Below are 54,345 nucleotides of genomic sequence, written 5' to 3' on the forward strand. Positions count from 1 at the left end.
CGGGCTTTTGCGCCGGGAAGTTAATGCACTGCAATATCGTCGGGCGAGGTGGTCGGAACGCCAGCCGCGTCAGAGGCGGAAATCCTCGCCGAGATAGACGCGCCGGACATCGGCATTGGCGATGATCTCGGCCGGCGAGCCTTCGGTCAGCACCCGGCCGGAATGGATGATGTAGGCGCGATCGACCAGGCCGAGCGTCTCGCGGACATTGTGGTCGGTGATGAGCACGCCAATGCCGCGATCGGTCAATTGCCGGACCAACTCCTGGATGTCGCCGACCGCGATCGGGTCAATGCCGGCGAAGGGCTCGTCGAGCAGAATGAAGGAGGGCCGCCCGGCGAGCGCCCGGGCGATCTCGCAACGACGACGCTCGCCGCCCGAAAGCGCGATCGACGGAGCCTTGCGCAGTCGGGTGATCTTGAACTCGTCGAGCAGCTTGTCGAGCTCGCGCTCGCGCTTCTTGCGGTTCGGCTCGACGACTTCCAGCACAGCCCGGATATTGTCCTCGACCGAAAGGCCGCGGAAGATCGAGGCCTCCTGCGGCAGGTAGCCGATGCCGAGCCGGGCGCGCTGGTACATTGGCAGATTGGTGATGTCGTTGCCTTCGAGCGAGATCACGCCCATGTCGGCGCTGACCAGGCCGGTGATCATGTAGAAGATCGTGGTCTTGCCGGCGCCGTTCGGGCCGAGCAGGCCGACCGCCTCGCCGTTGCGGACGTAAAGCGAGGCCTCGCTCACGACGTTGCGGGCGCCATAGGTCTTGCGCAGGCCGCTGACGGCGAGGATGCCGGCCCCGCCGACCGCGCTGGCGATGCGGCCGGGCTGCACATCGTCCTCCGCCGCCGGCCCGTCCTTGGCCCGACCGAAGAGCCTGGCGAACAGGCCGGGACGCGCCGCCGGCGCCTTGGCCGGCCGCGCCGGTTGGGGCTGCGCCTGCTGGGCAGCCTCGGGGGGAGGAGAGATGGATATGGTCACAGGAGAAAGCGCGAGCTGCTGGCGTTCGACATCGGTCCGCTCTGGTATGCGAGGCGTGCCGGGCTGGCAACGCCTTCTTGCAGCCGCCCCTGCCGCTAGGGAAAAGATCAGTTGGTCGGCGCGGCAGCCGGCCTGGCGCCTGCCTTGTTGTCCTTCTTGTCTTTGCCTTCATCGCCCGAGTTGGGCACGAAGTAACCCTGGACGCGTCCCTTCGAGGTCACGTTGGCGACGCCGGTCTGCGTATCATAGACGAGCTGGTCACCGCGCGTGATGTTCGGGCCGTCGTTCAGCGCGACATTGCCGGTCATGATCACCTTGTTGTTGGCACGGTCGAAGACCGCGTTGTCCGAGGTCGCAGCCTGGGTCTTGGAGACCACGGTGACCGGGCCGGAGCATTCGATCCGCTTGATCGCGCCGTCATTGCCCTGGCCCTGGCTCTGCGCAGCAGGCTGCGCCGGCCTCGGCGCGCCGCCCTGGCCACGGCCTTCATAGAACACCGTCATCACCGAGCAGCGCACGGTCGTCTCGCCCTGCACGGCGACGACATTACCGGAGAAGACCGCCTTATTGTCCTTGTCGAGCACGTCGAGCTTGTTGGCGTCGATCTTGATCGGCTCCTTGCTGTCGCCGCCCATGCCGCCGAAGGGCGAGCCAGGCGCGCCACCGCGGGCCTTTGCCGGCTTGGCCGCAGGCTGCTGAGCCAACGCCGCGGTCGAGAGGGCCGGCGCCATCAGGACCGTAAGAGCGAGAACAAAGAGTTTCATCGGTGACCTGTGGTTGACCTGCATGGTTCGATACGATGATCTCACGGCTTCGCTCCCGGACGAAGAGCGTCGAGGTTAGGCGTGCTGCCCTCGCGCTCGGGCCCAGCCAGGCTGCGCGTCGGCGCGTTCTCGATCACGACGTGGACACGCCCCTCGAAAGTGACGAGCGCGCCATTGTCCTTCACGTCGAGCGTGTCCGCGTCAACCGTGGTCGTGCCGAGATTGACCTTCACCGGCTCGCGCGACGTGACGGTTCCGGCCTTGAAGTCGACATCGGCGGTTCGCATGCTGACATCATAACCCGACTCGGTCCGAATCTTCACATCGTCGACCAGCTTCAGCTTCTCCTTGCTCTGGTCGAACAAGCCGCTACGGGCGTTGATGTTGATCCAGCCCTCGGACTTCATCTGCACCCGGGCCACCATCTTCACGAGCTCGATCTGCGTCGGATTGCGCACATCCTGCAGGGCCGACTCGGCCGTCACCTCGTAGGGGCTTTTGTCCTTGCGATAGCCTGCGAGCTTCGGCGCTTCCATCACGACCTTGCCACCGGACAGGCTGATCCCGCCAAGCGAGAAATCGCCGGCCTGACGGAAGGGATTGAGGAAGGGAACGACGATCAGGCCGACAACCGCGACCGAGGCCCCGATCGGAATCAGCAGCCGCAGCAGGCGCACGAGCGCGGAATGCCGGCGCGCCGCCTGGAAGGCCTTCTGCCGCATATCTGCCCGAATTGCCGACGGGCTGCGCGTCTCAGGAGATGTGATCGCCAAGGTCATGCCCGCCCATTGCCAGCCGCCGGCGGCTTTTTCATGTCGAACCGGCAAGCCGACGGGCGACCGCGACCGGTCCGGCGAACGCCAGACAGATGCCCCTAGCCCAAATACATCAACTTTACGTATGCGCGAAGATGTCGACTTCGGGCCAGCCGGCGAGATCGAGCTCGGCGCGGGTCGGCAGGAAGTCGAAGCAGGCCTTGGCGAGCTGCATGCGCCCCTCGCGCTCCAGCAGCACGTCGAGCCTGGCCTTCAGCGCGTGCAGATGCAGCACGTCCGAGGCGGCATAGCCGAGCTGGGCCTCGGTCAACGTGTCCGCGCCCCAGTCCGAGGATTGCTGCTGCTTCGACAACTCGACCCCGAGCAGTTCGCGGACGAGGTCCTTCAGCCCGTGCCGGTCGGTATAGGTGCGCACCAGCTTGGAGGCGATCTTGGTGCAGTAGACCGGCGTGGTGACGACGCCGAAGGCGTTTTCCAGCGCGGCGATGTCGAAACGGGCGAAGTGGAAGAGCTTCAACACGCTCGCGTCAGTGAGGATGCGGCAGAGATTGGCCGGTGCCGCAGCGCCCTTGGGGATCTGCACGACATCGGCGGTGCCGTCCCCGCGCGAGAGCTGCACCACGCATAGCCGGTCGCGCTGCGGGTTGAGGCCCAGCGTCTCGGTGTCGATCGCCAGGATCGGCCCCGGCTCGAAGCCATCGGGAAGATCGCCGCGGTGCAGACGAATGGTCATGCCCAAAACCTCGCTCGGCGGCGCCACGGCGCCGCTCAGTCAACTCGCCATCCGCCAGCCAGGCCGAATGGCCTCCTCGAAAATCCGGAGAACGTTTCGCAGCTAGCGGCGCGCACCGGCGCATTCAAGCTTTTTCTCTGCCAGAACAACCGGTTCGCGCGCATTAACCTTTTATTCACCATAAGCTTCATTCGGGCCCTCCGGCGTGCAAGGATGCAGAATCGGAGCTTGACCCATGTCCGCAATCCGCCTGTTCACCGATCTCGACGGCCGAATCGGCCTGCGCCAGTTCTGGCTGGGCAGCATCGCGCTTGCGCTCTGCCTGCTGGCGGTCCAGTGGGGGGCGTCGCAAGTCATGGACAAATACAGCGCAGCGAGAGTCGCCGCCTTCGCCAACGCCTTCGCCCTGTTCCCCTGGGCTGCGCTGGCGGCCAAGCGCGCCACCGACCGGGGCGGCTCGTCGCTGTTCGGCATCCTCCTGGTTTGCGCCATCGTGCTGCCGCGCGAGCTGCAGCCGCTGCTCGGCTATGCCTGGGCACCCTCGCTGACCGCGATCTCGACGATGGCCTGGCTGGTCGCGCTGGTCGACCTCGGACTGATGCCGGGTGTCGATCGCAATGCTCCGCTTGCGGAGCGCAAGGGCGCTGCTAAACCGGCTCGATGAGCCAGACCACACCCGCCTCCCTCGACTTCGACCCCGCCGATCCGGTCACCCTCACCCAAGCGTTGATACGCTGTCCCTCGGTGACCCCGGCGGAAGGCGGCGCGCTCGCGCTGCTCGGCGTCGTGCTGAGCGCGGAAGGCTTCAGCGTCGAGCGGCCGGTGTTCTCGGAGCCCGGCATGCCCGATATCGAGAATCTCTATGCCCGCATCGGCAGCGAGGGTCCGGTCTTCGTCATCGCCGGCCACACCGACGTCGTCCCGCCCGGAGACCTCACCGCCTGGACGCGTGATCCATTCTCAGCCGAGATCGAAGGCGGCGTGCTCTATGGCCGCGGCGCCTGCGACATGAAGGGCGGGCTCGCCGCCATGGTCTCAGCTGCGATCCGCTATCGCCGCGCGAACCCGGATGCGCCGGGCTCGATCGCCTTCCTCGTCACCGGCGACGAGGAAGGGCCAGCGGTCAACGGTACGGTCAAGCTGCTGGATTGGGCCGACCGGCGCGGCGAGCGCTTCGATCACTGCCTGCTCGGCGAACCGACCAATCCGGCGGCGATGAGCGACATGATCAAGATCGGCCGGCGCGGCTCGCTGACCGGCAAACTCACCGTCCAGGGTATTCAGGGCCATGTCGGCTATCCGCATCTCGCCCAGAACCCGATCCGCGGCATGGTCCGGCTGCTGGCAGCACTGGACGCAGCGCCGCTCGACGCCGGCACCGAGCATTTCGACCCGAGCAATCTCGAGGTGACGACGCTCGATGTCGGCAATCCCGCGACGAACGTGATCCCGGCGCAGGCACGGGCCGTGTTCAATATCCGCTTCAACGACCTCTGGACGCCGCAGACGCTGGCCACCGAGATCGAGCGGCGCCTGCGCGAGGCCGCCGGCAACACCGTGCGCTACGAGATCAGCTTCGAGCCGACCAATGCAGTCGCCTTCCTGACCCAGCCAGGGCCGTTCGTCGCGATGGTCGCGGACGCAGTAGAAGCCGAAACCGGCAAGCGTCCGGCGCTGTCGACCACCGGCGGCACCTCGGACGCCCGCTTCATCAAGAACTACTGCCCGGTGGTCGAATACGGCGTCGTCGGCCAGACCATGCACCAGATCGACGAACGGGTCGCCATTGCCGATCTCGTGACGCTGGAGCGGGTCACGCATCGCTTGCTGGCGACTTATTTTGCCGCCGCGCAGCACGCTTGACGGAACCAGCCCTGACGCGCACATTAGACAAAAGTCTAATGCCGTGACGTCCGGAGGGTTGGGCCATGAGGCTTGCTGCCGACGATGTGACGCGATCGCTCGCCGCCTCCTGGCGCCTGCTATGGGCCGACGCGAAAGCCCTGCCTGATCTCGATCTCAGCCGCGACGGGTTCTGGCGCTCCTATCTCGCGCTGGTGCTGGTCGTGCCCTCGATGATCCCGGCGCTGGCGGCGGAGCGAACGCTCGCCGGCCTCTCGAACAGCGGCAGCCTCTTCGATGCTCCCGGGCTGCTCGCCGCGGTCGTCACCACCGAGATACTGGCGGTGCTCGCAGTACCGGCGCTGTTGATCGGGATCGCCCCGAACCTCGCCCAGAATCCGCGCTTCACCGGCTTCATCATCGCCTGGAACTGGGCCGGCATCGTTTCGGCGGCGCTGATGGCGGTGCCGGCGACGGTCTTCGCGCTGGGCTGGTCGAACCCGGGCATCGCGACCTTTCAAACCCTCGCCTTCGCGACGATCGTGCTCAGGCTACGCTATTGCGTGGCGCGCGCCGCCTTCGGGACTGAGAGCGGCGTCGCCGGAGCGATCGCCTGCGCCAGCCTGCTGGCGGACTATGCGGTGATCAGGACATTCGGCCTGGCCGGGTTTTAGGCCAGGCTCAGTAGTCGACACCCGCGAGATAGAGCCCGCTAGGCGGCGCTAGCGCCGCGCATTGCGAGCGGTCGCGCGCCGCCAGAACCTTGCCGACCTTGTTCTCCGGCCAGCGCCCCATGCCGACCATCTTCAGGCAGCCGACCATGGAGCGGACCTGGTGATGCAGGAACGAGCGGGCATGGACATAGGCGACGATCTCGGCCCCCTCGCGCCGGCAGTCGAACCGGTCGAGCGTCCGCAGTGGGCTGTTGGCCTGGCATTCGGCGGCGCGGAAGGTGGTGAAGTCGTGATGCCCGATCAGCGCCTTGGCGGCACGGTCCATCGCCTCATGGTCGAGCTTGACCGGGACGTGCCAGACCCGGTCCGCATCGAGCGCCGGCTGCGCCCGCCGATCGAGGATGCGATAGATGTAATAGCGCCGCGTCGCCGAGATGCGGGCATCGAAAGTATCGGGCACCGCCTCGGCGCTCAGCACCGCAACCGGCAGGCGCTTCAGCCGCGCGTTGCTGGCGTCGCGCACGACATCGGTGCGCCACTCCTTGGCCAGATCGACATGCGCGACCTGATGAGTGGCGTGGACGCCGGCATCGGTGCGTCCGGCGCAGTGCAGGCGCACGGCATGGCCGCAGAAAGCTTCGATCGCCTCCTCGACGCTCTGCTGGACCGACGGCCCGTTGAGCTGGCGCTGCCAGCCTGAGAAGGGCGTGCCGTCATATTCGATGACGAGCTTGTAGCGAGGCATCAGCACAGGCTCCCGGTCCGCGCTCTCTCACGCGTCGTCGTCCCGGGCGACCGGAGGGAGACCCGGGACCCATGCCTGAACCGTTCCGGAATGGAGCCCGGATCTCCGCTGCGCTCCGTCCGGGATGACGGCGCGAAATGACAAAGCAGGAGCACGACTAGAGCTTCGATCCGGCGGACAAGCGCGCGCCGCGCAGGAACTCCTGGGCGCTCATCGGCCCCTTGCCGGCGCGCTGGACCTGGAGCAGTTTCACCGCCCCGACCGCGCAGGCGACCGTGCCCTCGTCGTCGAGCAGCGTGCCCGGCTCGGCGGCGCCGCCGGCGCGGGCGGTGCGCAGCAGCTTCAGCCGCTCCGGGCCCTTGCCGAGATCGACCTCGACGAAGGCGCCTGGGAAGGGCGAGAGCCCACGCACCACGTCATGGACCTGCTGCGCCGGCCGGTTCCAGCTCAGCTTGGCCTCGTCATTGCCGATCTTGCTGGCATAGGTGACGCCCTCCTCCGCCTGCGGCGTGAAGCGAAGGCCGCCGCGGCTGAGCGCAGCGAGCGCCCGGACCATCAGGTCAGCGCCAAGGCCAGCGAGCCGGTCGTGCATGTCGCCGGCCGTGGCGTTGCCGTCGATGGCCAATGTCTCGACCATGGCGACGGGGCCAGTATCGAGCCCCTCCTCCATCTTCATCACGCAGACGCCGGTTTCGGCATCGCCGGCCATGATGGCGCGCTGGATCGGTGCGGCGCCGCGCCAGCGCGGCAAGAGCGAAGCATGCAGGTTGAGGCAGCCGAGCTCCGGCACCTCGAGGATCGTCTTGGGCAGGATCAGGCCATAGGCGACGACGACGGCGACATCGGCGTGGTGCGAGGCCATGATCTCGGCGGCCTCGGCGTTCTTCAGCGTCTTCGGCGAGAACACCGGGATGCCGAAGCGCTCGGCCGTGACCTGGACCGGCGAAGGCCGCAGCTCCATGCCGCGCCCGGCCGGCGCCGGGGCGCGGGTATAGACCGAGACGACCTCGTGGCCCTGGCCAATGATCTCGGTCAGGGTCGGCACGGCGAAATCCGGTGTGCCCATGAAGATGATGCGCAAGCTCATGGTCTTAAGCTCCGGCCGGTCAGGCCGCGCTCTCCCGTTTCGCCGCCTTGGCAAAGCGCTTGTTGACCCGGTCGCGCTTCAGCCGCGACAGGTAGTCGATGAAGAGCACGCCGTTGAGATGGTCGATCTCGTGCTGCAGGCAGGTGGCGAGCAGGCCGTCGGCCTCGATCTCCCGCTCCTTGCCGTCGAGATCGCGATAGGCGACCCTGACCCGGGCCGGCCGCTCGACCTCCTCGTAATATTCGGGGATCGAGAGGCAGCCTTCTTCATAGGAGCTGAGCTCCTCCGAGCGCCAGGTCACCTCGGGATTGATCAGGACCATCGGCTCGCGCTGCTGCTCCTCGCCTTCCTCGGCCTTCTTCGAGACATCGAGCGTGACGAGGCGAACCGGCTCGCCGATCTGGATCGCGGCGAGGCCGATTCCCGGTGCGTCATACATCGTCTCCAGCATGTCCTCGGCGAGCTTGCGGATCTCCGGCGTGATGTCGCCGATCGGGGCGGAAACCTTGCGGAGCATCGAATCGGGCAGGATGACGAGGGGGCGGATGGCCATAGGGCGCTCTGGGACGTTTTCAGGAGTTGCCGCGACATAAAGCACTTGTGTGGAAGCGGTCAAACTGTTCCGCTTATGTTCTGGAATTGCCAGCCGAATCATGTAGGCTCGCGGGATGAACCAGATCGCCTTCGTCCTGCTGGAGCGGCCCGTGAGCTGGGCCGAGGCCGCCTTCGGCTTCGCCGGACTGACGCTCGTCCTCCTGGTGCTGGCGCTGCTCTCGTCCTGGCGCGGCTCGCGCCGGCGCGAGCTGGAAGCGGCGTTGGCGGCCGAGCGTGCCCGCGAGATGGACGACAAGGTCGCCGAGATGAACCGGCAGCAGGCCGAGCTCATGGGCCGCATGCAGACCATGGCCGAGATCCTCTCGACCCGGCAGGGCGATCTCGCCCGCATCATGGCCGAGCGGATGGACGGCTTGCGCCAGCAGGTCGGCGCCGGGCTGGAGCAGAATGTCCGCCAGACCAATGAGAGCCTCGGCAAGCTGCAGGAGCGCCTCGCCGTCATCGACAACGCCCAGAAGAACCTGACCGAGCTCACCGGCGAGGTGGTGACGCTGAAGGACGTGCTCGCCAACAAGCAGGCGCGCGGCGCCTATGGCCAGGGCCGAATGGAGGCGATCATCCGCGACGGTCTTCCCGCGGCATTCTTTGCATTCCAGCCGACGCTCTCGAGCGGCAAGCGGCCGGACTGCCTGATCACCCTGCCGGGCGACGGGCGCGGCCTCGTCATCGACGCCAAGTTTCCGCTGGAGAGCTTCACCATGCTGCGCGAGGCGCGCGGCGACGAGGCCAAGAAGCAGGCCTCTGCGCGGGTGCGCGCCGATGTCGGCCAGCACGTCAAGGACATCGCCGAGCGCTATTTCCTGCCGGGCGAGACGCAGGACATGGCCCTGCTCTTCGTGCCGTCGGAGGCGATCTATGCCGACCTGCACGAGCATTTCGACGACGTGATCCAGAAGGCGCACCGGGCGCGGGTGATGATCGTCTCGCCCTCGCTGCTGGCGCTGGCGATCCAATTGATGCAGTCGCTGGTGCGCGATGCCCGCATGCGCGAGGAGGCACGCGTCATCCAGTCGGAAGTCGGCAAGCTGCTCGACGATGTCCGCCGCCTCGGCGAGCGCGTCGACAAGCTCGACAACCATTTCCGCCAGGCGCAGGACGACGTCAGCCAGATCAAGACCTCGGCCGGCAAGGTCACCGGCCGGGCCGAGAAGATCGGCGCGCTCGAATTCGACGATGCCCGCCCGAACGAGCCGCAACTGCCCTTTGCGAAAGCAGTGAAGCTGAAGGCGGCGGAATGACGCGGCGCCTAGAGCATTTTCGAGCGAAGTGGACACCGGTTCGCGTGAAGAAAGTGCGATAAAACAAAGGCCTAGAGTAGTCCCGCGATTCGGAGAAACGCCGAACTACTCTAGCGCTTCTCCCGGCATGCCATGCCCAGATCACATTCCGGCGTTGAGTTAGGGGCTTCCCCAGACCGCGCCGGAGACCGCCGACTTGCTCGTTCAGATCGGAACGCTCATCGCCGCAACGAGCCTCGTGCAGCTCGCCAACGGCTTCTTCAACACGTTCCTGTCGCTGCGGCTGACGAGCGAAGGCTTCGGCGCGACGCTGACCGGCATCGTGCTCAGCGCCTATTTCATCGGGTTCACCGTCGGCGCCGTCTGGTGCGGGCAGGTGATCCAGCGCATCGGCCATATCCGCGCCTATGCCGCTTTCGCCGGCATGGTCGTGGTTGGGACAGCGGCGATGCCGCTCTTCGTCTCGCCGCTCGGCTGGACCCTGTGCCGGATGGCGATCGGCATCGGCTGCGTCGGCCTGTTCATCACCACCGAGAGTTGGCTCAACGCCAAGGCCCCGCCCGAACAGCGCGGCCGCATCTTCTCGATCTACATGGTCGGCACCTTCCTGGCGCTCGCCGCCGGGCAATTGCTGATCGGCAAGCTCCCGGTCGAGACCGCCACCCCGTTCAACATCATCGTCGCGCTGTTCGCACTGGCGCTGGTGATGGTCAGCACGACCCGCGCGGAAGCGCCGACGCTGCCGGCGGAAGCCTCATTGCCCTATGGCGAGCTGACCAGGCAGGCGCCGATCTCGGTGATCGGCTGCGTGATCGCCGGCATGATCAGCAGCGCCTTCTATGCGCTGTTCCCGGCCTGGATGGCGCGCAACGCCATTCCCCAGGAGACGATCGCGCTGTTCATGCTGGTCGCGGTTCTCGGCGGCTTCGCCTTCCAGGTGCCGGTCGGCCGGCTTTCTGATCGCGGCGACCGCCGGATCGTGCTGGCGGGGCTCGCGATCGGCTTCTCGGTGGCGGCCGTCGCCCTCGACCTCGTGCCGCGCCATCTGGGCGCAGTGCTACCCGTTGCCGCGCTGCTCGGCGGCTTCATGTCGACGCTCTACCCGGTCTGCGTCGCCCATGCGCTCGACCGGATGCCGCAGGACCGCGTCGTCGCCGTCAGCGGCCGGCTCATCCTGGTCAGCGGCATCGGCTCGGCGCTCGGCCCGCTGCTCGGCGCCCAGGTGATGGCGCGGCTCGACATCAACGGGCTGCTCTATTTCATGGCCGCGATCAGCGCCCTGCTCGCCGCCCTCGCCGCGTTGCGCATCCGCCAGCGCGCCGCGCCCGAACAAATGTCCGAGCGCCCCTTCGCGATCATCGACCCAATGACGGCGCCGATCTCGCAGGAACCGGAGGCGACGGAGGCGGATGGATCGCCGCGCCCGCTGCCGGCCTGATCAGGCCCGTGCGAGGTTGGCCGAGAGTTCCGGCTTCACGTTCAGCGTCTGGAAGACGACGCAATAGCGCTCGGTCAGCTTGAGCAAGCTATCGAGCTTCTCCTGCGGCGCGTCGGTCTCGACGTCGAAGGACAGGCGGATCGCCTTGAAGCCCACTGCGGCGTCCTTGGCGACGCCGAGCGTGCCGCGGAAATCGAGATCGCCCTCGGCGCGGACCGTGCCCTTCTTCAATTCGATCTCGAGCGCAGTCGCGACGGCCTTCAAGGTGACGCCGGCGCAGGCGACGAGCGCTTCGAGCAACATGTCGCCGGAGCAGAGCTCGGCGCCCGAGCCGCCGGTGGCCGGGTGCAGGCCGGCGAGCGCGATCGCGCGGCCGGTCTCGACCTTGCAGGCGATGTGCTGGTCGTCGAGTTCACCCCTGGCTCTCAGCGTGATCACCGCCGCATCGGGCGCCTCACGATACTTGTCTTTGAGCGGGGCCTGCAGAGCGCGCAGCGCGGTGACGTCCATGGCGTTGATCCCTAGCGGAAACTGTTCGCGGCCCTGTCTAACCGGTTCAGGCCGCCGCCTCCACCTCCGGCAGGGCATGCCGGACTTCCTTGTCGAGCGCCCGACGCAGTTCGCGGCGGAGCGCAACGAAACCGACTGAACCTTCCTCGCGCGGACGTGCCAGCAGATTGTCGAGGCTGAAGGCGACCGGCCCCGGCTGCTGCGGCAGGACGAGGATGCGGTCGGCCAGGCGCAAGGCGTCCTCGACCGAGCCGGTGGCGATGACGACAGCGGGGCGCCCCTGCGTACAGAGCTCCGGCAGGAAGGCGGCGAGCCGCTCGCGCGCCCCGGCATCCAGCGCCGCAAAGGGTTCGTCGATCAGCAGCAGGCGCGGCCTGGCCAGCAGCAGGCGGGCGATTGCGAGCCGCAGCTGCTCTTCCGGCGAGAGCGTCCCCGGCCGCTGCGTCGCCTGCGCGGCGAGGCCGACGCGGACCAGCACATTGGCGATCAGGCCCTCACGCTCGAACGGGCTCGCCTTCGGCAAGGTGAAGGCGAGGTTCTCGGTGAGATCGAGCCAGGGAAAGAAGCGCGGGCGGGCGCAGAGCAGGCCGAGCTCGGCCGTGGGTACCGCGCTCTCATCAGCCCGCAGGCCAGCGAACCCGCGCAGAGCCGCCGCCCGCACCTTGGGAGTGCCGAGCAGAGCGACGACCTCGCCGGCAGCCGGACGCGGCATATCGCTTTCGGGAGAGCGGGAGAGCGTGTGAAGATCAGCCGACATAACTGGCTCCATCCATAGATAAGGCGGAAGGAGCGCCAACGGCCTCAAGGCCGCCCGTCGTCCCGCGCTTTAGCTGCATTTGTTTCGCGCCCGCAAGCTGAGGCTCAAATCGGCGCGTGTCCTTTCATAAGGTCTAAGCGTCCGTTTTGTCAAACGCCGCCTACCACCACATCCCGGCGCTCTCGGCCGTCTTGTGCTGGCGCGGCTCGCTGTCGGTGAGCGAGCGGTCGAGCGTGCGCAGCGCCTCGCGCTTGGTCGCCTCGAAGGCCGGCGAAAGCCGGTCGCGCGGGCGTGTCAGCGGATTGTCGAGCTCGTCGAAGATGCGGCCTGGCCTGGGCTGCATCACCACGATGCGGTCGGCCAGCGTCACCGCTTCCTCAACATCATGGGTGACCATCACCACGGTCGGCCGGCTCTCCTCCCAGAGGGCGAGGAGATGGCCATGCAGGCTGGCGCGGGTGGTCGCGTCGAGGGCCGAGAAAGGCTCGTCCATCAAAAGGAGCTTCGGCCGGGTGACGAGCGCCCGGGCGATGGCAACGCGCTGCTGCTGGCCGCCGGAAAGCTCGCGCGGCCAGCGCGCCTCATAGCCGGCGAGGCCGACGCGAGCGAGCGCCCCGGTGACGAGGCGGTTGCGCTCCGCCGCGGGCAGATGGCTGAGGCCGAAGCCGGCATTGTCGGCAACCGAGAGCCAAGGCAGCAAACGCGGCTCCTGGAAGATCACGCCGACATCGGCGCGCGGCTCGGTGATGGCGGCGTCGTCGAGGAGGATGCGGCCCTCGCTCGGCCGGTCGAGCCCGGCGACGAGGCGCAGCAAAGTGGTCTTGCCGCAGCCGGAACCGCCGACCAGCGCCAGGATCTCGCCGGCGGCGACGGAGATGTCGATACCGGAGAGCGCGCGGGTGCCGTCGGCGTAGGTCTTGGAGAGGTGGTGGAAGGTCAGCATCGCGCGCCCTCAGAGCCTGTCCCGGGCGGTGTCCTGCCAGGCGAGGAAGGGGCGGGTCAGCGCGAGCAGGAGACCGTCGGCCAGCTTGCCGAGCACGGCGAAGGCGATGATCGCGGCGATGATGGTGTCAGGCCGGCCGAGCTGCTGGCCATCGACCAGGAGGTAGCCCAGGCCCTCGCTCGCTCCCATGATCTCGGCAGCGACGACGAACATGAAGCCGAGCCCGAGCCCACCACGCAATGCCGTGAACCAGTCGGGCAGGATCGCCGGCAGCAGCACGCGCCGGACCATGGCGAGCTTGCCGAGGCGGAAGACGCGGCCGACCTCGACGATCTTGCGGTCGATCGAGAGGATCGCGGCGGCGACGCCGAGATAGACCGGGAAGAAGACGCCGACCGCGATCAGCGCCACTTTCGAGGCCTCGAAGATGCCGAACCAGAGGATGAAGAGCGGCACCCAGGCGATCGAGGGGATGGCGCGCAGCGCCTGTAGCGTCGGGTCGAGCAGGCCGCGCGCCAGTGGCAGGGCACCAGTAAGGGCGCCCAATGCCGTGCCGACGGCGGCGCCGATGCCGAAGCCGGCTGCAACGCGCCAGAGCGTCGCTGCGGCATGGGTCCAGAGCTCGCCGCTGACCGCGAGCTGCCAGAGCGTCTTGCCGACCACGCTGGGCGGCGGCATCAGCCGGCCATTGGCGAGACCGGCCCGGACGAGGATTTCCCAGATGATCGCGAGAACGACCGGCAGCAGGAAGCCGGCAAGGCGCAGGCCCGTGCGCGAAGCCGGTCGCGCTTGCGGTGCGACCGGCTTCTCGGCAACGGCTTCTGCGATCTCGATCGTGCTCATCGGCCCGCAATCATGACCGCTCAGTTGGTCGCGGCAAAGCGCTTGTCAATCAGCGCGTCGACTGAGGCCCTGACGTCGGCATTGGCGGGCAGGACGCCGGCCTGCTGCAAGGCCAGGCCCGCGGCCAGGATCGTCTCGGCCTGGGCCGGGCCGATCGCGCTGTGGGTCAGCTCGGTACGGGTGAGCTGGCGCTCGATCACCGCGTCGGAGAGCTTGGTCGCCTCGACCAGCGCCTTCCTGACCTCGGCCGGGTTGGCGAGCGCGATGGCGCGCGCTTCCTCATAGGCCTTGAGCACCTTGCGGACGAGCTCGGCGTTCTTCTCGGAGAACTCCTCGCGGACATTGAGCACGCCCCAGGTGTTGTCGGCGGCCTTGCGATGGAAGAGCTTGGCGCCGGCCTCGACCTCGGCGGCGGCCATCATCGGATCGAGGCCGGCCCAGGCCTCGACATCGCCGCGCTCCAAGGCAAGACGGCCATCGGCATGCTGCAGCAGCACGAGCTTGACGTCCTTCTCGGTCAGGCCGGCCTCGGCGAGCGAGCGCACCAGGAAAATGTGCGGGTCGGTGCCGCGGGTGACGGCGACGCGCTTGCCCTTGAGGTCGGCGACCTTGGTCACCTCGCTCTTGGCGCCGGTGACGAGCGCGGTCCATTCCGGCCGCGAATAGACATAGATCGACTTGATCGGATTGCCGTTGATCCTGGCGATCAGCGCGGCGGCGCCGGCAGTCGAGCCGAAATCGAGCGAGCCGGCATTGAGGAATTCGAGCGCCTTGTTCGAGCCGGCCGAGAGCACCCAGCGCACCTTGATGCCGTCGGCCTCGAGCGCCTTCTCGAGGATGCCGCGATCCTTGAGCAGCAGGCTGACCGGATTGTAGGTGGCGTAGTCGACCCGGATCTCCTTCGGCGCCTGCGCCTGCGCCTGCGCACTGCCGAAGGGGAGCGAGGCTGCGGCGAGACCGGCGAGCACGGCGCGGCGGGTCGAGGCTGAGATGATCGACATGGCGTTCCCCTTCGAAGACTTTGCGCGAAGGGGTGGAGGCTGATGACCTCCGGCGCCCCCGCTTTAGCTGCACTTGTTTCGCGCCCGCAAGCTGCTGGCTCAAATCGGCGCGTGTCCGATTGATAGGTTCGATCGTTCTCTTTGTCAAACAAGACGCAGGATTGCGTGAGATCTATAGTTTCACACCATTTCTCTGTTTAATTATGTTTCCGCGCCTGGCCTCGTTCGTGCTAGGGATCGGGATATCGCCGCGTCTGCCGAAAGCCTCGAAGAGCCTCGTTCAGTGCCGCCCTCCCCCGACAAGCCAGCCCCACGTCTCGCCGAGTTCATCGACAATCCCACGGCTGCGGTCGGCAAGCTGGCGCGGCAGTTCGAGCAGGGCGATCGCGACGCCCTACGCACCGCGCTCATCAATGCGCTGCGCGACAATCTCGAAGAGGGTCGCCAGTCGGCACGGGAGATCCTGGCCAAGACGCGCAACGGCCTCTCCTGCGCCAAGCGCCTCTCGACCGTGATGGACAGCGTCGTCGGAAGCCTGCACGCGGCTGCGACGCGGCACTTCTACCCGGTGGAGAACCCCTCGGCCGGCGAGCGTATCGCCGTCGTCGCGGTCGGCGGCTATGGCCGCGGCACATTGGCGCCTGGCTCCGACGTCGATCTGCTCTTTCTCTTCCCCGACAAGCAGACCGCCTGGGGCGAGAGCGTGGTCGAGGCCATGCTCTACCCGCTCTGGGACCTGAAGCTGAAGGTCGGCCATTCCGTGCGCTCGGTCGACGACTGCATCCGCGAGGGCCGGGCGGACATGACGATCCGCACCGCACTGCTGGAAGCGCGGTTGATCTGCGGCGATGCAGCCCTGTTCGCCGATCTGCAGCGGCGCTACGGCACCGAGATCGCCGATGGCACCGCCGCAATCTTCACTGAGGCCAAGCTCGCCGAGCGCGAGAACCGCGTCGCCCGCGCCGGCTCGTCGCGTTATCTGGTCGAGCCCAACGTCAAGGACGGCAAGGGCGGCCTGCGCGACCTCAACACGCTGTTCTGGATCGCCAAATATTCCTACCGCGTCGACGATCCGGCCGAGCTGGTCGAGGCCGGGCTGTTCGATGCGCGCGAATTCGCGATGTTCCAGCGCTCGGAGGAATTCCTCTGGCGGGTGCGCTGCTGGATGCATTTCATCACCGGGCGGGCCGAGGAGCGGCTTTCCTTCGACCTGCAGCGCCAGGTTGCAGCCGCGATCGGCTATGCCGGCCGTAGCGGCCAGGCCCCGGTCGAACGCTTCATGAAGGCCTATTTCCTCGTTGCCAAGGATGTCGGCGACCTCACGGCGATCGTCTGCGCCGCGCTGGAGGCGCGCCAACAGAAGCCGCGCGCCAGCCTGACCAGCCTGATCGGCTCCTTCACCAAGCGCCGGCGCGTGCGCGCGCTCGGCCATCCCGACTTCACCCTGCAGGGCCAGCGCCTCGCCGTCATCGACGACGAGGCCTTCAAGCGCGACCCGGTCAACCTGCTGCGGCTTTACGAGATCGCCAGCCGCGACGATCTCGCCATCCACCCCGACACCAGCCGGCTTGTGACGCAGTCGCTCAGGCTGGTCACCCCGCAATTGCGTGTTGACCGCGAGGCCAACCGCATTTTCCTGGAGATCCTGACGGCACGGCGCTCGCCGGAAGCGGTGCTCAGGCGCATGAACGAATCCGGGCTGCTCGGCCGCTTCGTCCCGGATTTCGGCCGCATCGTCGCGATGATGCAGTTCAACATGTATCATCACTACACCGTCGACGAGCATCTGATCCGCTCGATCGGCATCCTGGCCGAGATCGACGCCGGCAAGCTCGAAGCCGAGCACCCCCTGGCGAATTCGATCTTCGCGACGATCACCAACCGGCGCGCGCTCTATGTCGCGCTGTTCCTGCACGACATCGCCAAAGGCCGGCCGGAGGACCATTCGGTCGCCGGCGCCCGCATCGCCCGCAAGCTCTGCCCGCGGCTCGGCCTGACCGAGGCACAGACCGAGACGGTGGTCTGGCTGATCGAGAACCATCTGGTGATGTCGACCATCGCCCAGAGCCGCGATCTCGGCGACCCCAAGACGATCGAGAGCTTCGCGGCGATCGTGCAGACGCTGGAGCGGCTGAAGCTGCTGCTGGTGCTGACCGTCGCCGACATCAAGGCAGTCGGCCCCGGCGTCTGGAACGGCTGGAAGGGGCAATTGCTGCGCACGCTCTATTACGAGACCGAGGTCGTGCTCGCCGGTGGCCATTCCGGGATCGAGCGCAAGGCCAGGGTCGAGCGCAAGCAGCAGGCGCTGGAGACACGGCTCGCAGACTGGACCGAGGGTGAGCGCGCCGCCTATCTCGCCCGGCACTATCCCGCCTATTGGCTCAAGGTCGAACCCGAACGGCAGGAGCAGCATGCCCGCTTCCTGCGCGAGGCGGAGATCGCAGGCCGCACCACCGCCACGAAGGTCGAGACCGACCAGTTCCGCGGCGTGACCGAGCTGACCGTGCTGGCACCCGACCATCCGCGCCTGCTCGCCATCGTCACCGGCGCCTGCGCCGCGGCCGGCGGCAACATCGTCGACGCGCAGATCTTCACCACCACCGACGGGCTGGTGCTCGACACGATCTTCGTCTCGCGCGCCTTCGAGCGCGACGACGACGAGTTGCGCCGGGCCGAGCGGATCGCGGCGGCGATCGAGCGCGCGCTCAAGGGCGAGATCAGGATCGCCGACCTCGTCGCCCAGCGCCGCGCCCCGCCGCCGCGCGGCGGGACATTCCAGGTCGCACCCGAGGTCATCATCGACAACGTCCTGTCGTCGCGGCACACGGTGCTGGAGGTCTCGGGCCTCGACCGGCCCGGCCTGCTCTACGATCTCACCACCGCCATCGGGAAGCTGAACCTCAACATCGCCTCGGCGCATATCGCGACCTTCGGCGAGAAGGCGGTCGACGTCTTCTACGTCACCGATCTCACCGGGGCGAAGATCACCTCGACCGGCCGGCAGCTGGTGATCCGCCAGGCGCTGCTCGCCGTGTTCAACCTGGAACTCGACAAGCCGGCTTCCAGCAAGGCCAAGGCCGTGGCCCGCGCTTGATTTCGCCGCGCCGAAGCCCGATATCGGCTGCGAAGCCGGTGTGCCGAAAGGCAGCGCCGCAATGATGCACGACGATCAACGATTGGGATGATGGAATGACGCAGAACCCTGCGAAGGACGATCCGAAGCCGGAAACCGAGAATCAGGACGTGGCCGAGACGACTGCGAGCGATACGCTGACGCCCAACCCTGTTGCTCTCGTCGAAGCCGAGCGCGACGACCTCAAGGACAAGCTGCTGCGCACCCTCGCCGAGATGGAGAACCTGCGCCGGCGCACCGAGCGCGAGATTTCCGACGCCAAGGCCTATGCGGTGACGAGCTTTGCCCGCGACCTGCTCGGCTCGGCCGACAACCTGCGCCGCGCACTGGAAAGCGTGCCGGAGACGGCCCGTGCTACGGCCGACACGGCGCTGAAGGCGGTGGTCGAGGGCGTCGAACTGACCGAGCGCGAGCTGCTGAAGACGCTCGAACGCCACGGCGTGCGCAAGATCGATCCGCAAGGCGAAAAATTCGACCCGAACCTGCACCAGGCGATGTTCGAGGCGCCCGACGCCAGCATCGCCAAGGGCCTGGTCTCGAAGGTGGTGCAGACCGGCTACAAGATCGGCGAGCGCGTGCTGCGCCCGGCGCTGGTCGGCGTCTCGGCCGGCGCGCCCAAGCCCGCCAACGGCTCGGAGAGCCCGGCGGCCGATGCCGGCGACAAGCCGGCGAACTGACAGGTGCTTGACGCGGCGGATGGACCCGCTTGGTTCATCCGCCTGCTGACGGCTTCGTCACCCGCCGCATGGTCAGGTTGATCCGCCCTGCCTGTGGCAGCAGGCTCGACGAGCCCGCGAGGATGCGGTCGATGCCGTGATAGGCCAGCCGCGCCTCGCCGCCGAAGGCGAGCGCATCGCCGGACGCCAGCTTCAGTGAGAGCGTCTTGCCGCCGCGGCTCGTGCCGCCGATGCGGAAGACGGCGGTGTCGCCGAGCGAAAGCGACAGCACCGGCGCGTCGAAATCCTGCTCGTCGCGATCCTGATGCAGGCCCAACTTCGCTGATGGCTCGTAGAAGTTGACCAGGCAAGCCTCGGGCGGGTGCGGATAGCCCGCCAGTTCTTCCCAGGCGCGCAAGAGCCGCGCCGGGATCTTTGGCCAGGGCGCGCCGGTCTCGGGATGCAGCGGCTGATAGCGATAGCCACGCTCGTCCGAGACCCAACCGAGCGAGCCGCAATTGGTCATTCTGACCGAGAACGGTTTTCCGGTCTTCGGCATCCGCGGCACATAGAACGGCGCCTGCCGTGCCGCCTCGCGCAGTTCCGCGACCAGCGCCGCCTGCTCGGCCGGATCGAGATAACCCGGCCAGTGCGCCACGCCGGGCGCGACGGCGAGCGCAGCCATCAGAACTTGTCGAGGCCGAGCACGTCGGCCATCGAATAGAGCCCCGGCTTGCGACCGCGGCCCCAGAGCGCCGCCTTGACCGCGCCTTGCGCGAACAGACTGCGATCCTCGGCGACATGGGCGAGTTCCAGCCGCTCGCCGGCGCCGGCGAAGATCACCTTGTGGTCGCCGATCACGGTGCCGCCGCGCAGCGCGGCGAAGCCGATCGTGCCAGGCTGGCGGGCGCCGACCTGGCCGTCGCGCACCGCGACGCGGGCCTCGGCCAATTCAACGGCGCGGCCCTGCGCCGCCGCCTCGCCAAGCAGGACGGCGGTGCCCGAAGGCGCATCGACCTTCATCCGGTGATGCATCTCGACGATCTCGATGTCCCAGTCGGTGCCGAGCGTCGCTGCGACCTTGCGCACCATGGCCGCCAACAGGTTGACGCCGAGGCTCATATTGCCGGAGCGGATGATCGCGGCATGGCGCGAGGCCGCTTCGAGCTTGGCGAGGTGCTGCGGCTCCATGCCGGTGGTGCCGGCGACATGGACGATGCGGGCCTGGGCCGCGAGCCCGGCGAAGGCGACGGTGGCCTCCGGCGTGGTGAAGTCGAGCACACCCTCGGCCTCGACGAAGGCGGCGAGCGCATCGTCGCTGACGAGGACGCCGCTGGCAGGCAAGCCGGCGAGCACGGCGGCATCCTGGCCGAGCGCGGGCGAGCCCGGCCGCTCGATCGCGGCGGAGAGGACGCAGCCCGGCGCGTCATGGATCGCTTTGACCAGCGTACGGCCCATCCGGCCGGCGGCGCCGACGACGACGAGACGCATGTCGCTCATGGTGAAACGCTCCAGATAGCCAAGGCACGCCGACTATCGGCGCCAGCTTTCGTTTATCGCATTTTCGTCACGCGAACCGGTATCCACTTCGCTCGAAAAATGCTCCAGACATGCCTATAGGGCGCTTCGCCGGTCGCCGAAACGAAAAACGGCCGGGCAAAGCCCGGCCGTCTAGATATCGGGTGCCGTGACCGGCCTACTCGACCGGCTGGATCGCCGCGACCTTCCACTCGCCGCCGCGCGAGCGGACGAAGGTCCAGTGCTCGATGACCTCGCGCGGGATGGTGGCGTGGCCCTCGACGACCTTGCCGCCATTGCGCTCGACCATGGCGGTGAGCAGGCTGAAGCGCATCGCGACCGTGGCGTACTCGTAGCCGTCCTCGCGCCAGGATTCGGCAAGGTCGCCCTGCAGCAGCTTGACCTCGGCAGCCTTCTCGATGAGGCCTTTGCGCGCGTTTTCGGCGAACTCGTCCTCAAGCGCTCCGGAGATCTCCGGCGTGGTGATCTGGCGCAGGCGGGCGATGTTCTCGTCGGAGATCGCGGCCTGGACCTCGGTGAGCAGGCGCTCGAAGCTGCCGTAGTCGGCGCCCTGCAGCTCGAACTCGACTGGCTTGACGGCAGCAGCCGCGGCAGCGCCGCCGCCAAGACCGCCCATGGCCGGAGCCGCCGGCTGCGGCTGATAGGCCTGACGGCCGAGCGGGCCACCGGCGCTGGCGAGCTGCGGCTCGCTGCGGCGGCGAAACAGGCGCAGCGCCAGCCAGATCAGGCCGCCGATCAGCGCCACCTGGAAGAGCAGGCCGAGCATTCCGGCGAGACCGCCGAAACCGGCACCCGAGAGCAGACCGAACAGGCCAGCGCCGAGCAAGCCGCCGGCGACGCCCATCATCAGGCTGCGTGCCATGGACGGGCGGGCGGCCTGTGCGGCGGCACCGGCCGCTGCTCCGGCAGCCGGCGTGGCGGCCGAAGTGCCGGGGGTCTGAGCCTGGTTGCGCTGGAACGAAGAGCCGGGCGCAGTCGGCGTCGGCGCGACCTGCGACTGGCTGCGCGAGCCGCGGCTGCCCATGCTGCGGCCGCCCGGAGCGGCCTCGGCGATGATCGGCACCAGCAGCAGCGCGCCGGCGATGAGGGCGATTGCACGTCCACGACGGGCGAGCGAAATCAGTGACATGGTTCCTCCCGGAGCCGGGATCGGCTCACTGGACCCGAAATATGGTCGGGTCGTACGACTTTCGCAAGGTGGGAGCGGCCTGCAACCTTCGGCGAACGAGCCCTGACAATGTTGGGTTGCCGGCTTCATTATGCTATCGTTTCCGTCTCGTTACGCTTCCCGAGGCGAACGACAGGAGCGAGCCATGGTCCGATCCCCTCGGAGGCTACCGTGCTCCGGCGCCGCTGCGCTGCTGTTGTCGGCAATCTTCATGACAATGTCGTTGCTGCTCGGGCTGCCCGCGACGGCTCAGGAACGAGCCGTCGCCCTCGACAAGCCGCGCCTGGCGCAGGCGCCTGAGCCTTACTGCTATTGCTGGAGTGACGGTAAGAAGATCGCGGAAGGCAGCATGGCCTGTATCCGCACCACCATGGGCCGCCGCCTCGCCACCTGCGGCCGGGTCACCAACCTGATGTCCTGGGAAGTGACCGAGAACCCCTGCCCGGAAAGCTGAGCGGCCGGCCGGCTCACCGCCCGTCCGACGAGCCCAAAGGAAAAGCGCCGCAGGGCCTCTCCCGCGACGCTTCCCAATTGGCTTGTGGTCTTTCGACTTGAGACTGACTTCCCCGTCAGAACGCTCCGATCACGATCGCCAGAACCAGCGCAAATGCCGCACCCATGGCCAACCGGTCGAGACTTAGCGCGAGGTTCATGTGAACCCTCCTGTGTCATTGACCTGACATGGAAGCTAGCAGAAACCACGGCCGCCGCAAGTGGCTGCAGCGCCGCAGCCGGCGCCGCAGCAGAGAAGCGTTCTTAATCAGTGGTTAAAACATTGAACTGCTTTGTGGATAGTCCCGAATAAGACCTTCCTTTCGGAAGCTTTTAGTATTTCCAAGTGCAGCATAAATCCTTGCGGTCACAATCGCGCCGAAGTTGTTGCAGCGCAATATTGTCCCATGCGGAACGAGCGCCCAGATCTCGCCGAGAAATCGTCATGCCGGCAGCAGGATCAGGCGCTCGAGCGCGCGCGCCACGGCGACGACACGGGCATCATCGCCGAAGCGGCCGACGAGCTGGAAGGAGACCGGCAGGCCGCGCGGGCCGCGCATCAATGGCACGGTCAGGCAGGGCGTGCCGAGCAGGGTCCAGAGCCGGTTGAACTTGGAATCGCCGGTCGAGGCGAGGGTCTCGGGCGCTTCGCCCGGTGCAGCATAGGTCAGGACCAAATCGACCTCGCCGAACCAACGCTCGGCCGCATGCCGGCCGCGTCGAGCGGCGGCGCGCGCCGCGTCATATTCTTCAGGCGTGGTGGCTCGGGCTTCGTCGAGATAAGCGCGCAGCTTCGGCGGCAGGTCTTCCCGGTGCGTGGCGTATTCCCAGGCGAGCGCCTGCGTCGCCTCCCAGTTCTGGAGCGGGCCATGGGCATGGAAGGTGGCTGCGAGCTCTGTCGGTGTCGCAATGTCGAGGACGGTCGCACCGCCCTTGCGGGCGAAGTCGGCGATGCGCTGCAAGGCGCCCTCACAGGACGGCTCGGGCCTGTCGGTGAACTCCTGCCGGCAGAGGCCGAGCCTCAGCCCGTCCAATGACGCCTCCGGCGCATCGAGATCGGGCCGGCCGGTCAGCGCCGCCAGGGCGAAGCCGAGATCGCCGGCGCTGGCCGCCATCAGGCCGAGCGTATCGAGCGACCAGGAAAAGGGCTTCACCCCGACGCTCGGCAGCAGCCCGTAGGACGGCTTGATCGCCGCCACGCCGCAATAGGCGGCCGGACGGATCACCGAGCCGCCGGTCTGGGTGCCGATGGCGAGCGGGACGAGACTGGCCGCCACAGCCGCGGCCGAACCGGCCGAAGAGCCGCCGGGACTGGCCGAAGGATCGTGCGGATTGCGGGTGGGAGCCGGGTCGAGAAAGGCGAAGGCGGTGGTCTGGGTCTTGCCGGCGACGGTCGCGCCGGCCGCCTTCAGCGCCATCACGATCGGTGCATCGGCCTTGGGCTGATGGCCGTCATAGATCGAAGAGCCCATGCCTGTCGGCAGGTCGGCGGTGTCGATGATGTCCTTGACGCCGACGGCTATGCCGGACAACGGCCCTTCGCCAACCGACAGGCTCTCGGGCCGGGCGGCGAAAGCCCGTAGGTCGCCGTCGCGCTCATCGATTCGGCGCTCGCTGTCGGCGAGAGCAGCCTGGGCGGAAACCTCGCCATTGGCGACGCGGCGAGCGATATCGCGAACCGAAAGCATGAAACTGTTCCTGGAATTTACGCGGCCGGACCACCGTTGCGCCATGCTGGCACAAGCCCGGCGCCGGAAGGAAGCCGGGAACGAGACCTTGCAGGCTTGATATGCAGCTGGCGCGTCGCGGATCGCGCGGCTCAGTAGGTCGCGCGGCCACCCGAAAGGTCGAATATGCCGCCGGTGGAGAAGGAGCAGTCGTCGCTGGAGAGCCAGAGCACCAGCCGTGCCACCTCCTCCACCTCGACGAAACGCCCCATCGGAATGCGCGACAGGATGTCGGCGCGCCGCTCGGCCGAAATCTCCCTGGCCATGGCGGTCTCCGCGGCAGCAGGCGTCACCGCGGTGACGATGATGCCGTCCTTCGCCGTCTCCTTGGCGACGCTCTTGGTCAGCGCGATCAGTCCCGCCTTCGAGGCGGAATAGGCGGCGGCCATGGCCATGCCCTCCTTGCCCTGGATCGAGGCGATGTTGACGACATGGCCCCGCAGGGAATGGCCGTCCGGCGAGCGCCGCGGTTCCTGGCGCAGCATCCGGCCGACGACGGCGCGCGTGACCAGATAGGCGCCGAACAGGTTGACCTGCAGCACGCGCTGGAAATTCTCCGGCGTCGTCTCCCAGATCGGCCTGACTTCGCCGAGCACGCCGGCATTGTTGATCAGGATGTCGATGCGCCCATGGGCGGAGATCGCGGCATCGGCGGCGGCCTCGACCGCATTGACGTCGCGGATGTCGAGCTGGCGCTGGCTCGCCCGGCGGCCAAGCTCGCTCACCGCCTGCGCCAGGCCGATCGCATCCTGGTCCCAGAGCTCGACGCCAGCGCCGGCCTCGATCAGCGCCCGGGCGATGCCGCGGCCTAGGCCGCCTGCGCCGCCAGTGACGACCGCACGCCGGCCGGAGAGATCATAGCGCGCGCCCATCAGCCGGCGCTCCAGGCGGTCTTGGTCCGGGTGATCTGATGGCGGTAGAGGCCGAGCGAGAACGGCCCCTCGCCGCCAAGAGCCTTGAGCTCTTCGGCGTCGAGCTCCGCCTTGGCCAAGGCGACGAACTCGGCCTCGTCGCCCCACCCTTCGACCAGCAGCACCCAGCGCGGCACGGCATTGGCGACGCCGCGTGCCGCCTGCTCGGCAGTGGCGAGGCCGCTTGCCTGCGCATCCGCGGTGAGCAAATGAACCCCGGCGACGCCACGCGTCGCCAGCAGGTCCGGCACCAGCCCGCGCAGCAGCGCCGCCCTGTGGGCCGAGGCGATGTTGTCGGGCACCTCGTAGCGCAAAGTCGCGATCAACCCGCCCTGGGCCGGCCCGCTGGTGTGGGCGACGCGGCAGATCGCCCGCGCCACCGAGCGAAAATGCTTGACGGCCGAGAACGTCCAGGGCGTCGGCGCATTGACCCTGGCGGCATAGTCCTGCCCCTTCAGCACCTCGAGGCTCTGCGCCTCGTACAGGTTGAAGAATTCGCGGTCGGCATCGATCGCGACATAGCGGCGCCCACGCAGGAAGCCGGGAATGCCGACCCGCTCCGGCATGTGCTCCTCGCCATGCCAGGCATAGAACTCCGCCCTGCCTTCCGGCGCGATGTCGTGCCAGATCGCGACCGCCCCCTCACCCGCCAGGCTCATCGTCCCCTCCACCGGGCTCACGCTGCGGGTCGCGTTGACTCGACCTCGCCCCCTCTCTATACGGAAATGAAATCTAAATTGGAAATAATTTCCAATTATAAACACGACAAGGGCGGGAACGGGTGACGATCGCGGCGGTCGAGCGTGCATTCAAACTGCTGGAGGCGCTGGCCGGCGAGGCCGATGGCGCCGATCTCACCGTGCTCGCAGAGCGGCTCGACCTGCCGGTCAGCGCCACCCACCGGCTGCTTGCAAGCCTCACCGGGCGCGGCTTCGTCACGCAGGACCCGCAATCGGGCGCCTATGGGCTGACGCTGAAGCTGTCGCAGCTCGCCTTCCGCAATCTCGACCTGCGTGGTCTGCCCGATGCCGGCCAGATCGTGCTCGACGCCCTCGCCCGCGCCACCCGCGAATACTGCCGCCTCGCCGTGGCCGAGGGCGAGAGCCTGACCTGGATCGCCCGCGCCCAGGGCGCGACCGCCGGCCTGCGCTACGAGCCTCCAATGGGGATGGGCGTCGTCCTGCACGCCACCGCGACCGGCAAGGCCTGGCTCGCCTCGCTGCCGGAGCAGGAGGCGCTGCGCATCGTCTGCGCCCGCGGCTTCGAAAGCGAAGGGCGCACCGGCCCGAACGTACTCGGCGATGTCGACACCCTTCGCCGGCATCTCAACGAGACCCGCAGCCGCGGCTATGCGCTCTCGGTCGAGGAGGGCGAGATCGGCACCGTCGCCATGGCCACGACCTTCCGCGCCGGACCTGATGCAAGCGCCCCCATCGCTGGCACACTCAGCGTCGCCGGGCCATTGCCACGCATGCACGAGGCGCGCCGGGGCGAGATCGCGACGGCGCTCGCCACAGCCGCGCGGGACATGGCGGCGATCTGGCCGCTCAGGCGGAGGCAGATCGGCACCCTCCCCACCGTTTCGAGCGAGGCGGCTCTAAGCCGGCTGCCGATAGAGACATCGACATGAGCAGCGACACCGCCACCACCGCGACCACGCCACAGGCTCCGGGCAAGGCCGCCGCCTGGGCCTCGGCGATCGCCTGGCCGCTGGCGAGCTTTGCCGTGCTGCTCGTCGCCTGGCAGCTGCTGGTGCCGATGGCCGGCATCCCCGAATATATCCTGCCGGTGCCGAGCGCCTTCTTCGAGCGGCTCTGGATCGATCGCGCCGACATCTTCAAGCACACGCTGGTGACGGCGAACGAGATCGTGCTCGGCTTCCTGATGGCGGCGGTGATCTCGATCCCGCTCGGCTACGTCATCGTCTCGGTGAAGCTGCTGGAGAAGGCGATCTATCCGGTGATCGTCTTCTTCCAGCTCGTGCCGAAGATCGCGATCGCGCCGCTCTTCGTCGTCTGGTTCGGCTTCGGCCTGTTCCCGAAGGTGCTGCTGACCTTTCTGCTCTGCTTCTTCCCGACGCTGGTCGCGAGCATGACGGGTTTCCGCGCGCTGGACGAGCGCGTGCTCTATCTGACCCGCTCGATGGGCGCCTCGGCCTGGCAGACCTTCCGCTATGTCCGGGTGCCGGCGGCGCTGACCTATATCTTCTCCGGCCTCAAGGTCTCGGCCGTGTTCGCCGCGACGGGCGCGATCGTCGGCGAATTCGTCGGCGCCAATGCCGGCCTCGGCTATCTCCTGCTGCGCGGCACGAGCTTCCTCGACATGCCGCTGATCTTCGCCTGCCTGGTGGCGCTGTCGGCCGTCGGCATCCTGTTCAGCTATCTCGTCGACTGGCTCGAAATGCTGCTGATGCCCTGGCAGCGCAAGGGCTGAAGACCAAAGACGCGACCGTCAATCCGGGCAAACCGGAACAACAGGGAGAACGACCATGCTGAGAAGGACATTGCTCACCGCAGCCGCGATACTGGCGCTCGGTACGAGTGGCGCGCTCGCCCAGGCTGGCGGCAAGCCGATGAAGATCACGCTGAACTTCCTCGCCGCCGCGCCCAATGCCGGCTTCATGATGGCCAAGCAGATGGGCCTCTACGAGAAGGCCGGCATCAACCTGACGATCGAGGAGGGCAAGGGCTCGGGCACGACCGCGCAGATGGTCGCCACGGGGCAGACCGATGTCGGCTTCGCCGATGCGCCGGCCGCGATGCAATTGCGGACCAAGGGGGCGCCGGTGAAGATCGTCGCCCCGGTGCTGCAGACCAATGGCTTCGCCATCATCGCGCTGGAGGACAGCGGCATCGCCTCGCCCAAGGACCTCGTCGGCAAGAAGCTCGCGGTCCAGCCCGGCACGGCCCAGACGACGCTGCTCGACGCGATCCTCGCCAGCAACGGCATCGACAAGGGCAAGGTCGACGTCATCAACATCGATCCCGGCGCCTTCGTCGGCGCGCTGCTGGAGAAGAAGGTCGACGCGATCCTCGGTGGCGCAGACTTCCACTCGGTCCAGATCCGCGAGCGCGGCTTCAAGGTCCGCGACATCTTCTATCGCGATGTCGGCGTGCCGACCGTGGGGCTCTCGATCATCGCCCGCGACGACAAGATCAAGGCCGATGCCGAACTCTACAGGAAGTTCATCGAGGCGAGCCTGCAGGGCTGGGACGCTGCCCGCAAGAACCCGGACGCCGCCGCCGACGCGGTCGTCGCGCAATTCCCCTCGGTGAAGAAGGCGCAGGTGCTGGCGCAGTTCGACGTCGTCAACAAGCTGCTCTGCGCACCCGGCGCCGCCGCGCTAGGCAAGGTACCTGAGAAGAACTGGAGCGTGAGCTTCGACCTGCTGACGCAATATCTCGGCCTGCCCAAGGACAAGCCGATCAGCGACTACTACACGACCGAGCTGCTGCCGGCCTCGGCACCGGCCTGCTCGTGAGCGCGACGGCCGCCGGCGCCGCCGCCTCGATCGAGGGGCGCGGCATCGTCAAGAGCTTCGGCGGCTTCACGGCCGTCGACGGTCTGACGCTCGACATCAGGAGCGGCGAGTTCGTCAGCCTGATCGGCCCGTCTGGCTGCGGCAAGAGCACGTTCATGCTGATGGCGGCCGGGCTGATCCCGACCAGCGGCGGCGAGCTTCTGGTCAACGGCAAACCGCTGACCGAGCCGCTGACCGATATCGGAATCGTCTTCCAGGACCACCTGCTGCTGGAATTCCGGACCGCGCTGGAGAACGTGATGCTGCAGGCCGAGATCCGCGGCCTGCCGCTGGCGCCGGCCAAGGAGCGGGCGCTCGAGCTCTTCGCCAAGCTCGGCATCAGCCATGCCGCCGACCGCTATCCCAAGCAGCTCTCCGGCGGTATGCGCCAGCGCGTCTCGATCGCCCGCGCGCTGATCCACAATCCCTCGGTGCTGATGATGGACGAGCCCTTCGGCGCGCTAGACGCGATCACCCGCACGCAGATCCGGCACGATCTCGAAATGCTATGGCTGGAGACGGCCAAGACGGTCGTCTTCATCACCCACTCGATCGAGGAGGCGATCGGCCTCTCCGACCGGGTTCTGGTGATGTCGCCGACGCCGGGCCGGGTCGTCGACGAGATCAGGATCGAATTGCCGCGGCCGCGCCCGGCCCATCTCGGCGACTATCCGAGCTTCAACGCCTATGCCGACCGCATCCATGATGCGTTCCGGCGCTTCGGCGTGATCAAGTACTGACGGCTCGCGGTCGTCATTGCGAGCGCAGCGAAGCAATCCAGAGGAACGTAGAGCTCTGCTACCCTTGGATTGCTTCGTCGCTACGCTCCTCGCAATGACGAGGTAGCGCTCCTCAACCCGGCCGCTTCGGGATCTCAAGCCCGCGCTGCACGGCCGGACGCGCGAGGCCGCGCTCCAGCCATTTCGGCACCAGCTTCAGCTTGTCGTACTCGACCAGCTCGCCAGCGCCATAGAAGCCGACGAGGTTGCGGACCCAGCCGAGGCAGGCGATGTCGGCGATGGTGTATTCGTCGCCCATGATCCAGTCGCGGCCGGCGAGCCTGGTCTCGAGCACGCCGAGCAGGCGCTTGCTCTCATTGGCGTAGCGGTCGCGCGGGCGCTTGTCCTCATATTCGCGGCCGGCGAACTTGTGGAAGAAGCCGAGCTGGCCGAACATCGGGCCGATCGCCGCCATCTGGAAGAAGACCCATTGCAGGGTCTCATAGCGGCGGGCCGGATCGGTGGGCAGGAACTTGCCGGCCTTGTCGGCCAGATAGACCAGGATCGCGCCGGATTCGAACAGTGCGAACGGCTTGCCGCCCGGGCCGTTGGGATCGAGGATCGAGGGGATCTTGCCGTTCGGGTTGAGCGAGAGGAATTCCGGCGTCCAGCTCTCGTTCTTGCCGATGTCGATGGTGTGCGGCTCGTAGGGAATGCCGGTCTCCTCCAGCATGATCGAGACCTTCACGCCGTTGGGCGTCGGCAAGGAATAGAGCTGCAGGCGGTCGGGATGCTGGGCCGGCCAGCGCTGCGTGATTGGAAAGGCAGAGAGATCGGACATCTAGGGGGTATCCTCGGATGGCGGGGCGCCAGCGGCGAAGAGCATGGCGTTGCGGCGTAACTTGGAGTGGCCCCCTCAGCGGCGCAACCAGGCCGAGCTTGCGCAAACGCCAACCGGCTTACGCAGGATTCGCATCTCGACGCTAAGCTCGGCCTCGTTGTCACCCCCGCGAGGACATCGCGATGACGCTCGCCCCGTTGCTCGCCGCGCCGGCCGTCATGCAGCTCCATGCCCTGGCGGCGCTGATCTCGCTGGCGGCGGGCCTCACCGTGCTTGTCCTGCGCAGGGGCACGCCACGCCACCGCCTCATCGGCTGGATCTTCGTGGTCGCGATGATGGTGACGGCGATCAGCTCGGCCTTCATCACCAGCAACGGGCACTACAGCGCGATACACCTGCTGAGCGTCCTGACGATCGTGACCCTGCCCCGTGCCATCATCATGCGCCGACGCGGCAACATCGCCGGCCATCGCGCCGCGATGCTCTGGCTCTTCGCCGGGCTCGCCGTGGCCGGCGCCTTCACGCTGATGCCAGGGCGCATGATGAACAAGGTCGTTTTCGGCCAGGCGACGGCGGCAGTCCATTAACGCCCGCCATGGTGCTTTAACCACCGCTTAACGCCGTCGGCAAAGTTAATCCGCCCGTGGCTTCCGGGACGCAGCCGGTCAACAAACCGTTCACCCAACGCCTCGCATTTGATTGGTCATGCGTCGCGTTCACCTCGCCCTCATCGCGCTCGGCGTCATTGGCGTCGGCATTGCCGGCTGCGGCAAGTTCCAGAAGCCGCAGCGCGCCGCCTGGCGTGACCAGGCCGAAGCCCAGTGCATGGCCTCGCGCCAGGTGCAGCTCTCGGCCTATGTCAGCCTGCGCGAGAAGGCGATCGACGGGCCGGGCACCTGCGGCATGGAGAAACCGCTGCGCGTCGCCGCCTTCGCCAATGGCAGCGTCGCCCTGACCAGCAATGCGACGCTCGCCTGCCCGATCGTCGCGACCACCGACAAGTGGTTCACCGACGTGGTGCAACCGGCGGCGATGAACGTGCTCGGCGCGCAGGTGATCGAGATCCGCGCCGGCTCCTATTCCTGCCGCGCCATGAACAACGGCACCGGCACGAGCCGCACCTCCGAGCACGCCTTCGGCAATGCCGTCGACGTGTTTTCCTTCCGGCTGAACGACAACCGCGTCGTCACCGTCAAGGATGGCTGGCGCGGCGCGCCGGAGGAACAAGCGTTCCTGCGCGAAATCTTTGTCGGCGCCTGCGAGCATTTCTCGACGGTGCTCGGTCCCGGTGCCGATGCCTTCCACTACGACCATTTCCACATCGACCTGGCGCGCCATTCAAAGGGCCGGCGCATTTGCAAGCCGGTGATCAAGTACGAGCCCAACTACAACCTGCCGCCGCCCGATCCGGCGCGGCCGAACAGCATGGCGCTGCAGCAGCATGAGCCGTCGACGCGCCAAGGCCTGCCGCCGCCGATGGTGGCGGGCGCCTCGGGCGGCCTGCTGCGCCAGCCGAGCGGCGGCCTGCGCCCGCCGGGCGCGGTCGACAGCGGCTACTCCGTCGCCCATCGCTCCGGCCAAAGCGGGCTCGACGGCCAGCGGCGCTATCTCGAAGAGGCGCCGCAGGCGAGCCCACGCTACCAGCCGCAGCCGGCGCCGAGCGAGATGCGCGGGCCGCTGCAACTGCCGGGCTCGGTGCCGCCGACCGAAGAGCTGATCGTCGGCGACGACGAGGGCAACGGCATCATCGACGAAGCCCAATCGGCCGATAGCGAGCCGCCGATCAATCCGCGCAACGACCCGTTCGCCTACCGGCCGCAGGGGCAGCAGACTGGATCGTTGCGACGGTAGCACGCGTCATTCTCGGGCGAGTGGAACGCAGACCCGAGAATCTCGTGACGAGGAAGCGCCATCAGGAGCCCTCTCCGGCCTGAGATGCTCGGGTCAAGCCCGAGCATGACGAGTCCCTTCACCGCGACACCAGCACCTGCCGGCACTCGGCCGGAAGTGCGTCGAGAGACATCGGCGGCTTCGGTTTCGGCTTCGGGCCGGGCTTCGGCTTGGGCGGGTTGAAGATCGCCTGATACTGTTTCTCGACCCAGCCATCGAGCTCCGCGCCGCAGCCATCGCCGAAATTAGGCGGCTCCTGGCCCTGGCAGCCCTCCATGCCGGGCGGGCAGCTCATCCTGATGTGGAAATGGTAGTTGTGCCCCCACATCGGCCTAACCTTGCTGAGCCAGCTCCTATCCGAGCCGGCCTCGCGGCAAAGCGCGACCTTGAGCGCCGGATTGACGAAGATGCGCTCGACGCGCGGCTCGCTGGCCGCCGCCCTGATCAGGCGGGTATGGGCCGGCGTCCAGTTCTTCGGGTTGACGTCGCGCCAGTCGGAGCGGGCCATGTTGGTCGCCGCCATGTTCTCGCGGTCGTCACTGTCGAGGCGCTTCCTCGGCATCGGCGTCAGCCAGATGTCGGCGTCGAGACCAATTTGGTGCGAGGCATGCCCGGTCAGCATCGGTCCCCCGCGCACCTGCGAGATGTCGCCGACCAGCAGGCCGGACCAGCCGGTGATTTTCGGCACCTCGCGAGCGAACTGCTCGAGGAAGGAGATCAGCTCGGGATGGCCCCAGTTGCGGTTGCGGGCAACGCGCATGACCTGCCAGTTCTCGCCATCGACGGGCAGCGCCGTCGCACCGGCAAGGCAACCGCGGGCATAGGAGCCGATGGCGCGCGCCTTCATGGCCGCAGGCGTGGTCTTCTGGCCGAACAGGGCACGCGCCGCATCGGGATAGGCGGCGATGTTGGCGGCACGGGCCTTGGCCTCCGCTTCTGCGGTGGACTGAGCGTGCGCAGCGCCGGTGGCGACCAGCAACGGCAGGAGAATCAGCGGGGTGAAGCGGCGAAGCAGCGGCATGGCGGGGAGAATCGCAGGCCGCTCGCCTCGCGGTCAAGCCGCTGCCCGATCAATGGGCTGGACAGGGCGTGCGGGAGCCGGCAGCGTCTGCGCAGCCGAAGAACGGGCGGCAAGCCCTCCGGCCAACGCTTCTGGAGGGGATGACCGACGATGAGCCGCTTTTCTCTCGACCGCCGCACGCTGCTCGGCGGCCTCGGCGCCTCGCTCGCCTTGCCCGCGGCCGGCCATGCACAGGGCGCCTGGCCGCAGGGGCGCACGCCGAAGCTGGTGGTGCCGTTCACGCCCGGCGGCGCCACCGACATCCTCGGCCGCCTCGTCGCCGACAAGGTCGGCCAAGCGCTCGGCGCAACCTTCGTGGTCGAGAACCGCGCCGGCGCCGGCGGCAATATCGGCGTCGAGGCGGTGGCGCGCGCCGAGCCGAACGGCGACACGCTGCTGATCGTCTCGGTCGGCCTCGTCGCCAATCCGGCGCTCTATGCCAAGGTCAACTACGACCCGCTCACCGACTTCACCCCGATCACCATGGTCGCGCTGGTGCCGAACCTGCTCGTCGTCAGCCCGACTCTCAAGGTCAAGGACACCGCCGAGCTGATCGCTTATGGCAAGGCCAATCCGGGCAAGCTGACCTATGCCTCCTCCGGCGTCGGCACCTCGATTCACCTCGCCGGCGAGCTCTTCCAGAAGCTGACCGGGATCAAGATGGTGCATGTGCCCTATCGCGGCTCGGCGCAGGCGATGCAGGACCTGATCGGCGGGCGCGTCGACCTGATGTTCGACAACATCACCGCCGCATTGCCCCAGGTCCGTGCCGGCACGGTGCGCGGCTTCGGCGTCACCACGGCGCAGCGGTCCCCGACCGCCTCCGAATTCGCCCCGATCAACGATCTCGTGCCGGGCTTCGACGTCTCTTCCTGGTTCGCTTTGTTCGCCCCGGCGAAGACGCCGCAGGCGATCATCGACCGGCTCCAGGCCGAGACCAAGGCCGCGATCGCCGACCCCGTGGTGCGCGGCAAGATGGACCAGCTCGCGGCCCAGCCGGTCGGCAACACCCCGGCGGAGCTCGCAGCCTTCGTTCGCGCCGAGCAGACGAAATGGGTCAGCCTGATCCGCGAGGTGGGCATCAAGGCAGAGTGACCTTTCGGGAACCTACCGTTCGCGCCCGACGTTCTCCAAAAGCCCGCCCGCCGATCGGCGAGAACGCGGGCGGACGGAAGAAGGGGCGCGAGCCATGTCCACCCTCCTCATCATCATCCTGCTCATCATCCTGCTCGGTGGCGGCGGGTATTACGGCCATCGCAGCTATGGCGGCGCCGGCCTCGGCGGCGTGGTCGGCCTCGTGCTGGTCATCGTGATCGTGCTGTGGCTGCTCGGAGCGCTCGGCGGCCCGGCCGTCAGGGTCTGAGCCCTCACCGTCATTGCGAGCAAAGCGAAGAAATCCAGATCGTAGAGCGCTGCCGCTCCTTGGATTGCTTCGTCGCCGACGCTCCTCGCGATGACGGCTGCGGCGCTCGCCAGCCTCAGTTCGCGAGCTTCCAGACCAGCATGGCGGCGGCGAGATCCTCGAGCGCGGTGCCGACCGATTTGAACAGGGTCACGTCATCGCGCTCGACCGCGGGATCATATTCACCGCGGCAGAGGCCGGCCAGTGTTCCCGAGACCTGCTCCGCGGTATAGGCGCCCGCCTTGATCGCGACGGCGACGTCGCCGCCCTCATGCAGCGCCGCCTGCGTATCGACGAAGACATGGGCGCGCTGCAGCGCCTCGTCATCGGCCTCGCGCATCGACAGGTTGAAGGCCCCGACCAGGTCGAGATGAGCGGTGCGCTTCAGCCAACGGCCATGGATCAGCGGCTCGCGCGACAGCGTGGCGCAAGAGATCAGATCGGCCTGGCGCGCCTCGGCTTCGAGGTTCTCGGCGACGCGCGCTTCGATGCCGTCGCGCGCCAATTCGGCGACCACCTCGGCCGCTGCCTCCGGGCGGCGCGCCCAGATCGCGATGTCCTCGAAATTGCGGACACTGCGATGCGCCTTGACCAGGAAGGTGGAGAGCGCACCGGCGCCGACCATCAGCATCCGCTTGCAATCCGGGCGCTCCAGCATGCGCGTGGCGAGTGCGGACGCTGCCGCGGTGCGCCACAGCGTCAGGCGCGCGCAATCCAGTGCCGCCAGCGGCGCGCCGCTCGCTCCGTCCATCAGCAGATAGCTGCCCATCACGCTCGGCAGGCTGGCTGTGGCGTTGCCGGGGAACACGGTGACGACCTTGGTGCCGAGGAAGGCGGGCTTTTCTTCCGGCGCGGTCCAGGCCGGCATCAGCAGGAGGGTCGCGGCGGCATCGGGCCGCTCGATCTCGTGGTGATGGCGCACCGGCGTGACGATGTCGCCGCGGAAGGCGTCGGCGAGCGCGTCGGTCAGCACGGGGAAGGTGAGCAGGCCGTCGATCTCGGCGGCGGAGAAGAAGCGCATGGTCGTAGCGTCAGACGCGGTTGGTCAGGGCGGGCAGTGCCGAATCCGGCACGGCGGCACGCAGCGACTGCGCCTCGCTGCGCAGCTTGTCGGCCTCGCGGCGGTTGACCCGCGCGGCCTTGCGATGCTTGCCCTGAGCCAGCCAGGAGGCGAAGCCGCCGATCAGGATGCCGAGCGCGATAGCTGCGAGGATCACGGCGAAGAGCGGCAGGTCGAGCGCGAGCGCCGGCGCATCGCGGCTGATCGGATCGAGCGAGACCCGGACCGGAGCGCGGTTCGCCACCGAGAACAGCACCACGATCAGCGCGACCGGGACGAGCACCAGCGCCTTGAAGAAAGCCTTCATCCCGCTCCTCCGGCCTGCTCAGGCCTTGCCGTTCAGCCGCATGCGCAGCTCCTTGCCAGTCTTGAAGACCGGCACGAACTTCTGCTCGACCTTGACGGAATCGCCGGTGCGCGGATTGCGGCCGACGCGGGCAGCGCGCTCCTTGGTCGAGAAGGCGCCGAAGCCGCGCAATTCGACACGATCGCCGCGCGCCAGCGCCTTGACGACTTCATCGAGGATCGAGCCAACGATGTTCTCGATATCCCGCTGATAGAGATGGGTGTTGCGCTCGGCGATGCGCTGGACGAGTTCTGATTTTATCATGGGTCCAATATAACCGCTTGTAACATCGTCACTTTTCGACGGCAGGCTGCCAGAGCGCCAAGGGCGCGTCAAGCCGCAGCCCGACCGGGACTTCGGCGGCGCGCGCGAGCAGCGCCGCGAGCGGCTCCAGGCCGGCGGCGCGCGCCATCGCCTCGCCCGCGCTCCACAGGCCGTAGGACGAGGATTCGCTACGGCGGCGCCAGTCGCGCACCGGCAGATCCTTGCCGACGCCCTTCTCGCGCTCGAGCCAGGCGATCGCCTCCGGCTCGCCGCCGACCTCGTCGATGAGCTTGAGCGTGACGGCCTGGCGGCCTGAATGGACGCGCCCGTCGGCGACCTTGGCGACCTCGGGATCGGCGAGCTTGCGGCGCTCGCCGACCAGGCGCTTGAACCAGTCGTAATTGTCGGCGATGACGCGCGCCGTCTCGGCGGCAGCTTCAGGCGAGGTCGGCTCCAGACCACTCGGGGCAGCCTTGAGCGGGCTGGAGCGGGTGATCTCGAACTTGACGCCGATCGTGTCGAGCAGCCTGGAGACATTGGGGATCTGGGCGATCACGCCGATCGAGCCGACCGGCGAGGTCTGACGCGCGACGATGCGCTCGCTGCCGAGCGCGACGATGTAGCCGCCGGACGCTGCGACCCCGTCGACCACCGCGACGACCGGCTTCTTCGCGGCCAGCCGGCGGACTGCGTCGTACAGGGCTTCCGAGCCGGTCACCGTTCCGCCGGGGCTGTCGATGCTGAGCAGCACGGCGCTGGCGCGGCTGTTCTCCAGCGACTTGATCAGCTCGAGCGTGCGGCGATCGCCGGAGATGAAGCCGGAAATGGTGACGCGGGCGATATGGGCCTGGGCCGTGCTGCCCGGCAGGCGCCCGCTCCAGGCCAGGGCCCCGGCGACGAGCATCACGACGACACCTCCGAGCGCGAGCAGCCGCCAGAGCGACAGCTTGCGCCGCAGGCTGCGACGATCGGCGAGCAGATCGGCATCGGACGACATGTCGGCAGCTCCGTTGGGCGGGGCCCTGTCATGTAGCTCCGCCGGGCCGGAGGGGCAAGGCGGCAATGGGCGCGACAGGATGCCCGACTCAGGCCGCCGCCAGCGCCCGCTGCCGGTCGAGCGCGAGCAAGGCAAGCCCGCTCGCCACCGAACGGAAGGCGTCGCCGATATGGATGCGCTGCGGACTGAAACGGCGGTCGAACAAGGCGCGCACCGCCGGCACATAGGAGGTGCCGCCGGTCATGAACACCGCCTCGATCTTGTCGCCGGCGATGCCGGCCGCAGCCAGCGCCTCGTCGAGCGCGCCCTCGATCGCGGCGACGTCGTCGGCGATCCAGCGCTCGAACAGGGCCCGCGTCACGCTGCGGTCGATGCGCACGCCCATCTGGTCGAAGCTGAGCTGCGCCTTATCCTGCGATGAGAGCGCGATCTTGGTCGCCGAGACGGCGCGGTAGAGTTCGTAGCCGAGATCGTATTCGATCACCGTCATCAGGTCCTCGAGCCGCTCGGGCTCGACCGCGTCGCGGATCAGCGCCTTGAGCTCGGTCATGGTCTCCCTGCTCTTCATCAGCGAGAGCCGGTGCCATTGCGCGAAGGCGGCATGGTAATGCGCCGGGATCGGCAGGCGCTTGCCGAAGGAGAGATAGTCCGAGCCCTTGCCGAGCAGCGGCGAGACCGCATGCTCGATGATACGGTAGTCGAAGGTGTCGCCGGCGACACCGACACCGGCATGCGAGAGCGGAACCGCCTGCAAGGTCCCGTTCACGCCGGGCTCGAAGCGCATCACCGAGAAGTCGCTGGTGCCGCCACCGAAATCGGCGACCAGCATGGTCTGCGGCGTCTTGAGTTCGCGGGCATACCAGTAGGCGGCGCCGAGCGGCTCATAGGCGAAGTCGACCTTGCTCATGCCGGCCTTGCCATAGGCGGCCGAGAGGCGCGAGAGCGCCAGCGCCTCGTCCGGCCGATCGCCGGCGAAGACGACGGGGCGGCCGGAGAGGACGGCGCGCTCACCGAGATCGTCGAGCCCGGCTGAGAGGTCGCTCAGGAAGACCGCGATCAGGTCCTCCAGCCGGAAGAGCTTGCCGAACAGGCGCGTCTCCTGGAAGGCACGGCTCGACAGATGCGTCTTCAGCGATTGCAGGAAGCGGTGCTCGGTGGTCATGCCGAGCGCCATGTCGAGCGCGTCGGGACCACTGACATGGGTGACATGGGCGTGGGGCGGCCGCCCCTCTCGCCAGAACATCAGCGCCGAGCGGTAGGCATCGACCGCGCCCTGCCTGGTGGTGAAGCTGCGGGTCGTCACCGAGCCGTCGGGACGAGCGAGCGCGACCACGCTGTTGGTGGTGCCGAAATCGATCCCGATCGCTGCGTCCTGCATCTTCGCTTCCTTCGCCGAAACAAAAGCCCGCGCGGATTTCTCCGCGCGGGCCGATGGTTGCTCAGGCCGCCTTGCGCGGCCCGAGGATCACTTCTTGTCGGTCGTCGCCTTCTTGAGGGCGGCGCCCAGGATGTCGCCGAGCGAAGCACCCGAGTCGGCCGAGCCGTACTGGGCCATCGCCTCGCGCTCCTCGGCCACTTCCAGGGCCTTGATCGAGACCTGGATCTTGCGGGCCTTCTTGTCGAAGAGGATGACGCGGGCGTCGACCTTCTCGCCGGCCGCGAAGCGCTCGGGGCGCTGCTCGGCACGATCACGCGCGATTTCGGCGCGCTTGATGAAGGTGGTCATGTCCGTGCCGGCGATCTTGACGTCGAGACCGCCTTCCTTGACGTCGATGACCTCGCAGGTCACGACCTGGCCCTTCTTGAACTCGCCGGCATCCACGAAGGGATCGCCACCGAGTTGCTTCAGGCCGAGCGAGATGCGCTCCTTCTCGACGTCGACATCGAGGACGACCGCCTGGAGCATGTCGCCCTTCTTGTACTCCTCGATCACCTGCTCGCCCGGACGGTTCCAGTCCAGGTCCGAGAGATGGATCATGCCGTCGATGTCGCCCTCGAGGCCGAGGAACAGACCGAACTCGGTCTTGTTCTTGACTTCGCCCTCGACGACCGAACCAGCCGGATGCTGCTCGGCGAAGACTTCCCACGGGTTGCGCAGGGTCTGCTTGAGGCCGAGCGAGATGCGGCGCTTGACCTGATCGACCTCGAGGATCGCGACGTCGACTTCCTGCGAGGTCGAGACGATCTTGCCGGGGTGTACGTTCTTCTTGGTCCAGGACATCTCGGAGACGTGGATCAGGCCTTCGATGCCCGGCTCCACTTCGACGAACGCGCCGTAGTCCGTGATGTTGGTGACGCGGCCCTTCAGGCGCGTACCGACCGGGTAGCGGGCGGCGATGCCATCCCACGGATCGGCCAGCAGCTGCTTGATGCCCAGCGAGATGCGGTGCGTCTCCTGGTTGATCTTGATGATCTTGACCTTGACCGTCTGGCCGATGGTCACGACCTCGGACGGATGGTTGACGCGGCGCCAGGCCATGTCGGTCACGTGCAGCAGGCCGTCAATGCCGCCGAGATCGACGAACGCGCCGTACTCGGTGATGTTCTTGACGACGCCGTCGATGACCTGGCCCTCTTCGAGCGAGGCGACCAGCTCGGAACGAGCCTCGGCGCGGGTCTCTTCGAGCACGGTGCGGCGCGAGACGACGATGTTGCCGCGGCGACGATCCATCTTGAGGATCTCGAAGGGCTGCGGCTGGCCCATCAGCGGGCCGACGTCGCGGATCGGGCGGATGTCCACCTGCGAACGCGGCAGGAAGGCGACAGCGCCGTCGAGATCGACAGTGTAGCCACCCTTGACCGTGTTGAAGATGTTGCCCATGACCTTCTCGCGGGCCTCGAACGCCTTCTCGAGCTTGACCCAGCTCTCTTCGCGGCGAGCCTTGTCGCGCGAGATGACGGCTTCGCCGAGCGCGTTCTCGATCCGGTCGAGATAGACCTCGACCTCGTCGCCGACCTTGAGCTCCTCGTCCCGGCCCGGGCCGGTGAATTCCTTGAGGGCGACGCGACCTTCGGTCTTCAGACCGACGTCGATGATCGCCATGTCCTTCTCAATGGCAACGACCTTGCCCTTGATGACGGTCCCTTCGAGGGCCTCGTTCCGGGTGAACGATTCCTCGAGCAGGGCGGCGAAATCCTCGCGACCCGCGCTATAGCTTTCGACAGCTGACATATGTGCTCCTGAACGCCGGCCGCGTATCCCGCGGATGTCCGGCATGGCGCCGATTGGGTTGGTGCTGCACACCGGATCGATCCGCACGGTGCTCCACTCGTGGAGCGAGCCATCCCTTAAGGACGGCGGCGCCTGGCCGCAGGGGCCGATCCGCATCCGGCCGGCCATTTTCCAAACACGAAACGGGAGCCGGCCATGTCGGCCGCCCCCCGGCTGTGATCGATCACGGCCCTTCGGACGAGGCTGACCTAGCGATTTTCGCGTCGTTCCGCAAGCGGATTGCGGCGCGAAATGCCGGTCGCGCATGCGTGGAGCGGCCTTGCGAGCCGCTGAAGGGGTGCCGATCTTTCGCGGCGAAGCCCGGCGCCAAGCCGGAGCGATGCAAGGGAAAAGCCTGATGTTCCCGCTTTCCATCCTCGACCTCGCCTTCATCGCCGAAGGCGCGACCGCTGCAGACGCCCTCCACAACAGCCGCGACCTCGCCCGCCATGCCGAAAGGCTCGGCTACACCCGCTTCTGGCTGGCCGAGCACCACAACATGACCGGCATCGCCAGCGCCGCGACCGCGGTCGCGATCGGCTATGTCGCCGAAGGCACCAAGACGATCCGCGTCGGCGCCGGCGGGATCATGCTGCCGAACCATTCGCCGATCGTGATCGCCGAGCAGTTCGGCACGCTGGAGACGCTCTATCCCGGCCGCATCGACCTCGGGCTCGGCCGTGCGCCCGGCACTGACCAGCGCACCTGGCGGGCGCTGCGGCGCGACGCCGACGCGTCCGAACGCTTCCCGCAGGACGTGCTCGAATTGCAGGCACTGCTTGGACCGTTGCAGCCGGACCAGGTGATCCAGGCGGTGCCGGGCACCAACACCAATGTCCCGCTCTGGATACTCGGCTCCAGCCTGTTCGGCTCGCAGCTCGCCGCCGTGCTCGGCCTGCCCTATGCCTTCGCCTCGCATTTCTCGCCGGACGCGTTGATGGATGCGCTCGCCGTCTATCGCGAGCGCTTCCAGCCCTCGACCCAGCTCGAAAAGCCCTATGCCATGGTCGGCTGCAACGTCATCGCGGCCGAGACCGACGCCGAGGCGCGGTATCTCTTCACCTCGGTACAGCAGCGCTTCGCCGACATGCTGCGCGGCCGGCGCGGCCTGCTGCCGAGGCCGATCGACGACATCGAGGATTACTGGTCCGGCCCGGAGAAGGCGCAGGCGCAGCGCATGCTGGCCTGCTCCTTCGTCGGCTCGCGCGAGAGCGTGCGTTCGCAATTGCAGGCCTTCATCGAGAAAACCAAGGCGGACGAACTCATCGTCGCCTCGGCGATCTTCGACCATGCGGCGCGCAAGCGCTCCTACGAGATCCTGGCCGAGATCCAGCCGGCGCTGGGCTTGGCGGCGGTCGCGGCCTGACCGAGCCGCCGCTCAGGAGCGGCGTTCATGTTCGGCTGCGTTGAGATTTCCCCGTAGCCGAACCATGGCCTCGCGCAGATGGCGCTGCTCCTCGGGAGCGAGGCCCGTCGCGCGCTGCATGCTGACCCTGACCGCTCTGCCCCGCTCGCGCAATGCGCGACCCTGCGGTGTCAGGTTGATGCGGACCTGGCGCTCGTCCTGCGGGTCACGCTGGCGCGTCACCACGCCCATCGCCTCCAGCCGCTTCAGCAACGGCGTCAGCGTACTGGAATCGAGGAAAAGCTTTTCGCCGAGCTGGCCGACGGTCTGGTCGGCCTCCTCATAGAGAGCGACCAGGGCGATATATTGCGGATAGGTCAGCCCGAGCTCGTCGAGCAGCGGCTTGTAGACGCGGTTGAAGGCGAGATTGGTCGAATAGACCGCAAAGCAGAGGAACTCGTCGAGGCCCGGCAGCCTGTCGGCCCCGCTTTGCTGACCGGCCTGTCCTGTCTCATCCGCCAATGTGCATCTCCCGGCAAAGGATCGCTCACAGATATTTGATGCGCGATTTATTTTCAAGCGATTGAGTGGCATGCCCTGATCAGTTACCTATCTAGCGATTAAATCGCTCGATAAATAAATCATCAGAGCATGGTATGACCCGCATCGTTCCCCTCACCGCCACGGCGCCCGCCCAGCCGAAATCGGCCACCGCCCTGCGCCGCCTGCTGGCCGCCGCGATGCTGGCGGCAACCGCGATCTTCGCGATAACCTGCAGCGCCTTCACCGGCCCGCGCAGCTACGGCGTCAGCCCGATCACGACCTCGAATGCCCGCCGCGGCGCGGCGCTGTTCGCTCCTGATGCTCCTCCCGAGGAGATGACCCGATGAATTTTGTCCTCGCCTATCTCGCCGGCGCCCTGACCATCGCCAGCCCCTGCATCCTGCCGGTGTTGCCCTTCGTGCTGACACGGGCCGGCCAACCTTTCCGCAGCGGCACCTTGCCGATGCTGCTCGGCATGGCCTTGGCGTTCGCGGGGGTCGCGAGCCTCGCCGCCGTTGCCGGCAGCTGGGCGATCGCGCTCAACAGCCATGGCCGCACCGTTGCTCTCGGCCTTGTCGCCCTGTTCGGGCTCGCTCTGCTGTTCCCGGCGCTGGCCGCACGCCTCGCCGCCCCGCTGACCGCACTCGGCGAAAGGCTGGCGCGTGTTGCGGGCACCGAAGGCCGCACCGATCTGCGGCCGGCCTCCTCCGCTTTGCTCGGCGTCGCCACAGGCCTCCTCTGGACGCCCTGCGCCGGTCCTGTGCTCGGCCTGATCCTGGCCGGTGCCGCTCTCGGCGGACCGAGCCTTTCCACCGCGCTCCTGCTCTTCGCCTATGCCGCCGGTGCGGCCACGGCGCTGGCCGCCGTGCTGCTGCTCGGCAACCGGCTGCTGGCCTGGGCACGGCGGCCCGCCGCCTCGGTCGGGCCGCTGCGCCGCGGCCTCGGTGTCGCGGTGATCGCGAGCACCGTCGCGATCGCCTTCGGCTTCGACAGCAGCCTCCTCACCCGCCTCTCGGCGCCGACCACCGCCGCCATCGAGCAACGCCTCCTTGATATTGCCATGCCAGCCGCTCCCAGCCTCGTCACGACCGCGCAGGCGCAGCCGGTCGCCAAGCCGCTGTTCGGCGCCAGGCAATGGCTCGACCGCGAGCCGATCACCGCCGAGAGCGTGCGCGGCAAGGTCGTGCTGGTGAATTTCTGGACCTATTCCTGCATCAACTGCCTGCGTTCGCTGCCCTATGTCCGGGCCTGGGCCGAAAAGTACCGGGATCAAGGCCTCGTCGTGATCGGCGTGCATACGCCGGAATTCGCCTTCGAGAAGGATCCGAACAATGTGCGCAAGGCCGTCGCCGCGCTCGGCGTGAGCTATCCGGTCGTGATCGACAACGACTATGCGGTCTGGCGCGCTTTCAGCAATCAGTCCTGGCCGGCACGCTATTTCATCGATGCGCAGGGCCGCACCCGCCACCGCGAGTTCGGCGAAGGCGACTACGCCGCCTCCGAAAAGGTGATCCAGTCGCTGCTCGCCGAAGCCGGCGGCATAGTCGAGCCCGGCGTCGCCAAGGTCTCGGCCGAGGGCGCTCAGGGGGCGCCGGACTTCGCCAATCTGCGCTCGCCCGAGACCTATCTCGGCCATGCCCGCAGCCACGGCTTCTCCTCACCGGGCGGCATCAGGGCCGACGCGCCAGCGACCTACGAGGCGGCCATCTCGCCGCGCCTCAACCAATGGAGCCTGTCAGGCAATTGGACCGTCTCCGGCGAGTTCGCCGCGTCTCAGCAGGCTGGCGGGCGGATCAATCATCGCTTCCATGCCCGCGACCTGCATCTGGTGATGGGCCGCCTGCCCGGCACCCCGCCGGTGCGCTTCCGCGTCACCATCGACGGCGCCGCGCCCGGCAGCGCCCATGGCGCCGACATCGACGCCGACGGCTACGGCACGATCAGCGACGAGCGACTCTATCAGCTGGTGCGCCAGGACGGGCCGGTGAAGACTCGCGACTTCAGCATCGAGTTCCTCGATCCCGGCGCCCGCGCCTACGCGTTCACCTTCGGCTGACGCAGCCGCCGATCCAGACAAGAACAGGAGGAAACCATAAAGCTCTATCTCAACGAAGTCTCGTCGGCGACCGCGCGGGTGCGCATCGCGCTTGCCTTGAAGGGGCTCAAGGTCGAGGAGGAGCGCATCACCATTTTTGGCGACGACGCGACCAGCCGCGGTGCAGAGTTCCGGGCACTCAATCCGCAGGGGCTGGTGCCGGCGCTGCTCACCGAGAGCGGAGTGCTGCTTACCCAGTCGTTAGCGATCGTCGAGTATCTCGACGAGATCGCCCCGGAGCCGCCGCTGCTGCCGGAGGCACACGAGGACCGGGCCTTCGCCCGCTCGGTTGCGCTCGCCATCGCCGCCGAGATCCACGCCTTGCTGCCGCCGCGGATTGGGAACCGCCTGCGTAGCCTTCCCGGCATCGGCGCGGAAGAGGTCGCGAGCTGGAACCGGCACTGGGTGACGGAAGGTCTGAACGCCGTCGAGACGCTGATCGCGCGCCGCCGCACCGGCCGCTTCGTCGTCGGCGACCGGCCGTCCATCGCCGATATCGTGCTGTTCCCGCAGACGGTCGGAGCCGCTCGCCTCGGGCTCGACCTCACGCAATGGCCCAACATCGCCGAGATCGCCGGCCATTGCCGCGCGCTTCCCGCCTTCGCCGAGAATGCGCCGGTCTCGCCGAAGTAGCGGGCGTCAGCCGGCCCTGACCTGCGAGGGCGAGCGGCCGAAGCGCTTGCGGAAGCTGCGGTTGAAATAGGACAGGTCGCCGAAGCCGACCTCGAAGGCGACGCCGCTGATCGAAATGGCGTCGTCTTCGGCCGACATCAGCTTGAGCCAGGCGCGCTCGAGCCGGCGCTCCAGCACATAATCGGAGAAGGTGCGCCCCTCGGCGCCGAAGGCCTTCTGGATGGCGCGCGGAGTCACGCCATAGAGCCCAGCGATCAGGTCGATCGAGAGTTCGCGCCGCTCCAGCCTGGTCTCGATGTCGGCCTTGATCGCGGCGAGCCGGCCACCGCGGCGCGGCGTCGCTGTCACCGGCGGTGCACTGCGGTCGGCCAGCATCACGCCGATCAGGTCGTGGACATGGCCGATGGCGAGGTCGCGCAGCGGCGCCGAATTAAGCGGGAACAGGCCGCGCAGCAGCAACGCCCCATAATGCGCCAGCACCTGCAGGCCGCGATTGCCGCGCGGGATCGCCTGCATCAGCTCATCGGGGGTGAGTTGCGCCAGGGCCGGCAGGCGCGCCGGATCGAGTGCGATCAGGTCGATCCGGCCGAGCTCGACCAAAGTGAAGCGCGTCTCCTGCGCGAGATCGACGACAGCGGCATCACGAGCCCGCAGCGAGATGCGGCGCCCCGCCTGTTCGATCACGCAACGGCCATCGGAGGGGCGGACGAGAATATAGCGCGGCTCCTGCCCACTCTGGCGCGCCGGCCAGATCCAGGGCGTCGCCGGGGAAAAGCAGGACATCAGCCCGATATCGGGCCGCGTCGTCAGCATGCTGCGGGCGGCAAACGGCAAGGCAGCCTCGGCGTGGATGTCATTGCCATCAGGCACATGACCGAAAACCTTGTGCGCCATCGCCTGGACTTCATCGGGCGCAGCTTCGCCCGAAACCAACCAGAACGGCGCGAAGGTCTCGCCCTCGGCTGCCTTGGCGGCCGCGGACCGTTGCAGCGCGGCCACAGCCACCTCATCCCGCATCGGAGTTCGCTTTTGTCCCATGGCGCGTTCGCGCAAGTCCAAGATGACGCTTTCGATATAACTTTAGAGATCGCAAGAACACAACGCATCGAGAGCTTTTCGCCGTAGAGATCAATGAATAAGGCTAGTTTATTCTAGTTCTAAACTAAGATCGAAACGGCACCACAACTTCAGATCGAAAGACCCGGCGCGATACCCTTTCGCCCGGAGCGCCGATCCGGACCGACGACGACAGGTGTCTTCATGAGCAAGCGCGCTTCCCTCGCCATCAGCCTGCCGGCTCTGCTTTGCGCCTCGGCGGCGGTGGCGCAATCGACGCCCTCGCCTGTGATCGATCTCGACACGATCACCGTCACGGCGGCGCGCACCGAGCGCAGCACGGCCGAGACGCCGCAATCGATCCAGGTGCTCGACCGCGCGCAGATCGAGGAGCAGCTGAAGTTCAGCCCGAACGCCGCGGCCGCACTCGGCAAGCTGGTGCCGGGCTATTCGATGTCGACGCAGACGGTATCGAGCGCCTCGGAGAATTATCGCGGCCGCGACCTGCTGGTGCTGATCGACGGCGTGCCGATGAACACGCCGCTGCGCGACGTCTCGCGCATCCTCTCACTGATCGACCTCAATACGGTCGAGCGCATCGAGCTGGTCGCCGGCGCCTCCAGCCTCTACGGCGCCGGCGCGACCGGCGGCACGGTCAACTTCATCACCAAGACGCCAGCCGAGGGCAGCAAGCCGCGGGTGACGGTCAACACCGCGGTGCGCGGCTTCACCCAGGCTCTCGGCCGCTCGCTGGCGCCGGAAGCCTCGGTCACTGTGTCCGGCAAGATCCCGAACGGTTTTGACTATCTGATCTCCGGCAGCGCCCGCGGCGCCGGCCGCACCTATGACGGCGCCGGGCGTGAGCTGCCCTCGGACGGCCTGCTAGGCCAGGGCGGCGGCGACCGCTACAAGGCCGGCAACCTGCTCGCCAAGCTCGGCTATGACTTCGACGCCAGCAAGCGCATCGAATTGCAGGGCTCGCTGATCGCCTTCGACCAGGACCCGAAATACCTGACCAGTTATGCCGCGCCCTTCGCCCGACCTGACCGGACCCGGCTCTATACCGGGCAGAACGTCATCGAGGACACCAAGTCGGTCTCGCTGCGCTACAGCGACAGCGACTTCGCCCTCGGCAAGCTCAGCGTGCTCGGCTACTACAACGACATCAAAAAGCGCTTCAATTACTCGACCTTCTCCTACCCCTACAACAGCCAGGTCTACTATTCCTTCAACCCGGCCTCGCCGACGAGCCCGGACAACCAGACCACGCTCTATTCGCAGCGCGGCGGCGTGAACCTGACGATCGACACGCCGCTCGATCGCATCCTGCCCGGCGCCAAGCTGACCTGGGGCGGCGATCTCAGCCAGGAGAAGACCTGGCAGACCCTGACCAGTGGCCAGGACGTGTTCACGCCGCTGAAGCAGACGACGAGCGCCGCCTTCGGCCAGCTGCAGATCCCTATCGGCGAGCGGATCACCCTGCGCGGCGGCCTGCGCTACGAGTACTTCGCCCTGGATGTCAGCGACTATACCCGCCCGGCCGCCTATGCCGCGGTCGCCGCCAACAACGCCCAGGGCTTCCAGAGCTTCGTGCTGCCGGCGCTCAACGTCACCGGCGGCAAGTTCGACTACAAAGCCTGGACCGGCAATCTCGGCGCCACGATCAAGCTCTCCGAAACAAGCGAGATCTTCGGCGGCTTCTCGCAGGGCTTCGCGCTGCCGGATGTCGGCGCCTTCACAAGGCGGGCCGGCATCTCCACCGCCTATGCCTGCCCGGTCGCCAACCCGAACTGCCTGCCGGCCAGCCGGCGCAGCATCAGCTATGCCTCGATCGCGCCGGAAGCCCAGATCGTCAACAATTACGAGCTCGGCATCCGCGGCAGCCATGGCATCTTCAAGGGCTCGCTGACCGGCTTCATCAGCACCTCCAGCAAGGGCGTGACCTTCGACCAGGCGAGCAACACGATCTCGCAGCAGCGGGAGCGGATCTGGGGCGTCGAGGCGACCGGCGACGTCGCCGTCACCGAGCAGTTCACCCTCGGCACCGTCCTCTCCTGGCGCGAGGGCCGCTACGACACCAATGGCGACCGCAAGCTCGACAGCGCGCTGCCGAACAACCGCATCGGCTCGCCCTATCGCGGCATGCTCTATGGCAGCTACCGCTTCAGCAACGGCATGCAGCTGCGCGTCGAGGGCGAGGCCTTCTCCGACCGCGACGTCGCGACCGATCTGCGCGGCACCCGCAACCGGCTGAAGGGCGCCGCCACCATGAACGTCGCCTTCACCGCCCCGGTGCTGGAGGGCGAGGCTTATATCGCCGTCAACAATCTGTTCGATCGCAACTACCAGAACCCGACCGCGACCTCGGTACGCAACCTCGCCAATTATGCCTGGGGCCGCACCGTGACGCTCGGCTTCCGCAAGACCTTCTGATCATGGTCAGCCTCGACAGCGACGCCGACGGCATCGTGACGCTTCGCTTCGCGCCGCCCTATGCCGACAATGACGAGCGCGCCTATCTCGATGCGCTCGCCGAGCTCGGCCGGCGGCAGGAGCCGTTCCTGCTGCTCACCGTCTTCGGCGGCGGCCGCAAGCTGTCGCAGGCCGGCGAGCGCGAGCAGGCGCTCTGGTTCAAGCGGACGCGGGCCCAGTTCGGCGCGCTCTGCGGCGCCTGCGCCATCGTGCGCCCGGGTGCAACCGAAGCCATGGCCGACGTCTTCCGCCGGCTCTGGCCCTTTCCGATCAGCCTCGAGGCCGACGAGGCGGCGGCCCGCGCCTTCCTGCTGAAACACAGGAGAGCGGCATGAGCGCGGGCGAGGCCGCTATCGGCGCAGCTCCGGCCAGCAATGCCGCGCGCTACCGGCTCTTCGCGGTGCTCGGCGGGCTCTATCTCGCGCAGGCGATCCCGTCCTATCTCTTCGTCGCGGCGCTGCCGCCGATCATGCGCGAGGCCGGCGTCTCACGTACTGCCATCGGCTCTATGAGCATTCTGCTCTTGCCGCTGGTGCTCAAATTCGTCTGGGCGCCGTGGATCGACCGGATCAGGCCGTTCGCGCGGGCGCACCGAGCCGGCTGGGTCTTCATCACCCAGACCGGCACGATCCTGTGCATCCTGGCGCTGATCGCCGTCGGACCGCTCGATGTCGGCAAGATCATCGCGATCGGCTTTGTCGCCTCGCTCCTCATCTCGACGCAGGACATCGCCACCGACGGCTATGCGGCGAAGTACCTGCCGGAGGCCGACCGCGCCATCGGCAACGCCATCCAGGGCGGCTCGATCGCCTTCGGCGTCGTCATCGGCGGCACGCTCGGCCTCGTCCTGCATCATTCGATCGGCTGGACCGGCATGCTCGTCACCATCGCGGCGATCTCGCTGCTGCCGCTCGTCGCGGCGGTCATGATGCGCGAGGGCGATCCGACGCCGGCGGAAACCGCGAAACGCCCGTCGATCCGCGCCTTCCTCCGCCGGCCGGAAGCCCGCCAGATCCTCTGGATCGCGCTGATCTACCGGGCGAGCGAAGGCCTGGTGAAAGCGATGGAGGGCTCCTACCTCGTCGATGCCGGCGTCCCCTTGAATCAGATCGGCTATCTCTCCGGGATATCGGCGACGACGGCGGGCCTCGCCGGCTCGGCGATCGCCGCTTGGCTGGTGAAGAGCAGGGGCATCGCCTTCGTGCTCGCGCTGCTCGGCGGCATGCGCACGCTCTGCTTCCTGCTCTTCGCCTGCCATGCGATGGGAGCCGTCGTCGGCGCCTGGCCGCTCTTCGGCGCTGCCGGCTTCCAGACGCTGATCCGCTATATGGAGATCGTCGCGCTCTATTCGCTGTTCATGGCGGTGACGACATCGGAGCAGCCGGGCACCGACTTCACCATCCTCGCCTGCGCGCAATTGCTGGTCTATCTCGCCGGTTCGATGCTGGCCGGCAAGCTCGCCGACACGCTGGGCTATGGCGCACTGTTCTGCCTGGCGACCGCGATCTCGGCGGTCGCGGTGATCGCCACCGTCAGGATGATCGCGCGCAGCAGCGTCGGAAAGCCGGCCTGACCGGCGCAAAGCGCTCGCTGCGAGCGGCGACAGCTTCCCTAGCGTCGTCCTTCATGCAAGGTTGCCGGCGAGATCGCCTGTGCCGCAAGATCGCCTGTGCCGAAGGAGAACACCATGGGTTGGGTCGTCCTTGGACTGATCGTCGTCGTCGTGGTCTGGCTGATCATGACCTACAACGGCCTGGTCGCGATGCGACAGCGCGTCAACCAGGCCTTCGCCGACATCGACGTGCAATTGAAACAGCGCCACGACCTGATCCCCAATCTCGTCGAAACCGTGAAGGGCTATGCCAGCCATGAGAAGGAAACCTTCGACGCGGTGATCAAGGCGCGCAACCAGGCCCAGTCCGCGAGCGGGCCGCACGACCAGGCCGTGGCCGAGCAGCAGCTCACCGGCGCGGTCGGGCGACTGCTGGCACTGGGCGAGGCCTATCCGGACCTGAAGGCGAGCGCGAACTTCCAGCAGCTCCAGCAGGACCTCGGCAATGTCGAGGACAAGCTCGCGGCTGCCAGGCGCTTCTTCAACAATGCGGTCAGCGAGTTCAACGCGGCGATCCAGGCCTTCCCGGCCGTGTTCTTCGCGCCGCAGATGGGCTTTTCCCCGCGCGAGTTCTTCGATGTCGGCGAAGAGACGCGGGCGCAGATCGAGGTTGCACCCACCGTGAAGTTCTGAGCGCCTCGTCGGGCGTTACAACGGAGCTGCGGCGATGCCGGGGGAAGCCTTCGGGCTCTACACCCATCAGCGCAACAACCGGACCCGGTCGATCGCCCTGATCATCGGGCTCTTCCTGATGGTCTATCTGACCGTCTGGGGCATGATGCTGGTCGGCTACGGCTATGTCGGCGTGCCGCGCGGATACACGGTGACGAGCTTCGTCGGCCAGCGCTTCTGGTCCTGGCTCCCCTTCATCACCCTCGCCACCGGCGCCTGGGTCTTCATTGGCTTCCAGATCAACGTGAAGCTGATCGAGGCCGTCTCGGGGGCGGAGGGCGTGACGCGGGAGGCGCAGCCAAAACTCTATCGGATGCTGGAGAATCTCTGCATCTCGCGCGGCATGGTGACGCCGAAGCTCGCCATCATCCAGAGCGACGCGCTCAACGCCTTTGCCAGCGGCGTCAACGACAAGCAGTTCACGGTGACATTGACCACCGGGCTGATCGAGCAGCTCAACGACGCCGAGATCGAGGCGGTGATCGCCCATGAGCTGACCCATATCCGCAATGGCGATGTCCGGCTGATGGTGATCGCCGTGGTGATCGCAGGCATCATCTCCTTCGTCGGCGAGGTGCTGTTCCGCAATCTCGGGCGGGTGCGGATTTCCTCCGACGGCGACAAGAAGGGTAGCGTCTTCGCCATCATCCTCGGCTTCGCGGTGATCGCCGTCGCCTGGCTGCTCGCCGTGCTGATCCGGCTGTCATTGTCACGGGCCCGCGAATACCTCGCCGATGCCGGGGCGGTGGAGCTGACCAAGAACCCCGACGCGATGATCTCGGCCCTGCTGAAGATCTCGGGACGAGCCGATATCGACAATGTCCCGTCCGGCGTGATGGACATGTGCTTCGAGAACGACCCCGACGATTTCGCCGACCTGTTCTCGACCCACCCGTCCGTCACCAAGCGGGTGCAGGCGCTGGTGCAGACCGCTGGCGGACGCCTGCCACCGGAAGCCCCGCCCGGCCCGCCGAAGATCAGCGAGCGGCAGCCTTTGCCGGAGATCGCCCAGACCTCGGCGACGCACGGACCGTGGTCGCGGCCGGCACCGCCGGCTGGCGGCTAGCTGGCCGGAGGATAGCGGCGCGACCAGCGCTCGACTTCGTCGAGGATCGGCATCAGCGCCCGCCCCGACTCGCTCAAAGTGTAGCTGACCTCGCTTGGGAAGCCGCGCGTCTCACTGCGGACAAGCAAGCCATTCCGACACAGGGTCTCAAGCCGTTCGCTCAGCACCTTCGCGGTCACCCGGGGCAGCCGTTCCCTGAGGTCGCGAAAACGCAGCCTTCCGTCCTGAAGATGCCAGAGCAGGAGCGCACTCCAGCGGTGGCCGAGCAGCGCGAGCCAGGTCTCGACCGGGCATTCGGCCGGCGGGCGAGGCTCGGGACGGTCGAGCTGGTCAATGGACAAGGCGAAAGCTGTGGTCATGTCGGTATCGATTTGGATAGCGCCGAAACAGCGTGGTTCGACAGCTGGCCACGTTGTTCAAGGAGCATAGCATGTTCAAGGTCACCGAACCCCAGCTGATGAACGAGACCTTCGCCCGCGCCTTCAACAGCCGCAGAATCGAGAACATGCTCTCGCTTTACGAGCCGGAGGCGATCTTGCTAGTCGATGGCAGCGGCTGCGATCTCGTTGGACTGCCAGCGATCGCTGAGGAGTTTACGCGCCTGCTCGCGGCACCCGGAACAATGGTTTCGCTGAACAATTTCTGCGTCTGCCGCGGTGACATCGCCCTGCTGAGAGCCGACTTCGCCCTGCGCGACGGCGAGCGCGTGATCGCCTCGGGCAGCACCGCGGAGGTCATCAGGCGGCAGAACGACGGCAGCTGGCTCTACCTGATCGACCACACGGTCGGCGCGAGCCTGCCGTCCGTAACTTAGCGCGTCAGCGCCCGTCCTTGGCCCAGGCGAGCGCTTCCTCGAGCCGGTCGTCGCCCCAGAACAACTCGCCGTCGCCGGTGACGAAGGTCGGCGCGCCGAAGATGCCGAGGGACTTGGCGAGCTCGGTCTCGGCCTTGAGCCGGCCCTTCACCTCCTCGCTGCGCGACGCCGGGAAGACGCTGACCGGATCGGCCCCGGCCGCGCGCAGGGCCGCGCTCAGAACGGCCTCCTCGGCAATGTTGCGCCCCTCGCAGAACTGCGCGCGAAACAGCGCCCTGGAGAAGGCCGGCAGCCAGCCGGCCTCGCGCCCCGCCAGAGCCAGCCGCGCCGCGACGAGGGAATTCTGCGGGAAGGTTTCCGGCCGCACGATGGTGAGCCCGTTACGGGCGGCCCGGCGCGCCGTGTCGCGCCACATATAGCGGCCCTTGTTCGGGTAGAGGTTGAAGGGCGAGGTCGCCCAGCCCTGTGCCGCGAAGATCGGTCCGAGCAGGAATGGCCGCCAGCGCACCTCGACGCCAGCCGCCTCGGCCAGCTCTTCGATCCTGAGGGCACTGAGACAGGAATAGGTCGACGCGAACTCGTACCAGAAATCCAGAACAGGACGATTCGGCATCAAACCTCCACGCGGGAGCGGCTTTGAACAAACTGAGCCGATTATCCGCCCCCGCGAATCGGCCCGCAAGCCAGAAGCCGCAAACGCGCCAACGGACAGCGATCCATCAAACGATGACGCGCAATCGATCAGAAGGTTCCGATTGCGTCGCCCCTAGCCCTGCGATAGTGCCCGGTTACGTCCGAAATGCGGCCGGGAAAGCCGCATTCACTACTCCAGGCGCGAGGCTTTCGTGCCGCCACTGCAGGAAGACCAGTCCATGGCCGACAAGCGCGTGAACAAGGTCGTGCTCGCCTATTCCGGCGGGCTCGACACCTCGATCATCCTGAAGTGGCTGCAGACCACCTACAATTGCGAGGTCGTGACCTTCACCGCCGATCTCGGCCAGGGCGAGGAGCTGGAGCCGGCCCGCCAGAAGGCGCTGCTGCTCGGCATCAAGCCGGAGAACATCTTCATCGAGGACCTGCGCGAGGAGTTCGTGCGCGACTACGTCTTCCCGATGTTCCGGGCCAATGCCGCCTATGAGGGCGTCTACCTGCTCGGCACCTCGATCGCCCGCCCGCTGATCGGCAAGAAGCTGATCGAGATCGCCGAGAAGGTCGGCGCCGACGCGGTCTCGCATGGCGCGACGGGCAAGGGCAACGACCAGGTCCGCTTCGAGCTGACCGCCTATGCGCTGAAGCCCGACGTGCACGTGATCGCGCCCTGGCGCGAATGGGACCTGCGCTCGCGCGAGCAGCTGATCGCCTTCGCCGAGCAGCACCAGATCCCGATCGCCAAGGACAAGCGCGGCGAGGCGCCGTTCTCGACCGACGCCAACCTGCTGCACGTCTCCTCGGAGGGCAAGGTGCTGGAGGACCCGGCGCAGGAGGTTCCGGACTACGTCTTCTCGCGGACTGTCTCGCCGGAAGAGGCGCCGGACACCCCGACCGTGATCTCGATCGACTTCGCCAAGGGCGATGCGGTCGCGATCGACGGCGTCCAGCTCTCGCCGGCCAAGCTGCTGGCCAAGCTCAACGAGCTCGGCCGCGACAACGGCATCGGCCGGCTCGACCTGGTCGAGAACCGCTTCGTCGGCATGAAGAGCCGCGGCATGTACGAGACCCCCGGCGGCACGATCCTGGCCGTCGCGCACCGCGCCATCGAGTCGATCACGCTCGACCGCGGCGCCGCCCATCTCAAGGATCAGCTCATGCCGCAATATGCCGAGCTGATCTATAACGGCTTCTGGTTCTCGCCGGAGCGCGAGATGCTGCAGGCGCTGATCGACAAGAGCCAGGAGTTCGTCGCCGGCCAGGTGCGGCTCAAGCTCTATAAGGGCGGCGTCCACGTCATCGGCCGCTCCAGCCCGTATTCGCTCTACGACCAGGACCTCGTCACCTTCGAGGAAGGCGCGGTCGCCTATGACCATCGCGACGCCGCCGGCTTCATCAAGCTCAACGCGCTGCGCCTGCGCACGCTCGGCCAGCGCAAGCGCAAGCTGGGACTGTGAGGCTCGGCTAACCGAACCGCAGCGAGCGCAAGCCCGCTGCGAAATCTCAAAGAAA

57 protein-coding genes are annotated in these 54,345 nt (G+C 67.4%); 27 read left to right on the forward strand and 30 right to left on the reverse strand.

All coding sequences use genetic code 11. The features are described from left to right. Positions 1-69: 69 nt before the first annotated feature. From lptB to BMZ69_RS03870, 4 genes are all read right to left on the reverse strand, one after another. Positions 70-882, reverse strand: coding sequence for an LPS export ABC transporter ATP-binding protein (lptB, locus tag BMZ69_RS03855; protein WP_092155466.1), 813 nt, complete (start codon positions 880-882; stop codon positions 70-72). A 200-nt stretch (positions 883-1,082) separates the two neighbouring features. Further along, positions 1,083-1,739 (reverse strand): LptA/OstA family protein, encoded by a 657-nt coding sequence (locus BMZ69_RS03860; RefSeq protein WP_244543197.1) that lies wholly within the window; start codon positions 1,737-1,739, stop codon positions 1,083-1,085. Between the two features lie 41 nt (positions 1,740-1,780). Continuing rightward, positions 1,781-2,461 (reverse strand): LPS export ABC transporter periplasmic protein LptC, encoded by a 681-nt coding sequence (locus tag BMZ69_RS03865; RefSeq protein WP_092155042.1) that lies wholly within the window; start codon positions 2,459-2,461, stop codon positions 1,781-1,783. Positions 2,462-2,633: 172 nt separating this feature from the next. Next, positions 2,634-3,248: a ribonuclease D gene (locus BMZ69_RS03870; RefSeq protein WP_092155045.1), complete on the reverse strand. Its 615-nt coding sequence runs from the start codon at positions 3,246-3,248 to the stop codon at positions 2,634-2,636. Between the two features lie 235 nt (positions 3,249-3,483). On the opposite strand from BMZ69_RS03870, the gene BMZ69_RS03875 reads away from it, so the two are divergent. From BMZ69_RS03875 to BMZ69_RS03885, 3 genes are all read left to right on the forward strand, one after another. Then, on the forward strand, positions 3,484-3,912 hold the full coding sequence (locus BMZ69_RS03875; RefSeq protein WP_092155047.1) for a DUF805 domain-containing protein: 429 nt from the start codon (positions 3,484-3,486) through the stop codon (positions 3,910-3,912). Next, positions 3,909-5,111, forward strand: a complete 1,203-nt coding sequence (dapE, locus tag BMZ69_RS03880; protein ID WP_092155049.1) for a succinyl-diaminopimelate desuccinylase — start codon at positions 3,909-3,911, stop codon at positions 5,109-5,111. The genes BMZ69_RS03875 and dapE overlap by 4 nt, the downstream gene beginning before the upstream one ends. A 65-nt stretch (positions 5,112-5,176) precedes the next feature. Further along, positions 5,177-5,764 carry a hypothetical protein gene (locus tag BMZ69_RS03885; RefSeq protein WP_092155051.1) on the forward strand — a complete coding sequence of 196 codons (588 nt, stop codon included), beginning with the start codon at positions 5,177-5,179 and terminating at the stop codon, positions 5,762-5,764. Between the two features lie 7 nt (positions 5,765-5,771). On the opposite strand, the gene truA is transcribed toward BMZ69_RS03885, so the two are convergent. The 3 genes from truA to def all read right to left on the reverse strand — a co-directional run bounded on the left by truA (position 5,772) and on the right by def (position 8,149). Continuing rightward, positions 5,772-6,509 (reverse strand): tRNA pseudouridine(38-40) synthase TruA, encoded by a 738-nt coding sequence (gene truA, locus BMZ69_RS03890; RefSeq protein WP_092155053.1) that lies wholly within the window; start codon positions 6,507-6,509, stop codon positions 5,772-5,774. 157 nt (positions 6,510-6,666) lie between these two features. After that, positions 6,667-7,596, reverse strand: a complete 930-nt coding sequence (gene fmt, locus BMZ69_RS03895; RefSeq protein ID WP_092155055.1) for a methionyl-tRNA formyltransferase — start codon at positions 7,594-7,596, stop codon at positions 6,667-6,669. 19 nt (positions 7,597-7,615) lie between these two features. Further along, on the reverse strand, positions 7,616-8,149 hold the full coding sequence (def, locus tag BMZ69_RS03900; RefSeq protein WP_092155057.1) for a peptide deformylase: 534 nt from the start codon (positions 8,147-8,149) through the stop codon (positions 7,616-7,618). 115 nt (positions 8,150-8,264) lie between these two features. Between def and rmuC the strand changes: the two genes are divergently transcribed. Both rmuC and BMZ69_RS03910 read left to right on the forward strand, forming a co-directional pair. Continuing rightward, the gene (rmuC, locus tag BMZ69_RS03905) at positions 8,265-9,449 is read left to right on the forward strand and encodes a DNA recombination protein RmuC (RefSeq protein ID WP_092155059.1); all 1,185 of its coding nucleotides are present in this window, start codon (positions 8,265-8,267) and stop codon (positions 9,447-9,449) included. 196 nt (positions 9,450-9,645) lie between these two features. After that, positions 9,646-10,887, forward strand: coding sequence for an MFS transporter (locus BMZ69_RS03910; protein WP_092155061.1), 1,242 nt, complete (start codon positions 9,646-9,648; stop codon positions 10,885-10,887). Here the strand turns inward: BMZ69_RS03910 and BMZ69_RS03915 are convergent, their stop codons facing one another. From BMZ69_RS03915 to BMZ69_RS03935, 5 genes are all read right to left on the reverse strand, one after another. Then, a complete protein-coding gene (locus BMZ69_RS03915) occupies positions 10,888-11,397 on the reverse strand; it encodes an OsmC family protein (protein ID WP_092155063.1) in 510 nt (169 codons plus the stop codon). It abuts the gene before it with no gap. 46 nt (positions 11,398-11,443) lie between these two features. After that, the gene (locus BMZ69_RS03920; RefSeq protein WP_175506655.1) at positions 11,444-12,154 is read right to left on the reverse strand and encodes an ATP-binding cassette domain-containing protein; all 711 of its coding nucleotides are present in this window, start codon (positions 12,152-12,154) and stop codon (positions 11,444-11,446) included. A gap of 160 nt (positions 12,155-12,314) precedes the next feature. Continuing rightward, the gene (locus BMZ69_RS03925; protein WP_092155067.1) at positions 12,315-13,097 is read right to left on the reverse strand and encodes an ABC transporter ATP-binding protein; all 783 of its coding nucleotides are present in this window, start codon (positions 13,095-13,097) and stop codon (positions 12,315-12,317) included. Positions 13,098-13,106: 9 nt separating this feature from the next. Next, positions 13,107-13,940 carry an ABC transporter permease gene (locus tag BMZ69_RS03930; RefSeq protein ID WP_092155069.1) on the reverse strand — a complete coding sequence of 278 codons (834 nt, stop codon included), beginning with the start codon at positions 13,938-13,940 and terminating at the stop codon, positions 13,107-13,109. Positions 13,941-13,960: 20 nt separating this feature from the next. Beyond that, a complete protein-coding gene (locus BMZ69_RS03935; protein ID WP_210187989.1) occupies positions 13,961-14,932 on the reverse strand; it encodes an aliphatic sulfonate ABC transporter substrate-binding protein in 972 nt (323 codons plus the stop codon). 292 nt (positions 14,933-15,224) lie between these two features. Between BMZ69_RS03935 and BMZ69_RS03940 the strand changes: the two genes are divergently transcribed. Next, entirely contained in the window at positions 15,225-18,035 is a 2,811-nt protein-coding gene (locus tag BMZ69_RS03940; protein WP_280142061.1) for a [protein-PII] uridylyltransferase, read from the forward strand. 95 nt (positions 18,036-18,130) lie between these two features. Next, positions 18,131-18,751, forward strand: coding sequence for a nucleotide exchange factor GrpE (gene grpE / locus BMZ69_RS03945; protein WP_092155073.1), 621 nt, complete (start codon positions 18,131-18,133; stop codon positions 18,749-18,751). Between the two features lie 34 nt (positions 18,752-18,785). Here grpE and BMZ69_RS03950 read toward each other — a convergent pair whose 3' ends face one another. From BMZ69_RS03950 to BMZ69_RS03960, 3 genes are all read right to left on the reverse strand, one after another. Continuing rightward, positions 18,786-19,415, reverse strand: a complete 630-nt coding sequence (locus tag BMZ69_RS03950) for an alpha-ketoglutarate-dependent dioxygenase AlkB family protein (RefSeq protein ID WP_175506656.1) — start codon at positions 19,413-19,415, stop codon at positions 18,786-18,788. After that, positions 19,415-20,221, reverse strand: a complete 807-nt coding sequence (dapB, locus tag BMZ69_RS03955; protein ID WP_092155468.1) for a 4-hydroxy-tetrahydrodipicolinate reductase — start codon at positions 20,219-20,221, stop codon at positions 19,415-19,417. The genes BMZ69_RS03950 and dapB overlap by 1 nt, the downstream gene beginning before the upstream one ends. A 205-nt stretch (positions 20,222-20,426) precedes the next feature. Next, a complete protein-coding gene (locus BMZ69_RS03960; RefSeq protein ID WP_092155077.1) occupies positions 20,427-21,398 on the reverse strand; it encodes a TIM44-like domain-containing protein in 972 nt (323 codons plus the stop codon). 250 nt (positions 21,399-21,648) lie between these two features. Between BMZ69_RS03960 and BMZ69_RS03965 the strand changes: the two genes are divergently transcribed. Continuing rightward, positions 21,649-21,891 carry a hypothetical protein gene (locus tag BMZ69_RS03965; protein ID WP_139218967.1) on the forward strand — a complete coding sequence of 81 codons (243 nt, stop codon included), beginning with the start codon at positions 21,649-21,651 and terminating at the stop codon, positions 21,889-21,891. 481 nt (positions 21,892-22,372) lie between these two features. On the opposite strand, the gene BMZ69_RS03970 is transcribed toward BMZ69_RS03965, so the two are convergent. From BMZ69_RS03970 to BMZ69_RS03980, 3 genes are all read right to left on the reverse strand, one after another. Continuing rightward, positions 22,373-23,617 carry an amidase gene (locus BMZ69_RS03970; protein WP_092155081.1) on the reverse strand — a complete coding sequence of 415 codons (1,245 nt, stop codon included), beginning with the start codon at positions 23,615-23,617 and terminating at the stop codon, positions 22,373-22,375. Between the two features lie 131 nt (positions 23,618-23,748). Next, positions 23,749-24,528, reverse strand: coding sequence for an SDR family NAD(P)-dependent oxidoreductase (locus BMZ69_RS03975; RefSeq protein ID WP_092155083.1), 780 nt, complete (start codon positions 24,526-24,528; stop codon positions 23,749-23,751). Then, positions 24,528-25,226, reverse strand: coding sequence for a hypothetical protein (locus tag BMZ69_RS03980; protein WP_092155085.1), 699 nt, complete (start codon positions 25,224-25,226; stop codon positions 24,528-24,530). The genes BMZ69_RS03975 and BMZ69_RS03980 overlap by 1 nt, the downstream gene beginning before the upstream one ends. 122 nt (positions 25,227-25,348) lie before the next feature. Here BMZ69_RS03980 and BMZ69_RS03985 point away from each other — a divergent pair, with 122 nt between their 5' ends. Genes BMZ69_RS03985 through BMZ69_RS04000 form a run of 4 tightly spaced genes read left to right on the forward strand, consistent with a single transcriptional unit; the run spans position 25,349 to position 28,827 of the window. Further along, entirely contained in the window at positions 25,349-26,197 is an 849-nt protein-coding gene (locus tag BMZ69_RS03985; protein ID WP_092155087.1) for an IclR family transcriptional regulator, read from the forward strand. After that, positions 26,194-27,000 carry an ABC transporter permease gene (locus BMZ69_RS03990; protein WP_092155090.1) on the forward strand — a complete coding sequence of 269 codons (807 nt, stop codon included), beginning with the start codon at positions 26,194-26,196 and terminating at the stop codon, positions 26,998-27,000. The genes BMZ69_RS03985 and BMZ69_RS03990 overlap by 4 nt, the downstream gene beginning before the upstream one ends. A 55-nt stretch (positions 27,001-27,055) precedes the next feature. Beyond that, positions 27,056-28,048 carry an ABC transporter substrate-binding protein gene (locus tag BMZ69_RS03995; protein ID WP_092155092.1) on the forward strand — a complete coding sequence of 331 codons (993 nt, stop codon included), beginning with the start codon at positions 27,056-27,058 and terminating at the stop codon, positions 28,046-28,048. Beyond that, entirely contained in the window at positions 28,045-28,827 is a 783-nt protein-coding gene (locus tag BMZ69_RS04000) for an ABC transporter ATP-binding protein (RefSeq protein ID WP_244543198.1), read from the forward strand. The genes BMZ69_RS03995 and BMZ69_RS04000 overlap by 4 nt, the downstream gene beginning before the upstream one ends. Positions 28,828-28,939: 112 nt before the next feature. Here BMZ69_RS04000 and BMZ69_RS04005 read toward each other — a convergent pair whose 3' ends face one another. Next, positions 28,940-29,647 (reverse strand): glutathione S-transferase N-terminal domain-containing protein, encoded by a 708-nt coding sequence (locus tag BMZ69_RS04005; protein WP_092155096.1) that lies wholly within the window; start codon positions 29,645-29,647, stop codon positions 28,940-28,942. Between the two features lie 182 nt (positions 29,648-29,829). On the opposite strand from BMZ69_RS04005, the gene BMZ69_RS04010 reads away from it, so the two are divergent. Both BMZ69_RS04010 and BMZ69_RS04015 read left to right on the forward strand, forming a co-directional pair. Beyond that, entirely contained in the window at positions 29,830-30,234 is a 405-nt protein-coding gene (locus tag BMZ69_RS04010) for a DUF2306 domain-containing protein (protein ID WP_092155098.1), read from the forward strand. A 118-nt stretch (positions 30,235-30,352) separates the two neighbouring features. After that, entirely contained in the window at positions 30,353-31,498 is a 1,146-nt protein-coding gene (locus tag BMZ69_RS04015; RefSeq protein ID WP_092155101.1) for an extensin-like domain-containing protein, read from the forward strand. 118 nt (positions 31,499-31,616) lie between these two features. On the opposite strand, the gene mepA is transcribed toward BMZ69_RS04015, so the two are convergent. Continuing rightward, the gene (gene mepA, locus BMZ69_RS04020) at positions 31,617-32,558 is read right to left on the reverse strand and encodes a penicillin-insensitive murein endopeptidase (protein WP_092155103.1); all 942 of its coding nucleotides are present in this window, start codon (positions 32,556-32,558) and stop codon (positions 31,617-31,619) included. Positions 32,559-32,708: 150 nt separating this feature from the next. Between mepA and BMZ69_RS04025 the strand changes: the two genes are divergently transcribed. Both BMZ69_RS04025 and BMZ69_RS04030 read left to right on the forward strand, forming a co-directional pair. Further along, on the forward strand, positions 32,709-33,692 hold the full coding sequence (locus BMZ69_RS04025) for a Bug family tripartite tricarboxylate transporter substrate binding protein (RefSeq protein WP_092155105.1): 984 nt from the start codon (positions 32,709-32,711) through the stop codon (positions 33,690-33,692). Positions 33,693-33,786: 94 nt separating this feature from the next. After that, a complete protein-coding gene (locus tag BMZ69_RS04030; RefSeq protein WP_092155107.1) occupies positions 33,787-33,960 on the forward strand; it encodes a DUF3309 family protein in 174 nt (57 codons plus the stop codon). Between the two features lie 115 nt (positions 33,961-34,075). Here the strand turns inward: BMZ69_RS04030 and BMZ69_RS04035 are convergent, their stop codons facing one another. From BMZ69_RS04035 to rpsA, 6 genes are all read right to left on the reverse strand, one after another. Next, on the reverse strand, positions 34,076-35,020 hold the full coding sequence (locus tag BMZ69_RS04035) for a bifunctional Delta(1)-pyrroline-2-carboxylate/Delta(1)-piperideine-2-carboxylate reductase (RefSeq protein WP_092155109.1): 945 nt from the start codon (positions 35,018-35,020) through the stop codon (positions 34,076-34,078). Positions 35,021-35,030: 10 nt separating this feature from the next. Further along, positions 35,031-35,366, reverse strand: coding sequence for a lipopolysaccharide assembly protein LapA domain-containing protein (locus tag BMZ69_RS04040; RefSeq protein ID WP_092155111.1), 336 nt, complete (start codon positions 35,364-35,366; stop codon positions 35,031-35,033). 18 nt (positions 35,367-35,384) lie between these two features. Next, on the reverse strand, positions 35,385-35,669 hold the full coding sequence (gene ihfB / locus BMZ69_RS04045) for an integration host factor subunit beta (protein ID WP_092155113.1): 285 nt from the start codon (positions 35,667-35,669) through the stop codon (positions 35,385-35,387). A 28-nt stretch (positions 35,670-35,697) separates the two neighbouring features. Next, positions 35,698-36,666, reverse strand: a complete 969-nt coding sequence (sppA, locus tag BMZ69_RS04050) for a signal peptide peptidase SppA (RefSeq protein WP_092155115.1) — start codon at positions 36,664-36,666, stop codon at positions 35,698-35,700. Between the two features lie 88 nt (positions 36,667-36,754). Then, complete coding sequence (locus BMZ69_RS04055) at positions 36,755-38,044, reverse strand: Hsp70 family protein (protein WP_092155117.1); 1,290 nt, start codon at positions 38,042-38,044, stop codon at positions 36,755-36,757. Positions 38,045-38,131: 87 nt separating this feature from the next. Continuing rightward, entirely contained in the window at positions 38,132-39,838 is a 1,707-nt protein-coding gene (gene rpsA, locus BMZ69_RS04060) for a 30S ribosomal protein S1 (protein WP_092155119.1), read from the reverse strand. 397 nt (positions 39,839-40,235) lie between these two features. Between rpsA and BMZ69_RS04065 the strand changes: the two genes are divergently transcribed. Further along, the gene (locus BMZ69_RS04065) at positions 40,236-41,243 is read left to right on the forward strand and encodes an LLM class flavin-dependent oxidoreductase (protein ID WP_092155121.1); all 1,008 of its coding nucleotides are present in this window, start codon (positions 40,236-40,238) and stop codon (positions 41,241-41,243) included. A 12-nt stretch (positions 41,244-41,255) separates the two neighbouring features. Here the strand turns inward: BMZ69_RS04065 and BMZ69_RS04070 are convergent, their stop codons facing one another. After that, positions 41,256-41,744, reverse strand: a complete 489-nt coding sequence (locus tag BMZ69_RS04070; RefSeq protein ID WP_244543199.1) for a MarR family winged helix-turn-helix transcriptional regulator — start codon at positions 41,742-41,744, stop codon at positions 41,256-41,258. Between the two features lie 134 nt (positions 41,745-41,878). Here BMZ69_RS04070 and BMZ69_RS04075 point away from each other — a divergent pair, with 134 nt between their 5' ends. The 3 genes from BMZ69_RS04075 to maiA are packed head-to-tail and all read left to right on the forward strand — an operon-like array spanning position 41,879 to position 44,493. Next, positions 41,879-42,112 carry a hypothetical protein gene (locus BMZ69_RS04075; protein WP_092155125.1) on the forward strand — a complete coding sequence of 78 codons (234 nt, stop codon included), beginning with the start codon at positions 41,879-41,881 and terminating at the stop codon, positions 42,110-42,112. Continuing rightward, a complete protein-coding gene (locus BMZ69_RS04080) occupies positions 42,109-43,821 on the forward strand; it encodes a cytochrome c biogenesis protein DipZ (protein WP_092155127.1) in 1,713 nt (570 codons plus the stop codon). Before BMZ69_RS04075 ends, BMZ69_RS04080 begins: the two co-directional genes overlap by 4 nt. Before the next feature lie 36 nt (positions 43,822-43,857). Beyond that, the gene (gene maiA / locus BMZ69_RS04085; protein WP_092155129.1) at positions 43,858-44,493 is read left to right on the forward strand and encodes a maleylacetoacetate isomerase; all 636 of its coding nucleotides are present in this window, start codon (positions 43,858-43,860) and stop codon (positions 44,491-44,493) included. Positions 44,494-44,499: 6 nt separating this feature from the next. Here the strand turns inward: maiA and BMZ69_RS04090 are convergent, their stop codons facing one another. Then, complete coding sequence (locus BMZ69_RS04090) at positions 44,500-45,492, reverse strand: helix-turn-helix transcriptional regulator (RefSeq protein WP_175506657.1); 993 nt, start codon at positions 45,490-45,492, stop codon at positions 44,500-44,502. Between the two features lie 261 nt (positions 45,493-45,753). Between BMZ69_RS04090 and BMZ69_RS04095 the strand changes: the two genes are divergently transcribed. The 5 genes from BMZ69_RS04095 (at position 45,754) to BMZ69_RS04115 (ending at position 51,371) form a co-directional block, all read left to right on the forward strand. Further along, positions 45,754-47,982, forward strand: coding sequence for a TonB-dependent receptor (locus tag BMZ69_RS04095; RefSeq protein ID WP_092155133.1), 2,229 nt, complete (start codon positions 45,754-45,756; stop codon positions 47,980-47,982). Between the two features lie 2 nt (positions 47,983-47,984). Further along, a complete protein-coding gene (locus BMZ69_RS04100) occupies positions 47,985-48,356 on the forward strand; it encodes a hypothetical protein (protein ID WP_092155135.1) in 372 nt (123 codons plus the stop codon). After that, positions 48,353-49,594: an MFS transporter gene (locus BMZ69_RS04105; RefSeq protein WP_092155137.1), complete on the forward strand. Its 1,242-nt coding sequence runs from the start codon at positions 48,353-48,355 to the stop codon at positions 49,592-49,594. The genes BMZ69_RS04100 and BMZ69_RS04105 overlap by 4 nt, the downstream gene beginning before the upstream one ends. Positions 49,595-49,708: 114 nt before the next feature. Further along, a complete protein-coding gene (locus BMZ69_RS04110; protein WP_092155139.1) occupies positions 49,709-50,266 on the forward strand; it encodes a LemA family protein in 558 nt (185 codons plus the stop codon). Positions 50,267-50,300: 34 nt separating this feature from the next. Further along, the gene (locus tag BMZ69_RS04115; protein ID WP_092155141.1) at positions 50,301-51,371 is read left to right on the forward strand and encodes a M48 family metallopeptidase; all 1,071 of its coding nucleotides are present in this window, start codon (positions 50,301-50,303) and stop codon (positions 51,369-51,371) included. Here the strand turns inward: BMZ69_RS04115 and BMZ69_RS04120 are convergent. Continuing rightward, positions 51,368-51,730 carry a winged helix-turn-helix transcriptional regulator gene (locus BMZ69_RS04120; RefSeq protein ID WP_092155143.1) on the reverse strand — a complete coding sequence of 121 codons (363 nt, stop codon included), beginning with the start codon at positions 51,728-51,730 and terminating at the stop codon, positions 51,368-51,370. The two genes, BMZ69_RS04115 and BMZ69_RS04120, sit on opposite strands and share 4 nt — an antisense overlap. 71 nt (positions 51,731-51,801) lie before the next feature. On the opposite strand from BMZ69_RS04120, the gene BMZ69_RS04125 reads away from it, so the two are divergent. After that, the gene (locus tag BMZ69_RS04125) at positions 51,802-52,185 is read left to right on the forward strand and encodes a YybH family protein (RefSeq protein WP_092155145.1); all 384 of its coding nucleotides are present in this window, start codon (positions 51,802-51,804) and stop codon (positions 52,183-52,185) included. 4 nt (positions 52,186-52,189) lie between these two features. Here the strand turns inward: BMZ69_RS04125 and BMZ69_RS04130 are convergent, their stop codons facing one another. Then, complete coding sequence (locus BMZ69_RS04130) at positions 52,190-52,798, reverse strand: 2-hydroxychromene-2-carboxylate isomerase (protein ID WP_092155147.1); 609 nt, start codon at positions 52,796-52,798, stop codon at positions 52,190-52,192. A gap of 259 nt (positions 52,799-53,057) precedes the next feature. On the opposite strand from BMZ69_RS04130, the gene BMZ69_RS04135 reads away from it, so the two are divergent. Further along, positions 53,058-54,290, forward strand: a complete 1,233-nt coding sequence (locus BMZ69_RS04135; RefSeq protein ID WP_092155149.1) for an argininosuccinate synthase — start codon at positions 53,058-53,060, stop codon at positions 54,288-54,290. Positions 54,291-54,345 lie beyond the last annotated feature (55 nt).

Source organism: Allobosea sp. CRIB-10, assembly GCF_900112185.1.
Lineage (GTDB): Bacteria > Pseudomonadota > Alphaproteobacteria > Rhizobiales > Beijerinckiaceae > Allobosea.

Coding starts and splice junctions, on each gene's coding strand:
- BMZ69_RS03860 (WP_244543197.1), bottom strand. CDS start 1,739: ATGAAACTCTTTGTTCTCGCTCTTACGGTCCTGATGGCGCCGGCCCTC.
- BMZ69_RS03865 (WP_092155042.1), bottom strand. CDS start 2,461: ATGCGGCAGAAGGCCTTCCAGGCGGCGCGCCGGCATTCCGCGCTCGTG.
- BMZ69_RS03870 (WP_092155045.1), bottom strand. CDS start 3,248: ATGACCATTCGTCTGCACCGCGGCGATCTTCCCGATGGCTTCGAGCCG.
- BMZ69_RS03875 (WP_092155047.1), top strand. CDS start 3,484: ATGTCCGCAATCCGCCTGTTCACCGATCTCGACGGCCGAATCGGCCTG.
- dapE (WP_092155049.1), top strand. CDS start 3,909: ATGAGCCAGACCACACCCGCCTCCCTCGACTTCGACCCCGCCGATCCG.
- BMZ69_RS03885 (WP_092155051.1), top strand. CDS start 5,177: ATGAGGCTTGCTGCCGACGATGTGACGCGATCGCTCGCCGCCTCCTGG.
- truA (WP_092155053.1), bottom strand. CDS start 6,509: ATGCCTCGCTACAAGCTCGTCATCGAATATGACGGCACGCCCTTCTCA.
- fmt (WP_092155055.1), bottom strand. CDS start 7,596: ATGAGCTTGCGCATCATCTTCATGGGCACACCGGATTTCGCCGTGCCG.
- def (WP_092155057.1), bottom strand. CDS start 8,149: ATGGCCATCCGCCCCCTCGTCATCCTGCCCGATTCGATGCTCCGCAAG.
- rmuC (WP_092155059.1), top strand. CDS start 8,265: ATGAACCAGATCGCCTTCGTCCTGCTGGAGCGGCCCGTGAGCTGGGCC.
- BMZ69_RS03915 (WP_092155063.1), bottom strand. CDS start 11,397: ATGGACGTCACCGCGCTGCGCGCTCTGCAGGCCCCGCTCAAAGACAAG.
- BMZ69_RS03920 (WP_175506655.1), bottom strand. CDS start 12,154: ATGTCGGCTGATCTTCACACGCTCTCCCGCTCTCCCGAAAGCGATATG.
- BMZ69_RS03925 (WP_092155067.1), bottom strand. CDS start 13,097: ATGCTGACCTTCCACCACCTCTCCAAGACCTACGCCGACGGCACCCGC.
- BMZ69_RS03930 (WP_092155069.1), bottom strand. CDS start 13,940: ATGAGCACGATCGAGATCGCAGAAGCCGTTGCCGAGAAGCCGGTCGCA.
- grpE (WP_092155073.1), top strand. CDS start 18,131: ATGACGCAGAACCCTGCGAAGGACGATCCGAAGCCGGAAACCGAGAAT.
- BMZ69_RS03950 (WP_175506656.1), bottom strand. CDS start 19,415: ATGGCTGCGCTCGCCGTCGCGCCCGGCGTGGCGCACTGGCCGGGTTAT.
- dapB (WP_092155468.1), bottom strand. CDS start 20,221: ATGCGTCTCGTCGTCGTCGGCGCCGCCGGCCGGATGGGCCGTACGCTG.
- BMZ69_RS03960 (WP_092155077.1), bottom strand. CDS start 21,398: ATGTCACTGATTTCGCTCGCCCGTCGTGGACGTGCAATCGCCCTCATC.
- BMZ69_RS03965 (WP_139218967.1), top strand. CDS start 21,649: ATGACAATGTCGTTGCTGCTCGGGCTGCCCGCGACGGCTCAGGAACGA.
- BMZ69_RS03970 (WP_092155081.1), bottom strand. CDS start 23,617: ATGCTTTCGGTTCGCGATATCGCTCGCCGCGTCGCCAATGGCGAGGTT.
- BMZ69_RS03975 (WP_092155083.1), bottom strand. CDS start 24,528: ATGGGCGCGCGCTATGATCTCTCCGGCCGGCGTGCGGTCGTCACTGGC.
- BMZ69_RS03980 (WP_092155085.1), bottom strand. CDS start 25,226: ATGAGCCTGGCGGGTGAGGGGGCGGTCGCGATCTGGCACGACATCGCG.
- BMZ69_RS03990 (WP_092155090.1), top strand. CDS start 26,194: ATGAGCAGCGACACCGCCACCACCGCGACCACGCCACAGGCTCCGGGC.
- BMZ69_RS03995 (WP_092155092.1), top strand. CDS start 27,056: ATGCTGAGAAGGACATTGCTCACCGCAGCCGCGATACTGGCGCTCGGT.
- BMZ69_RS04005 (WP_092155096.1), bottom strand. CDS start 29,647: ATGTCCGATCTCTCTGCCTTTCCAATCACGCAGCGCTGGCCGGCCCAG.
- BMZ69_RS04010 (WP_092155098.1), top strand. CDS start 29,830: ATGACGCTCGCCCCGTTGCTCGCCGCGCCGGCCGTCATGCAGCTCCAT.
- BMZ69_RS04015 (WP_092155101.1), top strand. CDS start 30,353: ATGCGTCGCGTTCACCTCGCCCTCATCGCGCTCGGCGTCATTGGCGTC.
- mepA (WP_092155103.1), bottom strand. CDS start 32,558: ATGCCGCTGCTTCGCCGCTTCACCCCGCTGATTCTCCTGCCGTTGCTG.
- BMZ69_RS04025 (WP_092155105.1), top strand. CDS start 32,709: ATGAGCCGCTTTTCTCTCGACCGCCGCACGCTGCTCGGCGGCCTCGGC.
- BMZ69_RS04030 (WP_092155107.1), top strand. CDS start 33,787: ATGTCCACCCTCCTCATCATCATCCTGCTCATCATCCTGCTCGGTGGC.
- BMZ69_RS04035 (WP_092155109.1), bottom strand. CDS start 35,020: ATGCGCTTCTTCTCCGCCGCCGAGATCGACGGCCTGCTCACCTTCCCC.
- BMZ69_RS04040 (WP_092155111.1), bottom strand. CDS start 35,366: ATGAAGGCTTTCTTCAAGGCGCTGGTGCTCGTCCCGGTCGCGCTGATC.
- ihfB (WP_092155113.1), bottom strand. CDS start 35,669: ATGATAAAATCAGAACTCGTCCAGCGCATCGCCGAGCGCAACACCCAT.
- sppA (WP_092155115.1), bottom strand. CDS start 36,666: ATGTCGTCCGATGCCGATCTGCTCGCCGATCGTCGCAGCCTGCGGCGC.
- BMZ69_RS04055 (WP_092155117.1), bottom strand. CDS start 38,044: ATGCAGGACGCAGCGATCGGGATCGATTTCGGCACCACCAACAGCGTG.
- rpsA (WP_092155119.1), bottom strand. CDS start 39,838: ATGTCAGCTGTCGAAAGCTATAGCGCGGGTCGCGAGGATTTCGCCGCC.
- BMZ69_RS04065 (WP_092155121.1), top strand. CDS start 40,236: ATGTTCCCGCTTTCCATCCTCGACCTCGCCTTCATCGCCGAAGGCGCG.
- BMZ69_RS04075 (WP_092155125.1), top strand. CDS start 41,879: ATGACCCGCATCGTTCCCCTCACCGCCACGGCGCCCGCCCAGCCGAAA.
- BMZ69_RS04080 (WP_092155127.1), top strand. CDS start 42,109: ATGAATTTTGTCCTCGCCTATCTCGCCGGCGCCCTGACCATCGCCAGC.
- BMZ69_RS04095 (WP_092155133.1), top strand. CDS start 45,754: ATGAGCAAGCGCGCTTCCCTCGCCATCAGCCTGCCGGCTCTGCTTTGC.
- BMZ69_RS04100 (WP_092155135.1), top strand. CDS start 47,985: ATGGTCAGCCTCGACAGCGACGCCGACGGCATCGTGACGCTTCGCTTC.
- BMZ69_RS04105 (WP_092155137.1), top strand. CDS start 48,353: ATGAGCGCGGGCGAGGCCGCTATCGGCGCAGCTCCGGCCAGCAATGCC.
- BMZ69_RS04110 (WP_092155139.1), top strand. CDS start 49,709: ATGGGTTGGGTCGTCCTTGGACTGATCGTCGTCGTCGTGGTCTGGCTG.
- BMZ69_RS04115 (WP_092155141.1), top strand. CDS start 50,301: ATGCCGGGGGAAGCCTTCGGGCTCTACACCCATCAGCGCAACAACCGG.
- BMZ69_RS04120 (WP_092155143.1), bottom strand. CDS start 51,730: ATGACCACAGCTTTCGCCTTGTCCATTGACCAGCTCGACCGTCCCGAG.
- BMZ69_RS04125 (WP_092155145.1), top strand. CDS start 51,802: ATGTTCAAGGTCACCGAACCCCAGCTGATGAACGAGACCTTCGCCCGC.
- BMZ69_RS04130 (WP_092155147.1), bottom strand. CDS start 52,798: ATGCCGAATCGTCCTGTTCTGGATTTCTGGTACGAGTTCGCGTCGACC.
- BMZ69_RS04135 (WP_092155149.1), top strand. CDS start 53,058: ATGGCCGACAAGCGCGTGAACAAGGTCGTGCTCGCCTATTCCGGCGGG.